The 44,657-nt window shown below is 73.7% G+C and carries 33 protein-coding genes; 27 read left to right on the top strand and 6 right to left on the bottom strand.

The window, feature by feature from the left end; genetic code table 11:
* From IEZ12_RS33645 to IEZ12_RS33620, 6 genes are all read left to right on the top strand, one after another.
* Nucleotides 1-11,043 (top strand): alpha/beta fold hydrolase (locus tag IEZ12_RS33645; RefSeq protein WP_189277664.1); only part of this gene is annotated, 11,043 nt, incomplete at its 5' end.
* A gap of 14 nt (nt 11,044-11,057) precedes the next feature.
* On the top strand, nt 11,058-12,044 hold the full coding sequence (locus tag IEZ12_RS33640) for an LnmK family bifunctional acyltransferase/decarboxylase (protein ID WP_189277662.1): 987 nt from the start codon (nt 11,058-11,060) through the stop codon (nt 12,042-12,044).
* Nucleotides 12,041-12,304, top strand: coding sequence for an acyl carrier protein (locus IEZ12_RS33635; protein WP_100586606.1), 264 nt, complete (start codon nt 12,041-12,043; stop codon nt 12,302-12,304). Before IEZ12_RS33640 ends, IEZ12_RS33635 begins: the two co-directional genes overlap by 4 nt.
* The gene (locus tag IEZ12_RS33630) at nt 12,301-13,557 is read left to right on the top strand and encodes a hydroxymethylglutaryl-CoA synthase family protein (protein WP_100586607.1); all 1,257 of its coding nucleotides are present in this window, start codon (nt 12,301-12,303) and stop codon (nt 13,555-13,557) included. Before IEZ12_RS33635 ends, IEZ12_RS33630 begins: the two co-directional genes overlap by 4 nt.
* A gap of 47 nt (nt 13,558-13,604) precedes the next feature.
* On the top strand, nt 13,605-14,360 hold the full coding sequence (locus IEZ12_RS33625) for a thioesterase II family protein (RefSeq protein WP_189277659.1): 756 nt from the start codon (nt 13,605-13,607) through the stop codon (nt 14,358-14,360).
* Nucleotides 14,361-14,363: 3 nt separating this feature from the next.
* Nucleotides 14,364-15,164: a 4'-phosphopantetheinyl transferase family protein gene (locus tag IEZ12_RS33620; RefSeq protein ID WP_189277657.1), complete on the top strand. Its 801-nt coding sequence runs from the start codon at nt 14,364-14,366 to the stop codon at nt 15,162-15,164.
* A 72-nt stretch (nt 15,165-15,236) separates the two neighbouring features.
* Here the strand turns inward: IEZ12_RS33620 and IEZ12_RS33615 are convergent, their stop codons facing one another.
* Nucleotides 15,237-15,647, bottom strand: coding sequence for a DUF3224 domain-containing protein (locus IEZ12_RS33615; RefSeq protein WP_189277654.1), 411 nt, complete (start codon nt 15,645-15,647; stop codon nt 15,237-15,239).
* Nucleotides 15,648-15,792: 145 nt separating this feature from the next.
* On the opposite strand from IEZ12_RS33615, the gene IEZ12_RS33610 reads away from it, so the two are divergent.
* From IEZ12_RS33610 to IEZ12_RS33585, 6 genes are all read left to right on the top strand, one after another.
* Nucleotides 15,793-16,983, top strand: coding sequence for a cytochrome P450 (locus tag IEZ12_RS33610; protein WP_100586735.1), 1,191 nt, complete (start codon nt 15,793-15,795; stop codon nt 16,981-16,983).
* 132 nt (nt 16,984-17,115) lie between these two features.
* Entirely contained in the window at nt 17,116-17,508 is a 393-nt protein-coding gene (locus IEZ12_RS33605; RefSeq protein WP_100586610.1) for a DUF3224 domain-containing protein, read from the top strand.
* A gap of 240 nt (nt 17,509-17,748) precedes the next feature.
* Nucleotides 17,749-19,176 (top strand): MFS transporter, encoded by a 1,428-nt coding sequence (locus IEZ12_RS33600; RefSeq protein ID WP_189277652.1) that lies wholly within the window; start codon nt 17,749-17,751, stop codon nt 19,174-19,176.
* A 27-nt stretch (nt 19,177-19,203) separates the two neighbouring features.
* Complete coding sequence (locus IEZ12_RS33595) at nt 19,204-19,932, top strand: PIG-L deacetylase family protein (RefSeq protein ID WP_189277650.1); 729 nt, start codon at nt 19,204-19,206, stop codon at nt 19,930-19,932.
* A gap of 147 nt (nt 19,933-20,079) precedes the next feature.
* Nucleotides 20,080-21,618, top strand: a complete 1,539-nt coding sequence (locus IEZ12_RS33590; RefSeq protein WP_189277648.1) for a class I adenylate-forming enzyme family protein — start codon at nt 20,080-20,082, stop codon at nt 21,616-21,618.
* Nucleotides 21,615-21,977, top strand: coding sequence for a nuclear transport factor 2 family protein (locus IEZ12_RS33585; protein WP_189277646.1), 363 nt, complete (start codon nt 21,615-21,617; stop codon nt 21,975-21,977). The genes IEZ12_RS33590 and IEZ12_RS33585 overlap by 4 nt, the downstream gene beginning before the upstream one ends.
* Before the next feature lie 190 nt (nt 21,978-22,167).
* Here IEZ12_RS33585 and IEZ12_RS40270 read toward each other — a convergent pair whose 3' ends face one another.
* A complete protein-coding gene (locus IEZ12_RS40270) occupies nt 22,168-23,205 on the bottom strand; it encodes a hypothetical protein (protein ID WP_268250294.1) in 1,038 nt (345 codons plus the stop codon).
* Between the two features lie 986 nt (nt 23,206-24,191).
* Here IEZ12_RS40270 and IEZ12_RS33575 point away from each other — a divergent pair.
* The 12 genes from IEZ12_RS33575 to IEZ12_RS33520 all read left to right on the top strand — a co-directional run bounded on the left by IEZ12_RS33575 (nt 24,192) and on the right by IEZ12_RS33520 (nt 34,161).
* Complete coding sequence (locus IEZ12_RS33575) at nt 24,192-25,208, top strand: zinc-dependent alcohol dehydrogenase (protein WP_189277642.1); 1,017 nt, start codon at nt 24,192-24,194, stop codon at nt 25,206-25,208.
* Nucleotides 25,205-26,122, top strand: coding sequence for an ROK family protein (locus IEZ12_RS33570; RefSeq protein WP_189277640.1), 918 nt, complete (start codon nt 25,205-25,207; stop codon nt 26,120-26,122). The genes IEZ12_RS33575 and IEZ12_RS33570 overlap by 4 nt, the downstream gene beginning before the upstream one ends.
* A 104-nt stretch (nt 26,123-26,226) precedes the next feature.
* Nucleotides 26,227-27,237, top strand: a complete 1,011-nt coding sequence (locus IEZ12_RS33565; RefSeq protein ID WP_189277638.1) for a phosphotransferase family protein — start codon at nt 26,227-26,229, stop codon at nt 27,235-27,237.
* Between the two features lie 146 nt (nt 27,238-27,383).
* Nucleotides 27,384-27,908, top strand: a complete 525-nt coding sequence (locus tag IEZ12_RS33560) for a dioxygenase family protein (RefSeq protein ID WP_189277635.1) — start codon at nt 27,384-27,386, stop codon at nt 27,906-27,908.
* A gap of 82 nt (nt 27,909-27,990) precedes the next feature.
* On the top strand, nt 27,991-29,259 hold the full coding sequence (locus IEZ12_RS33555; RefSeq protein WP_229848518.1) for an aspartate aminotransferase family protein: 1,269 nt from the start codon (nt 27,991-27,993) through the stop codon (nt 29,257-29,259).
* Nucleotides 29,259-30,197: an inositol monophosphatase family protein gene (locus IEZ12_RS33550; RefSeq protein ID WP_229848516.1), complete on the top strand. Its 939-nt coding sequence runs from the start codon at nt 29,259-29,261 to the stop codon at nt 30,195-30,197. The genes IEZ12_RS33555 and IEZ12_RS33550 overlap by 1 nt, the downstream gene beginning before the upstream one ends.
* Nucleotides 30,194-31,057: a diiron oxygenase gene (locus tag IEZ12_RS33545; RefSeq protein ID WP_189277633.1), complete on the top strand. Its 864-nt coding sequence runs from the start codon at nt 30,194-30,196 to the stop codon at nt 31,055-31,057. Before IEZ12_RS33550 ends, IEZ12_RS33545 begins: the two co-directional genes overlap by 4 nt.
* A gap of 63 nt (nt 31,058-31,120) precedes the next feature.
* Nucleotides 31,121-31,975: a class-II aminoacyl-tRNA synthetase family protein gene (locus tag IEZ12_RS33540; protein ID WP_189277631.1), complete on the top strand. Its 855-nt coding sequence runs from the start codon at nt 31,121-31,123 to the stop codon at nt 31,973-31,975.
* On the top strand, nt 31,972-33,012 hold the full coding sequence (locus tag IEZ12_RS33535; RefSeq protein ID WP_189277629.1) for an NAD(P)H-dependent flavin oxidoreductase: 1,041 nt from the start codon (nt 31,972-31,974) through the stop codon (nt 33,010-33,012). Before IEZ12_RS33540 ends, IEZ12_RS33535 begins: the two co-directional genes overlap by 4 nt.
* The gene (locus IEZ12_RS33530; RefSeq protein WP_043907635.1) at nt 33,005-33,250 is read left to right on the top strand and encodes an acyl carrier protein; all 246 of its coding nucleotides are present in this window, start codon (nt 33,005-33,007) and stop codon (nt 33,248-33,250) included. Before IEZ12_RS33535 ends, IEZ12_RS33530 begins: the two co-directional genes overlap by 8 nt.
* Nucleotides 33,251-33,754, top strand: coding sequence for an MOSC domain-containing protein (locus IEZ12_RS33525; protein WP_189277627.1), 504 nt, complete (start codon nt 33,251-33,253; stop codon nt 33,752-33,754).
* Between the two features lie 143 nt (nt 33,755-33,897).
* Nucleotides 33,898-34,161: a hypothetical protein gene (locus IEZ12_RS33520; RefSeq protein WP_189277625.1), complete on the top strand. Its 264-nt coding sequence runs from the start codon at nt 33,898-33,900 to the stop codon at nt 34,159-34,161.
* Nucleotides 34,162-34,164: 3 nt separating this feature from the next.
* Here IEZ12_RS33520 and IEZ12_RS33515 read toward each other — a convergent pair whose 3' ends face one another.
* Nucleotides 34,165-34,437 (bottom strand): hypothetical protein, encoded by a 273-nt coding sequence (locus IEZ12_RS33515; RefSeq protein WP_189277623.1) that lies wholly within the window; start codon nt 34,435-34,437, stop codon nt 34,165-34,167.
* A gap of 191 nt (nt 34,438-34,628) precedes the next feature.
* Here IEZ12_RS33515 and IEZ12_RS33510 point away from each other — a divergent pair, with 191 nt between their 5' ends.
* Nucleotides 34,629-35,594 (top strand): SDR family oxidoreductase, encoded by a 966-nt coding sequence (locus tag IEZ12_RS33510; RefSeq protein ID WP_189277622.1) that lies wholly within the window; start codon nt 34,629-34,631, stop codon nt 35,592-35,594.
* On the opposite strand, the gene IEZ12_RS33505 is transcribed toward IEZ12_RS33510, so the two are convergent.
* The 3 genes from IEZ12_RS33505 to IEZ12_RS33495 all read right to left on the bottom strand — a co-directional run bounded on the left by IEZ12_RS33505 (nt 35,585) and on the right by IEZ12_RS33495 (nt 40,100).
* Complete coding sequence (locus tag IEZ12_RS33505; protein WP_189277620.1) at nt 35,585-36,613, bottom strand: helix-turn-helix transcriptional regulator; 1,029 nt, start codon at nt 36,611-36,613, stop codon at nt 35,585-35,587. The two genes, IEZ12_RS33510 and IEZ12_RS33505, sit on opposite strands and share 10 nt — an antisense overlap.
* A 377-nt stretch (nt 36,614-36,990) precedes the next feature.
* On the bottom strand, nt 36,991-38,550 hold the full coding sequence (locus IEZ12_RS33500) for a long-chain-fatty-acid--CoA ligase (RefSeq protein WP_189277618.1): 1,560 nt from the start codon (nt 38,548-38,550) through the stop codon (nt 36,991-36,993).
* 5 nt (nt 38,551-38,555) lie between these two features.
* The gene (locus IEZ12_RS33495) at nt 38,556-40,100 is read right to left on the bottom strand and encodes a class I adenylate-forming enzyme family protein (RefSeq protein ID WP_189277615.1); all 1,545 of its coding nucleotides are present in this window, start codon (nt 40,098-40,100) and stop codon (nt 38,556-38,558) included.
* A 211-nt stretch (nt 40,101-40,311) separates the two neighbouring features.
* On the opposite strand from IEZ12_RS33495, the gene hemA reads away from it, so the two are divergent.
* Nucleotides 40,312-41,556 (top strand): 5-aminolevulinate synthase, encoded by a 1,245-nt coding sequence (gene hemA / locus IEZ12_RS33490; RefSeq protein ID WP_189277613.1) that lies wholly within the window; start codon nt 40,312-40,314, stop codon nt 41,554-41,556.
* Between the two features lie 251 nt (nt 41,557-41,807).
* The coding region (locus IEZ12_RS40450) for a beta-ketoacyl synthase N-terminal-like domain-containing protein (RefSeq protein ID WP_308431110.1) at nt 41,808-44,657 on the top strand (2,850 nt) is incomplete at its 3' end.

The raw sequence follows: 44,657 nt of genomic DNA, 5'->3' as shown, positions 1-44,657 counted from the left end.
TCGGCGACGTTCGAGAACTTCGGGGTCGACTCGTTGGTGAGTCTGAACATCATCGACCGGTTCGAGCAGGACCTGGGTGATCTGCCCGCGACGTTGCTGTTCGAGCACATGACGATCGATCAGCTCGCCGCGCACCTCCTGGCGGAGTACGGCGATCGCATCCCGGTGGGAGCTGCCCCGGAGCCCGAGCCTGCGTTCGAGCAAGAGCCGGAGCCGGAGCCGGCGTTCGAGCCGGAGCCGGAGCCGGAGCCGATCCAGGTCTCCGAGCCCGTCGCCCCCGAACCCGCCGCCGTGGAGCCGCCCGCCGTGCCGGTCGCGTCGGCCCGCTCCGGCGACATCGCGATCATCGGGGTCGCCGGCCGGTTCCCGGCCTCGCCCGACCTGGACACCTTCTGGGCCAACCTGTCGCAGGGCCGCAGTTGCATCACCGAGATCCCGGAGAAGCGCTGGGACTGGCGACCCCACTTCGACGAGCGCAAGGGCGTCAAGCACCGGACGTACAACCGCTGGGGCGGCTTCCTCGACGACGTCGACGCCTTCGACGCGCCGCTCTTCGGCATCCTGCCGCGGGAGGCCAACGACATCGACCCCCAGGAGCGGCTGTTCCTGGAGACCTGCTGGGAGCTGCTGGAGACCACCGGCCACCTCGGCGAGCGGACCAGGCAGCCGAGCACCGGTGTCTTCGCGGGCGTGATGTACGGCGAGTACGGACTCCTCGCCGCCGCCGCGGACTGGCCGGAGGGCCGCTACGCGACCGGGCACTCCGCGTTCTGGTCACTGGCCAACCGGGTGTCGTACACCTTCGACCTCCAGGGGCCGAGCTTCGCTGTGGACAGCGCCTGCTCGTCCGCGCTCACCGCGGTCCACCTGGCGTGCGAGAGCCTGCGCCGGGGCGAGTGCCGGCAGGCGATCGCCGGCGGGGTCAACCTGATCCTCCACCCCGCGCACTTCGCCGCGCTCGCCGCCCGGAACATGCTGGCGACCGGCGACGGCTGCCGGGTCTTCGACGCCGACGCGGACGGCTTCGTGCCGGGCGAAGGCGTCGGGGCGGTGCTGCTGAAGCCGGTCGAGCAGGCCGAGGCCGACGGCGACACCATCTGGGCCGTCGTCAAGGGCAGCCTGAGCAACGCCGGGGGCAAGGTCAGCGGCTACACCGTGCCCAACCCCAACGCCCAGGCGCAGCTCATCGAGGAGACGCTGCGCCGGTCCGGCGTCCACCCGCGGACGGTGTCCTACGTCGAGGCGCACGGGACGGGGACGGCGCTGGGCGACCCGATCGAGGTGGCGGGCCTCACCCGCGCGTTCCGCTCGCTCGGCGTGACGGACCCGGACTTCTGCGCCGTCGGATCGGTCAAGTCCAACATCGGCCACCTGGAGGGCGCGGCCGGCATCGCGGCACTCGCCAAGGTGCTGCTCCAGTTCAAGCACCGCACCCTCGCGCCGACGATCAATCTGGACACGGTCAACCCCAAGATCCGCTTCGAGGGTTCGCCGTTCCGGCCGCAGCGCACCGCGACGCCCTGGGAGCGGCCGGTCGCCGACCTCGGCACGGGCGAGCGGACCTGGCCGCTCCGCGCGGGAATCAGCTCGTTCGGAGCAGGAGGAGCGAACGTCCACATGATCCTGGAGGAGTACGTCCCGTCCGACGCGGACGGCGCCGACGGTGCGACTGCGGTTGGTGCGGCGGAGCAGCAGGTGTTCCTGCTGTCGGCGCTGAGCCGGGACGCGCTGCGCACCCACGCCGAGCAGGTCGCGGACTTCCTGGAGAGTCCGGCCGGCCTGGCCGCCCCGCTGCGCGACCTGGCCTCGACCAGCCGGACGGGCCGCCGCGAGCTGCCCGAACGGCTCGCCGTGACGGGCTCCGACCACGCCGCGATCGCCGCAGGGCTGCGGCGGTTCGCGACCGGCGACCTCACCGACGGCGGGTTCGTCAGCGGGACGGCGGTCAAGGGCGCGACGTCCGACGGCCCCTCGGAGGACCCCGCGCGGGACTGGGTGCACGGCGTGCCCGTCGACTGGCACGCGTTCGGGGTCGCCGACGGGGCGCGCAAGGCGGCGTTCCCCACCTACCCGTTCGAGCGCCGGCGGCACTGGATCACCGAGGCGGCCCGGCCGGCGGGCCCACCGGAACCGCAGACGGAGGCCGGGCCCGGCGGCGAGGCCGAGCCCACCGGGGCCGTCGACGCGGCGGAACCCACCGGGCCCGTCGACGAGGCGGCACCTACCGGACCCGCGCCGCGGCCCGAGCACACACAGCAGGCGGAGCACCCACGACAGGAGGCAGCGGTGGACAGTGACCAGTCGACCGTGGTCGAGCGGCCGGTCACCCACCCGGCGATCGACATCGCGCGGCACCACCGGATCGACGGAGCCCGCTGCGTCCCCGGTGTCGGCCTGCTGGAGGTGGCGCGCGGGGCGATGCCCGGCGCGGACGACTTCCCGGTGCGGATGACCGGAATCCGGTGGCTCTCCCCGGTCGACCTCGACGCGGGCGTGGACCGGGTCCGGGTGGCGCTCACCCCGCAGCAGGAGGCCGGGGCGACCGCGTTCCAGATCTCCGTGCCCGCGGCGGACGGCTTCCGCACGGCCGCCCGGGGCGTGCTGGCGAACGACCAGCAGCCCACGGCCGACCCGGCCCTGGACCTGGCGGCCGTGCGCCGCCGGTGCGGGGAGCGGCGGTCCGCCAAGGACTTCTACGAGGCGTTCTCCCGCGGCGGCCTGAGCTACGGCCGCCCGCTGCGGGTGGTGGCCGAACTGTGGATCGGCGACGGCGAGGCCCTGGCCCGGCTCGCCAGTGCCCAGCAGACCCGCCAGAGCACGCTGCGGTTCGTGCTGCCGCCCACGCTGCTCGACGGCGCGCTGCAGGTCGTCTCGGTGCTCTGCGAGGAGGAGTCCGGCTACCTGCCGGTCGGCATCGCGGAGCTGCGCGCCCACGGCGCCCTGCCCATGGACTGCTGGGCCCGGGTGCGCGAGGTGACGCCGGAGGGCCGCCGCAACGGCCACCGGCGCTTCGACATCCGACTGACGGACGGCGACGGCCGGGTCCTCGCGGCCCTCGACGGCCTGGAGATCGCCCCCCGGTCGGCGGACCGGCCCGCCGACGAGGCCCCGACGGCCGCCGCCGTGACCGGCGGGTCGGCGGCGCCCGCCGTCCGCGCGACCGCCCCGACCCGAACCAGGTACCTGCGCCCGGTCTGGGAGCCGGCCCCGCTCGCCGCCGACCCGGCGGTGCCGCGCACCGTCCTGGTGCACGCCGAGGACGGCGCCGCCCGGCAGGCGCTCGTCGAGCGACTCGCCGCACTGGGCGCCACCGCCGTGACGGTCGCCGAGGGCGAGGGCTTCGCCCGCACCGAGGACGGCGGATACCTGCTGCGCACCGCCGACCCGAGCTCGCACGAGCAGCTCGTCGCGGACCTCGCTGCGCGCGGCCCGGTGCCCGACGCGATCGTGCACCTGGCCGCCCCCCGGCCGCTGCCGGGCCCGGACGCCGCCGACACCGCCCTGCCCGCGGTGCTCTGGTCGAGCGTCGCGGTGCTGCGGCGGCCCGAACAGCCGCGCCTGACGGTGCTGTACGCCCACACCGGCACGCCCGAGGACGTCGACCCGCTCGACTGCGCCGTCGGCGGGACGCTGCGCACCCTCGCCCTGGAGCACAGCCGGTTCCGCGGGGTGCGGCTCGCCCTGCCCGGCGGCCGGCCCGGCCCCGAGCACGCCGACCGGATCGTCGAGGAACTGCTGAACGCCCGGGCGGGTGCCCAGGACGTCGACCACCGCGACGGCGTGCGGCGCGTCAAGGAGCTGCGGCCGTTCGAGCCGCAGGCCACCGGGACCGGCGGGTTCGCCCTGCGTGACGGCGGCACCTACCTGATCACCGGCGGGGCGGGAGCCATCGGCCTCCACTTCGCACGCTTCTTCGCCGGCCTCGACCGGGCCGCCACCGTCGTCCTCGCGGGTCGATCGGCCGTCGACGACCGGCTCGTCGAGGAACTGTCCGGGGCCAGGACCCGAGTGGTGTACCGGCGAGCCGACCTGCGCGACCCCGAGGCGACCTCGGCGCTGGTGGCGGGCCTCACGGCCGAGTTCGGCCCGCTGCACGGCGTCATCCACTCCGCGGGCGTCAGCCGCGACGCCCGCGCGGTGCGCAAGACTCCGGAGGAGGTGGCGGCCGTGCTGGGGCCGAAGGTCGCCGGCACCGTCCACCTCGACCGGGCGACGGCCGATCAGCCGCTGGACTTCTTCGTGCTGTTCTCCTCGATGTCCGCCGAGGCGGGCAACCCCGGGCAGGCCGACTACGCCTACGCCAACGCCTTCCTCGACGCCTTCGCCGCCCGGCGGGCCCGCCTCGTCACGGCGGGGGACCGGTCCGGCACCACGCTGGCCGTCTGCTGGCCGCTCTGGGAGGACGGCGGGATGACGGTCGACGACGCCACCCGCGAACTGTTCGCCCGCAAGTGGGACATGGTGCCGCTGAGCACGGAGGCCGCACTCGCCGCCTTCGTCCGCGCACTCGCCGCCGGCGAGCCGTGCTGCGCGGTGGTCGAGGGCCTGTCGACCGGACAGCCCGAGGCCGCCACCGCCGCGCCCGCCCCGGTGGCCGCCGCCGCGGCGCCGGAGCCGGTCGCGGGCGACCCGGAGGTCCGGGAGTCGACCGAGCGTCGGGTGCGGCTGATGGCGGCCGAGTTCCTGCTGGTGGACGAGTCGGACGTGGACCCCCGCGCGGAGCTGCTGGAACTGGGCTTCGACTCGATCACGCTCACCGAGCTGGTGAACAAGGTCAACGAGCAGTTCGGCCTCGACCTGCTGCCCACGGTGCTGTTCGAGTGCCCGGACATCGCCTCGTTCACCGACTACCTGGTCGAGCACCACCGCGCCGAACTGTCCGTCGGGCAGGCGTCCCCGGAGCCCGCTCCGCAGCCGCAGCCCGAGCCCGAGCCCGAGCCGGTCGTGGTTCCGGTGGCCGCAACGGCGGTCGAGCCGGAGCCGGAGCCGGAGCCCGCGGTCACGGCCGCCGACCGTCCCGTCGCCGTCATCGGCATGGCCGGGGTGTTTCCCAAGTCGGCGGACGTGGACGCCTTCTGGGCGCACCTGGTGGCCGGCGACGACCTGGTCCGGCCGGTGCCGGACGACCAGGACCGGGCGGCGCTGCTCGCCGACCCGGTGGCCCGGGGCATGCACGGCGGCTTCCTGGACGCGGTGAGCGCGTTCGACGCGCGCCTGTTCGGCATCTCGCCGAACGAGGCGGCGCTGATGGACCCGCAGCAGCGCCTGTTCCTCCAGGCCGTCTGGCGGTCGATCGAGGACGCCGGGTACCGGCCGAGCGGCCTGGCCGGCTCCCGGACCGGCATTTTCGCCGGGGTCGCCACGCACGACTACGACGACCTGCTCAAGGAGCGCGGCGTGGCGTCCGAGGCGCACGCCGCCACCGGGATCGCGCACTCCGTGCTGCCCAACCGGGTGTCCCACCTGCTGGACCTGCACGGGCCGAGCGAGGCCGTCGACACGGCCTGCTCCAGCTCGCTGGTGGCGCTGCACCGGGCCGTGCGGTCCCTGCGCGAGGGCGAGTGCGAACTGGCCGTCGCCGGCGGCGTCAACGCGATCCTGTCCCCGGGGCTGCTGCGGTCGTTCGCCGGGTCGGGGATGTTGAGCGAGGACGGCCGGTGCAAGACCTTCGACGCGGCGGCCGACGGGTACGTGCGGGGCGAGGGCGTGGGCGCGGTCGTGCTCAAGCCCCTCGACCGCGCCGTCGCCGACGGGGACCAGATCCACGCGGTGATCCGGGGGAGCGCGGTGAACCACGGCGGGCGCTCCACCTCGCTGACGGCGCCCAATCCCGAGGCGCAGGCCCGCGTGGTCGCGGAGGCCGTCCGGTCGTCCGGCGTGGCCCCGGACACCATCGGCTACATCGAGACGCACGGCACCGGCACCCGGCTCGGGGATCCGGTCGAGATCGAGGGACTGAAGAAGGCGTTCACCCAACTTCACGCGGAGCGGGGCGAGTTGCTGCCGGGCGACGGGCGGATCGCGCTCGGCGCCGTGAAGTCCGCGATCGGCCACACGGAGACCGCGGCCGGAGTCGCCGGCCTGCTGAAGGTCCTGCTGTGCATGCGGCACCGGATGCTCCCGGCGAACCTGCACTTCACCGAGCCGAACCCGTACCTGCGGCTGGCCGACACCCCGTTCCGGATCAACGACCGACTGCGGCCGTGGGAGCCGGCCCGGACCGCCGACGGCCGGCCGGTGTGGCGCGCGGGCGTCAGCTCGTTCGGGTTCGGCGGCTCCAACGCCCATGTCGTGCTGGAGGCGTACGAACCCGGCGGGCACCCGGCCGACGACCGCCGGGCCGACGGCCGACAGGCGGTGGTCGTCCCGCTGTCGGCGGGCAGCCCGGAGGACCTGGCCGACTACGCGGGCCGGCTCTCCCGCCACCTGCTGGCCCACCCGGAGGCGGACCTCGCGCGGGTGGCCCACACCCTGCAGACCGGTCGCGCCGAACGCCCGCACCGGTGCGCCGTGTCCGTGCACGACCGGGACGAACTCGCCCGCGTGCTCGCCGACTTCGCCGCGGGCGGGCAGCCGGCCGGGGTGGTCACCGGAACCGCACGGCGCGGCGTCCTCGCAGCGCGGGGCGACGAGGGGACGACCCGGCTCATGGAGCTGTGGTGCGAGGGCGCCGCCGTGTCGTGGCCGTCCGACGGCCCCGTCCCCGGCCGACTGTCCCTTCCGTCCGCGCCGTTCGCCCGCATCCGGCACTGGGTCGACTCCCTCGGCCGCGCCACCGTCGAACCGCGGCGGACCGCGCACCACCAGCCTGGCGACACCGGCCGGGCGACCCGCGGCGAAGAGCCGCCCCGGAACACCCACAAGGAGACCCCCGTGCTGTCGATCCCCGCCGAGCGCCCGACCGGCCCGACCGGCCCCGAGCCGGCCGGGCGGGGGCCGAAGGTGAAGCTCACCCTGCCGACCGCGCGGACCGCGAAGAGCGCCCCGGCGGTGTCCGCGCCCAGGCCGCACGCGCCTGCCCCCGTCGCTGCCGTGGCCGCCGCCGAGTCGCCGGCCCCGGCCGTCGCCCCGGGGGCCGACGCCATCGCCACGCTGCTGCGCGACCAGTTGGCGACGATCCTCGGCACCGCGGCCGCCGACATCGGCGACGACGTCCCGTTCGCCGAGCTGGGGCTCGACTCCATCTACCGGATGGACCTCGCGCGGCTGCTCAACACCACCTACTCGCTCGACCTGAAGGCCGCCGAGCTGTACGACTTCGACACCGTCGCCAAGCTGTCCGGCTTCGTGGCCCCGCTCTGCGGCCCCACCCCGACCCCGGCCGTCGCACCCGTCGCACCCGTCGCTCCGCCCGCAGCCGCAGCTCCGGCCGCGCCCGCCGTTCCGACCGTGGGCCCGGAGGCGGCGGCCCCGGCCGCGGGCGACCTGGAGGAGCTGCTGCTCGGCGCGCTGGCCGAGGCGCTGGGCCGACCGGTGGACCGGCAGCTCACCTTCACCGACAACGGCTTCACGTCCTTCGACATGCTCAAGTCCGTGGCGGCGCTGGAGAAGCAGTTCGGGGCGCTGCGCAAGACGCTGCTCTTCGACCACCCGACGGTCGCCGAGCTGGCCGCCGCGCTCGGCGGCTCGCACGGTTCGGACGCGGCCCGGCTGCTGCGCGACGGTGCGGGTCGGACGGCCGATCCGTCGCCGGCGGCCGCGGACGGTGCGGCGCGGGGCGCGTACCGGGGCGGTGCGCTGGTGGTCGAGAAGACCGGGCTGGCCGACCGGCCGGAGATCGCCGCGGTCGTCGCGGACCTGGAGCGCCGGTACGGCCGCGAGGGCGGCCTGCCCGGTCGGGACATCGCCCCGCTGATCTTCCTCGGCGCCGCCCGCACCGCGTACTTCAACTTCTCCCGGCGCGGCGACGCGATGCTGACCTGGAGCTACGTCGGGCCGACCGAGCAGATGCCCGCGCTGGCGGCGGAGTACGTGGAGTACGGCCGCGCGCACGGCATCGACCCGAACATCGTCTCGCTGATCCGACTGGAGGAGGAGGCCGGCGTCCGGTTCACCGCGACGCCGTTCGGGGCGCTGCAACGGCTCGACGACATCACGGACTTCTCGCTGGCCGGCGGCCGGATGGCGCGGCTGCGCTACATCATCGGCAAGTTCGAGAAGGCCGGGGCCTGCCGCACGGTGGAGTACCGGGTGGGTTCCGACCCTGCCACCGACCGGGCGATCACCGAGATGATCGACCAGTGGGGCCAGGGCAAGGAGATGGTCAACCCCTACGTCTTCACGGTCCGCGACGAGATCGGGCGGGGCCTGCTGCAGCCGCGCCACCGGATGTTCCTCACCTACGTCGACGACCGCATGGTCAACGCGGTGATCGTGACGAAGATCCCCTCGGAGCCCGGCTACCTGCTCGACCTGGAGTTCTACCCGCAGGACGCCCCGCTGGGCGGGCTGGACTACGCCGTGGTCGCGATCATCGAGCGGACGGCGGCGGAGGGCAGCACCGTCTTCAGCTTCGGCGGCAGCTTCGGCGCCAAGATCTGCGAGTCGCCGAACGCCGCTCCCGAGGTGGAGGCCGCCCTGGCGGAACTGCGGTCCCGGGGCATCTTCACCGGCGACGGCAACTTCCGCTTCAAGAACAAGTTCCGCACCACCAACCTCCCGCTCTACCTGTGCCAGCCGGCGGACTCCGCCCGCACCGACGTCTCCCGGCTGATCCTGATGATCGCGGACCCGACCGTCGACGCGCCCCGACCGGACGCGCCCCGGCCGGACGAGGCCCGGCCAGAGGGGGCCCCCGTCCCGCCCGCGCCCACGCCGGCCGCGTCCGTGCCCGCCCCCGTCGTCGCCGCACCCGCGCCGGTCGTCCCGGAGCGTCGGGCCCCCGCCGATGAGGCCCCCGCCGACGAGGCCGTCGCGCGGCGCGAGCGGTTGCTCGCCGCGCACGGCTGGAACCCGCTGCACATCCCGGCGGACGAGGTGGAGTACGACCTGATCACCGACTCCTGGGCCGAGCAGTCCCCGGCGCTGACCGCCGCACGCACCGGACAACTGCGGTCCCGCGCCGCCCTCCTGGTGCCCGGTCAGATCCTGGGGGGCATCGACCTGCTGCCGTTCTCCTGTGTGCTGCCGACGCCCTCCGGGCGGGACGCCGAGGCGGCCCTGTGCCGGTCGTGGCCCACCCGCGGGCCGGTGGTGCTGCACAACTCGGTCTTCCCGACCTGGTACTTCAGCCTGCTGGACAACGGCTTCGAGCCGGTCGCGGTGCGCACCGCGCCGAGCGGGGCGTTCCGGGGCGACCTCGACCTCGCGCACCTGGCGGCCCGGTTCGCCGAGCACGCCGGCCGGATCGCGTTCTGCTGCGTCGAGGTCTCCACCAACGCGCAGGGCGGGGCCGCGATCTCGCTCGCCAACCTCACCGCCGTCCGGGAACTGGCCGACCGTCACGGCGTACGGCTGGTCCTCGACGCCACCCGTGCGCTGGACAACGCCGTGGTGATCGCCGAGGCCGAGCCGGAGCACCTGGGCCGGGACCCGTTCGACGTGGCGCAGGAGATCCTCGCGCTCGCCGACGCCGCGACCGTGAGCCTGAGCAAGGACTTCGGGACGGACACCGGAGGGATCGTCGCCACCGACGACCCGGAGGTCGCCCACCACCTGCGGGAGCGGGTCAACCTGCGCGGCCCGGGCGTCGGCCGGTCCGGCCGGGCGCTGGCCGCCGCGGCGCTGGGCGACCGCGAGTGGGCCGTCCGGTCGGTGCGCGAGCGGGTCCACCGGGTGGCCGCGCTGCACCGGCGGCTCACCGACGCGGGCGTGCCCGTCGTGCCGGGCACCGCCACCCACTGCGTCCTCCTCGACACGGCGCGGATGCCGCAGCTGCGGGGCGTCGAGCACCCCGTCCCGGCCGCGCTGGCCTGGATCTACCAGCACACCGGCATCCGGGCCGCCGCGCACCTGAGCGCCGACCCGCAGGACGCGGGCCTGATCCGGCTCGCCGTCCCGGTCGGTCTCGACGACGCGGCCGCCGACGACATCGCGGACCGCCTGACCGGGCTGTTCGCCCGGCCGGGCGCCGTCCGCGACCTGCTGCTCGCGGCGCCGGACGCCGAGGCCCCGGGCAATGCGGCGCTGGCCCACTACCACCCTGCGGAGCACGTGCCCGGGGACATCCGGGAGGCCCTGGTCGAGGGCCACGAGGCGCGCAACGAGACCCTGGCGGTGCTGCGGGGATTCGCCCCGGACATCGAGCACAGCCTGCTGCGCCTGCCCGGCGGGGAGGTCGAGGTGTGGAGCGCCGGCGAGGGCCCCGTCCTGCTGATGATGCTGCCGTTCAACATCGGGGCGGGCCTGTTCGGCCCGCAGTTCGCCGAACTGACCGACCGTCACCGGGTGATCGTCGTGCACCACCCCGGGGTCGGCGCGACCACGCTGGCGGACGACCTGAGCTACGCGGGCCTCGCCGACCTGGCCCGGCGGGTGCTCGACGAACTGGGCGTCCGGGAGCGGGTCCACGTCGCCGGAGCCTCGTTCGGCGGGCTGGTCGCCCAGACCTTCGCCCTGCGGCACCCCGGCACGACCGCCTCGCTGACGCTGATCGGCAGTTCGTACAAGCTGGGCAACCGCTCGGAGGAGGTCAACCGGCTCGCCGTCGTCGTCCAGGAGGACTTCGACAACGTCGAGCGGCGCAGCGGCTCGGCCCGGTTCGCGGCCGAGCGCGCCCGGCACGAGGAGGTGCTGCTGCGCTGCGAGAGCATGGATCCGCTCACCGGGCTGCGGTACCTGGACGTGTTCGCCGCCGAGCCCGATCTGCTGGGCCGCCTCGGGGACCTCGCGGTGCCGACGCAGATCCTCCAGGGCCGTCACGACACCGTCATCCCGCTGAAGACGGCGCACCTGCTGCACGGCCTGATCCCCGACTCGCGCTACCACGAGCTCGCCGACGCGGGTCACTTCCCGAGCCTGACCAGCGCGAAGGAGGTCAACGAACTCCTGGCGACCTTCGTCGCGCAGCACACCCCCGCCGCCGCGACCGGCCCGTCCCGATGAGGAGCACTGCACCGATGACGACACCGATCACCCGCCCCCGGCGGCCGGCCGAGGCGCTGCCGGAGGTCCGCCGGACCGTCACCGTGCGGCCGGGGATGTGCGGGCCGAGCTCCCTGTTCCCGGGCCTGCTCGGCGACTTCACCTGGGAGACGGTCAGCGAGCTGGGCGGCACGGACGTGTTCACCGCCAGCGACGGCGCCGGCAACCCCACCTATCTGGCGTTCTACTACTTCCGGGTGCGCGGCAGCCGTTCCTTCCACCCGCGCCTGCTCGGCTTCGGGGACCGGCTCGACGTGGTTTCCGGCTGCTACGACCAGGGCAGTGAATCCGTGCTCACCCTGCACCGGGTGAGCCGGAGCGGCGGCCAGGACGCCGAACGCCCGCTGGACCCGGCGGAGTTCCACCTCGCCCCGCGCGAGGACTGCCTGTACGTGGAGAACTTCAACCGCTGGGTGGCCCGCGGCACACCGGGCAGCAACCAGGGCCTGGTGAAGTCCTCCCCGCCGGGTTTCCGGCACGAGGCACTGCCGCCGCTGCCCGAGCAGTTCTCCCCGCGGGCGGTCTACCAGGGCGCCCGCCGCGACCTGACGTTCCACGATCCGGCCGATCCGGCCTACCGGGCGGTTCCCGGGACGGTGACCGTGGAGCACCCGGTCGACGTCGTCCGCGACGTCAACGGGGTGGGACTGCTGTATTTCGCGTCCTACTTCGCGATGGTCGACGAGGCGCTGCTGGCGCTGTGGCGCCGGCGGGGCGGGACGGACGCCGGATTCCTCGGCCGCGCGGCCGTGGACCAGCAGATCTGCTACCTGGGCAACGCGGACGTGGACACCGTGCTGACCCTGACCGCGTCGTCGCGGCGCCGGAGCGGCGACCCGGGCGACGAGCTCACCGACGTGGTGATCCGCGACCGGGACACCGGCCGGGTCATCGCCGTCAGCACCACCCGCACCCTGACCACCGGCACCACCACCGGACCCTCTCGGAAGGAATCGCAGTGACACTCGCCCCACATCCGCAGCGGGCCGCGACAGAACGGCTCGTCCGGGAGGTCGTGCGCAGCATCCTCCCCGGCGTCAGTGAGGAACTCATCGGCGGCAAGCGCCACTTGAAGGACCTGGGGGCCGACTCGGTGGACCGGGTGGAGATCATCGGGCTGCTGATCGAGCGGACCGGCATCAGCACGCCGATGTCCGAGTTCAGCGACGTCCCCGACATCGAGGCCATGGTCGACCTGCTCTGTCGCGAGCAGCAGCGGTGACCGGGCCCGAGCGGAGCCGGCGGACCGGCTACGGGATCGAGGCCCTGAACGTGTGGTGCGGGCTCGCCGCCATCACGGTGCCCGAGCTGTTCCGGGGGCGGGGCCTCGACCCCTCCCGGATCGAGAACCTGATGATGACCCGGCGTTCGATCGGGCTGCCCTTCGAGGACCCGGTCACCAACGCGGTGAACGCCGCCCGGCCCGTCGTCGACGCCCTCAGCCCGCAGGAGCGCGCCCGGATCGAGATCCTGGTGACCTCCACCGAGTCCGGGGTGGACTACAGCAAGTCCGTCTCCTCCTACGTGCACAAGTACCTCGGCCTGAGCCGCAACTGCCGGATGATCGAGGTCAAGCAGGCCTGCTTCGGCGCGACGGCCGCCGTGCAGACCGCCGTCGGCTACCTGGCCTCCGGCGTCTCCCCGGGCGCCAAGGCCCTGGTCATCGCGACGGACGTGGCCGTCGTCGACGAGGCGGCCGAGTACTCGGAGCCGGCCGCCGGGCACGGGGCCGCCGCCGTCCTGCTGAGCGACGACCCCCGGGTCATGGCCATGGACCTCGGCGCCTTCGGCAACTACAGCTACGAGACGCTCGACTCGGCCCGGCCCTCGCCGCGGTTCGACATCGCCGACGTCGACCGCTCGCTGTTCGCCTACCTCGACTGCCTGAGCAACAGCTTCGCGGACTACGCCAGCCGGGTCGAAGGGGCCGACGTCTCCACCACCTTCGACCACCTGGTGATGCACACCCCGTTCGCCGGGCTGGTGAAGGCCGCCCACCGCAAGCTGATGCGGGAGTCCGGCCGCCCGGCCGCGGACCTCCAGGAGGACTTCGCCCGCCGGGTCACCCCCTCGCTGCGCTACCCCTCGACGGTCGGCAACCTCTGCTCCGGCTCCGTCTACCTGGCGCTCGCCAGCCTGCTGGACTCCGGCGCGGTCACCGAGGCCGGCCGGGTCGGGATCTTCTCCTACGGGTCGGGCTGCTCGTCCGAGTTCTTCAGCGGGACGGTGGACGAGCAGTCGGCCGCGACGGTCTCCGCCATGGGCATCGCCGCCCACCTGGAGAACCGCGCCGACCTGGCGTTCTCCGAGTACACGGAGCTGCTGGAGGAGAACCTGAAGTGCCTGGTGCCGGTGCAGAACCGGACGATCGACAGCGGGCGCTGGGAGGCCGTCGCCCGCCGCGCGGGCGGCCGCAAGGAGATGCTCGCCTTCACCGGGGTGAAGGACTACCACCGGCAGTACGAGTGGCGCTGAACGCGGCCGGCGCCGAACGACAGGACGAGAACGGAGAGAGGGAGACGATGTCCGGCCCCTGGATCAGCCCTGCGCAGCGGAGTGGGCCGGACCCACGGCTGCGACTGTTCTGCTTCGCCCACGCCGGTGGAGGCAGCGCCTTCTTCCGGCCGTGGCGCGAGCAGGTGGCGCAGGACGTGGAAGTGGTGTCGGTGGTCCTCCCGGGCCGGGAGTCCCGCATCCGCGAGACCGCCCACACCCGGATGGAACCCCTGATCGCGGACCTGGTCGAGGGCCTGCGCCCCCACCTGGACGGGCCGTACGCGTTCTTCGGGCACAGCCTGGGCTCCGTGATCGCCTACGAGGCGGCCCGGGCCCTGCGCCTTCGGGGGGAGCCGGGACCGGAGGCCCTGGTGGTCTCCGGCCGCCGGGCCCCGCACGCGCCCGACCGGCGCCCGCCGGTGTCGCAGCTGGGCGACGACGACTTCCTCGCGGAGATGGTCAGGCTGGGCGGCACGCCGCCGGAGATCGTCCGGCAGCGGGAGATGGTCAGGTTCTTCCTGCCGTTCCTGCGGGCCGACTTCGAGCTGAACGAGACGTACCTGCCGAAGGCCGGCGGCCCGGCGCTGACCTGCCCCGTCTACGCCTTCACCGGCGACCGCGATCCGCTCGCGACGCCCCAGGAGGTCGGCGAGTGGCGGGAGGTGACGAGCGGTCACTTCCGGCTGCGGGTCTTCCCGGGGGACCACTTCTACCTGAAGGACTCCGAGGAGTTCCTCGCCGCCCTGCGGGGCTGCCTGGCCCCGGCCCACGCCGGACGCTGACCGGTGGACGCCTCGCGGCCCGGGCCGGAGCGGCTCCCCGTCACGGTCTGGCTCTGCCCGGACGAGGCGCTGCCGCCGCCGCTCGCCGACGCGCTCGCGCTCCACTGGTCCGACCGCGGCGAGCGGGCGGCGGAGGAGCGGCTGCTGTTCGCCGAGGACCGCCGCCGGCACCGGGTCGCCCGCGCCCTGGTCCGGCGGGGCCTGGCCCTGGAGACCGGGATCCCCGAGGCGGAACTGGCGCTCGCCCGCTCCCCGCTGGGCCGCCCGCACCTGCTCCCGCCGCGGGGCGGCCTGCCTCGCGGCGGGCCGCACCTGGACTTCAACCTCTCGCACACGGACGGGTTCTGCGTGCTCGCGGTGACCCGCCGCGGCCGGGTGGGCGTCGACGTGGAGCGGCTCACCCGGGCCACCGGGCGCTCCCGGGACACCGAGGTGCTCGCGGCGGCGTTCGCCCCGGAGGAGCGGCACTGGCTGCGGACGCTGGAGGAGGGCCCGCCGCGCGCGAGGATGGCGCTGCGGCTGTGGACGCTGAAGGAGGCGTACCTCAAGGCGCGGGGGATCGGCCTCGCCCAACCGCTGGACTCGTTCGCCTTCACCCTGGACGACGCGGGCCGGGTGGTCGGCTTCCGCCCGCCCGAGGACGACCTGGCCGACCGCTGGCGGTTCCTGGGCTTCGAGGCGGGGCCGGACGCCCTGGTGGCGGTGGCGGTGCAGCCGGACGGCCCGGCGGGGGAGCAGGCGGTCCTGCTGCACCACGGCTTCCCCTGGCGCCGGGGCCCCGCGCGCAGGCTCCGCTGCGACTGAACGGCCGCTGCGGAACGGGCCCCGGACCCCCGACTTCCGGGGGTCCGGGGCCCGTCCGGGGCCTGTCCGGGTTCAGCCGGCCTGGTCGGCCGGGAACCGCACCATCAGGTCGAGCGTGCCGTGGCCGAGCGTCCCCTCCCCGCCGACGCCCGCCAGCTCGCCGGTGCCGGAGCCGGGGACGATGCCCGCCCAGGTCACCGGCTCGCTCCCGGGAACCTGGGTCGCCCGGTGTTCCAGCACGAACGTCCCGGTGCGGCCGGCCATGGTTCCCACCACGCGCTCCTGCGCCGCGTAGGCGGCCCCGCCGGGGCCCTGGGTGGTCACCATGTGGCCGTCGGCGGTGCCCTTCACGTCGCCCTCGGTGTAGGTCTTGGCCAGCTCGGCCCGGCCGGTGACCGGACCGCCGTCGACGGGTTCGTCGTCGACCGCGTCCCAGCGGTCGACGGTGAAAACAGCCTGAATGCGAACCTCTGCCTGTGTCATGGGGGCAGTATCCAGACGGATTTCCGGCCCCGATGCTCCGGATTGAGCATGAACCCGCCACCCGGGCCCATACCCTGACACCTCGTCACGCCGGTCGGCGCGGGCAAGGCTGCTTCCCGGACAAAGGGTGAAAGTGGGCATCGACATGAGCACCGAACAGCAGGAACCGGTTTCCTACCCCTTCGCCGGCGGTGTGGGCATCGAGCTCTCCGCCGCGTACGACAAGCTGCTCGACGACGGGGAGCCGATCCGCGTCCAGCTGCCGTTCGGCGAGCCCGCCTGGCTGGTCACGCGCTACTCCGACGCGCGGATCGTGCTGACCGACCGCCGGTTCTCCCGGGCGATGGCGCTCCAGCGCGACGAGCCCCGGATGACGCCGCGGCCGGTGCCGGAGAGCATCCTCACCATGGACGCGCCGGACCACACGCGGGTGCGGACGCTGGTGGGCAAGGCGTTCACGCCGCGCCGCGTCGAGTCGATCCGGGCCTGGATCGGCGAGGTGGCCGCGAAGCTCGTCGCGGAGATGAAGGCGGCCGGCCCGCGCGCCGAGCTGGTGAACTCCTACGCGCTGCCCATCCCGATCACGGTGATCTGCCAGCTGCTCGGCGTGCCGGAGGCCGACCGCGCGCAGCTGCGGACCTGGTGCGACGCGGCGCTGTCGACCAACGAGATGACCGACGAAGAGTGCATGAAGAGCTTCATGGACCTGCACCAGTACTTCACGGACCTCGTCCGGGAGCGCCGGCAGGCCCCGCAGGACGACCTGATGGGCGCCCTGATCGAGGCCCGCGACGCCCACGACCGCCTCAGCGAGCCCGAGCTCATCCAGCTCTGCATAGCGACCCTGATCGGCGGGTTCGAGACCACGGCGAGCGAGATCTCGAACTTCGTCTACCTGCTGCAGAGTCAGCGCGAGCTGTGGACGCGGCTGTGCGAGGACCCCGAGCTGGTCCCGTCGGCGGTGGAGGAGCTGCTGCGCTTCGTGCCGTTCGCCGCGAACGGGATCTCCCCGCGCTACGCCACCGAGGACATCCAGGTGGGCGACCTGCTGGTGCGCGCGGGCGAGCCGGTGATCGTCGACACCAGCGCCGTCAACCGCGACCGGCTCGCGTTCGAGAACCCGGGCGAGCTGGTCCTCGACCGCGAGGACAACCGCCACATGGTGTTCGGCCAGGGCGCCCACCACTGCCTCGGCGCGTACCTGGCCCGGGTGGAGCTGCAGGAGGCGATGAAGGCCCTGCTGGCGGGGATGCCGGAGCTGCGGATCGGCGGCGAGGTGCAGTGGAAGTCGGACATGATCATCCGCGCCCCGCGGTCGCTGCCCGTCGAGTGGTGACCCAGCGTCCTTGATTCGTTGCTCAATAGTGAGCATGCCAGAGCCGGGCGGACGCTATCCTGACACGGCGTCATATTCGGCCGTTGGCACGGTTTTGCGGCCGATCGTCTGGATCGAGAGGAACACCGCACCATGGCCACCCGAGCAACTGGGACGTACACGACCAAGTCGTGGAACGAGAACCCGTACCACAAGGAGGAGGGCTCGGCCACGCTGACCCGCGCGTCGGTCGAGAACGTCTTCACCGGGGACTTCGACGGCCAGGGCATCCTCGAGTACCTCATGGTCTACGGCGCCGACGGATCCGCGACCTACGTCGGCCTGCAGCGCTTCGAGGGCGCCATCGGAGACCGCAAGGGGACTTTCGTCGCCCGGATCGAGGGCACCTTCACCAGCGCCGCCGCCGAGACCTGGACGATCGTCGAGGGCTCCGCGACGGACGGGCTGGCCGGCCTCTCCGGCACCGGCTCGGTGAAGTCGGTGGACGCCACCACGGCCGAGTACACGGTCGACTACACCCTCTAGTCCTCTTCGGTGCCGACGCGGCACCGAGGGCTTTGCGGTACCCCGACGTGCCCAGGCGCGTCCGAAGGGGGCGCGGGGCCATGGCACGAAGCGCCGTGGTCCCGCGCCCCCTTCCGTTGGAAGTCTCCGATCAGTTGCCCTGGGATGCGCTGAAGTGAGCATCCCGTCCCGCCCGCCCTCCCTAGCCTTGGCTCGTCCGGGTTCGCCGGAGCGGCGGTGCGCACAACGATCAGGAGATCCATGTCCATCGGGTCTGCCGACAAGCAGTCGGCCTCCGAGGAAAACCCCGCGTCGGGCTCCGACTCGCTCGTGGCGAAGCTGATCCTCGTCACCCTGCTGACGGCCGAGCTGCTCATCCAGGTCGACCAGACCATCGCCAACGTCGCGCTGCCGTACATCCAGCGCGACCTCGGCTTCACCGACTCCGGCCTGCCATGGGTGGTCAACGCCTACGGCCTGCTCTACGGCGGTCTGCTGCTGCTCGGCGGCCGGATCGGCGACGTGTTCGGCCGGCGCCGGATCCTCGTCGTCGGCGTCACGCTGTTCTCGCTGGCGTCCGTCGTCTGCGGGTTGAGCCCCGACCCGACGGTGATGGTGATCGCGCGGGCCGTGCAGGGCGCGGGCGGCGCACTGACCGCTCCCGTCGTCCTCGCACTGATCATCACCTCCTTCGCGGAGGGCCCCTCGCGGCAGCGGGCACTCGCCCTGTGGGGCAGCGCCAGCGCCGCCGGCGCACTGTTCGGCCTGCTCATCGGCGGTCTGCTGACCTCCGGCCCGGGCTGGGAGATCAGCTTCTTCATCGCCGTCCCGATCGGTCTCCTGGTCGTCGTGCTCGGCGGCCGGACCATCAAGGAGAGCCGCGCCGAGGAGCGGCCCAGCCTCGACGTGGCCGGCGCGGTGACGGTCACCGCGGCGATGCTGCTGACCGTCTTCGCGTTCCTCGACACCGAGGACTCCTGGACCTCGCCGATGCGCGGCGGCTTCCTCGTCATCGCCGCCGCCCTGCTGGTCGTCTTCGGCGTCGTCGAGCGCAAGCAGGTCCACCCCGTCGTCCCGCTGCGCATCTTCAAGCTGCGCAACACCAACGCCGCGCTGCTCATCATGATGCTGTTCGGCGTGACGCAGATGAGCTACTTCTTCTTCGTCACCCTGTACCTGCAGAAGATCCTCGGGTTCAACGCCCTGCAGACCGGCCTCGCCTACCTGCCGCTGATCGGCACGCTGCTGGTCTTCGCCCAGATCTGCATGAAGACGATCGGCAAGGTCGGGATGAAGCAGATGCTCACGCTCGGCCTGCTCAGCCTCGGCCTCGGCATGGGGTGGCTCGGCCTCGCCGCCGACTCGGGCACCTTCGTCAGCACGGTGCTGGGCCCGACGATCCTGTCCGGCATCGGCCTGGGCCTGACCATGATGCCGGCGACCACGGCGGCCACCACCGGGATCCCGCCCGCCGACGCGGGCGCCGTGTCCGGGCTGTTCCAGACCTCGATCCTGGTCGGCGGCTCCGTCGGGCTCGCCGTGCTGACCACGGTGACGCAGGCGGCCGGCGGCCTGGAGGCCACGCACGGCTACACCGTCGCGTTCCTCTCCTGCGCCGGCGTCATGGCCGTCGCACTGCTGATCGCCACCCTGATCATCCGCATTCCCCGGCAGGCCGACACGGCCTGACCGCCCGCGACTCACCTGGAAGGGCTCATGGCCGACTCATTGCAGGAATTCCCCGACGACTGGACCCGTGCGCTCGCGATCGTCGCCCACCCGGACGACATCGAGTTCGGAGCCGGACCCGCGGTGGCCCAATGGACCGCCCAGGGACGCGAGGTGTCCTACCTGCTCGTCACCCGCGGCGAGGCCGGCATAGCCGACCTCGCGCCGGCCGAGTGCGGGCCGCTGCGCGAGGCGGAACAACGCAAGGCGGCCGTGGAACTCGGCGTCCACGAGGTCGAGTTCCTCGACGGCCACCGCGACGGGACGATCGTCTACGGCCCGGACCTGCGCCGTGATCTCGCCCGTGGCATCCGTCGCCACCGACCCGACCTGGTGATCACCTTCAACCACCACGACACCTGGGCGTCGGGTGCGTGGAACAGCCCCGACCACGGTGCGGTCGGCCGGGCGGCTCTGGACGCGATCGCCGACGCGGGCAACCGCTGGATCCACCCGGAGCTGTCCGACGAGGGGCTGGAGCCCTGGCGGCCGAAGCGCGTGGCGATCGCGGGATCCCCGCGGCCCACCCACGCGGTGGCCGTCGACGACGAGGCCCGCGAGCGCGCCGTCCGTTCGCTCGCGGCCCACCACCGGTACCTGGAGGCACTGAGCGAGGACCCGCCGGCCGAGCGCGCGCGGTTCATCCTCAACCACCTCCTCGCCTCCGCGGCTCCCTGCTTCGGGGGTCGCAGCTGCGTCGCCTTCCAGATCGTCTGAGGGCGACCGGCACGAGGTGCCCGCCGCCGTCCCGGACCCGTGCACGCCACGTCGTGGCCGCGCCGGTCCGGGCCGCGCGGACGGTCACGCGTGCCCCGAGCGGAAACCGTCTCCGGCTGCTGCGACACCCACCGTGAGGAACCCCCGATGGCCAATGAACGGACGTTCTCCTACCTGACCACCCAACTGCGCTCGCACGCCGCGCTCCACCCCCGGCGCACCGCGCTCATCATCGACGGCCGCCCGGACCTGCTCTACGGGGACTGGGACCGGCAGTCCGAGGCCCTGGCCCGCGGCCTGCTCGCCGCCGGCACCCCGCGGGGCACCCGCATCGGCATCTTCTTCGGCGACCTGGACTGGTCCGACTACGCGGTCGCCTACCTCGGCGTCCTCAAGGCCGGCGGCACCGTCGTCCACCTGCCCGCCGACATCCCGGTCGCCGAACTGGAACGGCGCGCCCGCCAGTGCGGGATGGCCGGCATCGTGCACGGCCGGATCCCCCCGCCCACGACCGGGGCCGTCGACTGGATCCGCCCGCTCGACGAGCTGACCGTGGCCGGCGACGAGCCCGTGGACCTGGCCCACCGGCCGGACGACGACGCCGAGATCGTGTACTCCTCGGGCACCACCGGCCTGGCCCGCGCGGTCGTCGTGTCGCACCAGAACCTGGCGACGGCCGGCGGACCCCCGTCCGTGATGGCCCACGACGAGCCCGCGCCCATGGTGGCCTCCGTCGGCCTCGGCATCACCGCCAGCGCGACCACCGTCTCCATGGTGCTCAACGCGACGCCGACGACGCTCGCCCTCGCCCCGCCCGGCGACGCCGAACGCATGGCGGCGCTGATCGAACGCCACGCGGCGAGCACCATCATGATGACCCCGCACCTCGCCGTGCTGATGGTCCGCGACGGCGTGCACCGCCGCCACGACCTGACCTCGGTGACCACCGTCGCCACCGCCTCCGCGTTCCTGCACCCGGCGCTGGCCGCCGCCCTGCTGGACATGATGCCGCGGGCCAAGGTCGTCGGCGCCTACTCGGCGAGCCAGGCCAAACCCGCCGTCACCATCGGGACCTTCGACCCGAAGCGCCCGATGTCGGTCGGCCGGCCCGCCCCCGGCACCCACGTACTGATCACCGACGCGCGCGGCGCCGAACTGCCCACCGGCGAGGTGGGCCGGATCTGGCTGCGCTCCGAGGGCGCACCGCCCCGGGTCCGGGTCGACGAAGGCCCCGAGAGCGAGGGCGTCCCGGCCGGCGGCTGGTGCGACACCGGCGACCTCGGGCACGTCGACGAGGACGGCGAGCTGTACCTGTTCGACCGCGAGTCCGACGCCATCGAGACCCCTGACGGACTGGTGTCGACCCTGCAGGTCGAGTCGGCCGTCTTCGAGCACGAGGCGGTCGCCGACGTGGCCGTCGTCGGCACCCCGACCGGAGTGGCCGCCGCGGTGGTGCCCATGGCCGATGCCACCGACGACCCGGCCCGCCTGCTCGCCGCCCTCGCCGCCCACGCGGTCGGCCGGCTCGCCGCCCACGAGATCCCCGGGACGGTGCTGCTGGCCGACGCGCTGCCGCGCAACGCGCTCGGAAAGGTCGTCAAACGCGAGATCCAGACCTGGTTCGCGGCCACCGCCGCACCGTCCGCTGCGGACGTCACCGACAACACCGGAGGAGCACTGTCATGAGCACCGAGCCCGAAATCACCCTGCACCCCGTCTTCGCCGAGATGGTCCGGTGCACCGCCGAGCGGGACCTCGACGGCCTGGTCGAGCTCTACCACCCCGAAGCCCAGTGGATCCGCTTCACCGGCACCGTCACCGGCCGCACCGAGATCCGCGCGCTGCTCGCCAAGTACTGGGAACTCGACCTCAAGTACGTCGACATGAACGAGTACATCCAGACCGACGACACCACCATGATGCGCGGAACCATGATCGTCCGCGGCGAGACGGTCGTGACCTTCGGCGTCTACGTGCTGCGCGACGGCAAGATCTGGCGCCAGTGCGGCGCCGACGAGGGCGGCGCCCGCGACTGGTGGGCCTGACCCGCACCCACCCGGGTCCGGAGCGGCTCGCCGCTCCGGACCCGTTCGCACATCGGGCGCCGATCCCCGGTGTCGGACCGTCTGGGCCCGGCCAGGTGAGCACGGATCAGTTCCGGTAGTCGATCTTCTTCTCCCGGATCGGCGTCTCCAGCTCCGGGTCCGACCGCGGGTGCAGGTGTCCAGGCCGGGCTCAGTGTCTGCGGCGGGCCCGGCCGAGGCGGAGCAGGGCGGCGCCGGTGGCGGCGGTCAGGGCGGCGATCGCGGCCAGGGCGCCGGTGGTGGGGGCGCCGGTGGCGGGGAGGGTGGGGGCGGTCGGGTGGCCGGTCGGTTCGGGGGTGGTGGGGACTTCGCCGGTGGGAGTGGGCTGGGGAGTGGTGGGGCTCGGCGTCGGGCTGGGGCTGGGGCCGCAGGGTGTCCACTGGAGCTGGACCTCGCCGTCGCCGCTGCGGATGCCGGTGGTGAACTGGGCCCCGGCGGGGCCGAGGCTGGAGCCGCCGCCTCCGCCGCCGCCGTCGAGTGTGCCGGCGGTGGAGGAGCCGCCCGCGCCGCCGCCGTGGGCGCCGCCTCCGCCGCCTCCGCCGGTGCCCATGTGGGGGTCGCCGACGTTGAGCGCGCCGTCTCCGCCGATCATGCCGTTCGCGGGGCCGCCGGCCACGCCCGGTTGGTCCCCGGGGAACGCCGGGGTGCCGCCGGCCCCGCCGCTGCCGCCGTCGCCGCCCGATGCGCCGCCGTGGCCGGCCCCCGGGGTGGGGGGTGTCTCGCCGGGCTCGCCGCTCTGACCGCCGTCGCCGCCGCGGCCGGTGCCGCTGTTGCTGAAGCTGCCGGCTCCGCCGCCTCCGCCGCCCGCGACGATGACCGTGCCGCCGTCGAGGGCGACGGTCGTCGCCCCGCCGCCGCCGGCCGCAGTGGCGCCGTTGCCGGGCGCCGGGGTGTCGTTGTACGCGCCGCCCTGCCCGCCGCCGCCGTATCCGCCGTGCGGCGGGCTGCCGTCGGTGAGGCTGCCGCCGCTTCCGGCGCCGGCGACGTTCACGGTCAGTACCTGCCCGCTGTGGACGTCCAGCGTTGCGAGGACCTCGCCGCCCAGGCCGCCGGGCGACCCGTAGACCGCGTCGCCGCCGGCGCCGCCGAAGGCGGTCACCTCCACCTGACACACGTCCTCGGGCACCGTGACGGACTGGGGAGTGCCGGTGAAGGTGAGGAACAGCGTTCCGTCGGGGGCTCGCACCACCGACGGGAGGGCCCGAGCAGTACAGGCTGCGGGGGCGGCGAGGACCAGGCCGGAACTCAGGGCAACGGCGCACGCTGCACGCACGGTGGGGTGTAGTTGTCTCATGCGCGCACGATATGTTCACACTCGGTGTGCGATGAACTACCTTTAGTCACAATCTGACGTGTCGGCCCCTTCGAAGCCTGCCGATCGGGTTGCCGGGCAGCGCGAGCGCCCCCAGCGACGGCGGCCGGGACCAACCGCGAGGCGCACAGTGCGGCGGACGGACGTGGTGGACGGCACGGGCTTCCCGCGACCGCCGTCCCGCCGTCCGGCCGGCCCCCGCGTGCCCCGGCCCGCATCCCGGGAGGCGTCATATGACGGCGGCAACATTCCCTTCGGAATGAGGTGGATTCACGCAGCCACCGTCATTGTCGCCCTTCCCCTTCAGTGGACTCGCGGACACCGCAATGCACAATTCCACCGCCGACAGCAGCAGTCGCTGGGGAAATGATTCCCGGATTCCGCCCGGACGGCGCCGCAGCGGATTTCTCGCCACCCCGCTGCCCCGCCGAAATCCCAGTGGCACCACCCGTGGCCGCCGCTCCCGCCCGGCGTCGGCCGCGGGGCGGGGCAGGCCCCGGACCAGCGGGTGGGCGCGGCCGGCGCAGGGTGGTCCTGGAACGGGGGGCTGTGCTGCGCCGTCCCTTTCGAGCGGGTCGATCGGGCCGATTGCCGCCCGGCGCGCGATCCGGGAATCACGCCGGGCGTACGCCCCTGTGAGGGGCAGGGGGTTTCGACGATGACCGAAATACGGACGGTTCGGGGGAGGACGGTGCAGGCTACAGTGAACGCCTTGCAAGCCAGATCGGTGACAGGCACCTGGTAGCGGCAGGCCCATCGGCCCCCAAGGAGACGCCGTGCGAGCTCTGGTATATCTCGGTTCCGGCTTCCATTCCGGTCCCGGTTCACATCCCGTCGAGTTGCGGGACCATCCGCGTCCGGAAGTGTCCGGACGCGACGACGTCGTGGTGCGGGTCGTGGGGACGGGGATCTGCGGCACGGACCGCAAGATCCTGCTGGGCCGCTTCCCGGCCCGGCCCGGCGTGGTCCTCGGGCACGAGTCGGTCGGCGTGGTGGAGGCGGTCGGAGCGGACGTGGCGTCCGTCCGCCCCGGCGACCGGGTCGTGGTCAATCCGACGCTGTACTGCGGCAGTTGCCCGCCCTGCCGGCGGGGCGCGACCAACCACTGCCGGAACAAGCGGGGCACCGAGGTCGGTGTCGACCGCGACGGCACGTACGCCGACCACGTGGTGCTGCCGGAACGGTTCACCGAGCGGCTGCCGGGCGCCCTCGCGTTCCGGCGGGCCGTGCTGGTGGAGCCGCTGGCCTGCGTCCTGAACAACGTGCTCGCCGCGGACGTGGGCTACGGCGACACCGTGGCCGTGCTGGGCGCGGGGCCGATCGGCCTCCTCACCGCGCTGGTCGCCGCACGCCGCGCCCGCCGGGTGGTGATCGCGGAGTCGGACCCGTACCGGCTGGCCGTCGCCGGATCGCTGGTCGACCGGACCGTCGACGCCGGCGGGCCGAACCCGCTCGAAGCGGTGGTCAAGGCCGGGGACGGACGCCGACCCGACGTCGTGTTCGACACCACCGGGGTCGCCGTCGAGCCCGCACTGCAACTGGTGGCCGACGGCGGCCGGGTCGTCGCCATGGGCTTCGACGACGGCTACCGGCCCCGGATCAGCCCGCTGTACCTGACCAACCACGGCGTCAGCCTGATCGGGGCCGGCGACTACCGGGCGGACACCTTCCCGATCGCGGTCGACCTGATCGGCGACCTGCCGCTGGAGCCGCTGGTCACCCACGAGTTCCCGCTCGACCGCTACCAGGACGCGTTCGCGCTGCTCTCCGCGGGCGCCGATGGCGCGGGCCACGGCGCCGGGTACGGCGCGATGAAGGTCGTCATCCGGTCCGACGCCGCCCCGGTGGGCCCGGACGGCTGGCCGGAGGCCGCCGCATGAGCGCGCGTCGGGCACTGTACGGCTCGGTCGAGTCGGGCGGCACCAAAGTCGTCTGCCTGGTGGGGACTTCGCCCTCCGCGCTGGTGGCCCAGGCCCGGTTCCCCACCGGGGCGCCCGGCGAGACCCTGGCCCGCGTTGTCGACTTCTTCGGCCGGGCGACGCAGCGGCACGGACCGCTGGCCGCCGTCGGCGTCGCCTCGTTCGGCCCGCTGGAGCTGCGCCCGAACCTCCCGACGTACGGATTCACCACCGACACGCCCAAACCTGGTTGGGTCGACGTCGACGTACTCGGCTCGCTGGCAAGGGAGTTGAAGGTGCCGATCGGCATCGACACGGACGTCAACGGCGCCGCCCTCGGCGAGGGACGGTGGGGCGCCGCGCGGGGGCTCGACACCTACGTGTACCTCACCGTCGGGACCGGCATCGGCGGCGGTGCGATCATCGGCGGACGGCCCGTCAGGGGACTGGTCCACACCGAGATGGGGCACGTGGCGGTGAGCCGGCGGCCGGGCGACGACTTCCCGGGCAACTGCCCCTTCCACGGCGACTGCCTGGAGGGCATGGCCGGCGGCACCGCCGTCGCGGACCGGTGGGGGCGGCCCGCGGAGCAGCTGACCGGGGACGAGCTGCACCGGGCGGTCGAGCTCGAAGCCGGCTACCTGGCCGAGGGGCTGCGCAGCATCGTCTACTGCACCGCCCCCGAGCGGATCGTGATCGGCGGCGGCATGTCGGTGCTCCCCGGGCTGCTTCCCGCGGTGCGGGCGGAACTGCTCAAGCAGCTCGGCGGGTACCCGGGGCTGCCCGAACAGGCCGCCGACGACTTCGTCGTGCCGGCGGAGCTCGGTGCGATGGCCGGTCCGGCCGGCGGCCTCGTCCTGGCGTTCCGGGCCGAGGCGCAGCACGACACCCGCTGACCGCCCGGCGGGAGGCGGTCCGGGTTCGGCCGGGACCCGGGCGCAGCAGGGCCCCGGTGTGGCGTGCCCGGAAGCACGCGGACGGCAGGAAGGACGACGGTGTGGTGACGACCGACCCCATCGAGCTCGACGTCGGCACGCGCGCCTGGCTGCACGGCGAGGCCCTGCACGGGGAGCGCGTCCGATGCGCCGGGCGGCTTCTCGGCGGGTGCAACAACGAGCTGATCCTGCTGGTGACGGAGGCGGGCGGGCGCTACGTGCTGCGCCGCTTCCGGCCCGGCGGGGAGAGCGGGGTCCGGCGCAACACGTGCGAGGTCGAGGCCGCGCTGCTGCGGCGCCTGTCCGGGCGGCTTCCCCTGCCGGAGCTGGTGGCCGCCGATCCGGACGGCGCGGCCACGGGGTGTCCGTCCCTGGTCTATCGCTACATCCGGGGCGTTCCGCTGACCGAGGCGCTGGCGGACGCCTCCGGACCGGCCGCCGCGGACCTGGGCCGGGCGGTCGGTACGGCCCTGGCCCGGGTCTCCGCCTGGGAACTGCCCCGGCCCGGCCGCTTCGAGGAGGCGTCGCTGGTTCCGCAGCTGCCGGACGGTCGGAGCGACCTGCGGGCCTTTGTGGACCACTGCCTGGCGGTCGCGGAGCGACGCCCCCCGTCGGAGGGCCGGCTCAGCGCGTCGGACGCCCGGACGCTCAGCCGGCTGGCCGAACGGGCCGCGCCGCTCTGCGCCCGCGCCGCCGCCGATCACCGGCTCGTCCACAACGACTTCAATCCCAAGAACCTGCTGGTCGGACCGGGCCGCGACGGGCGCTGGGAGGTCGCCGCCGTCCTCGACTGGGAACTCGCCTTCAGCGGCCCGCCGCTGATGGACGTCGGCAACATGCTGCGCTTCGAGGACGAGTACCCGCCGGACTACTCCCGGGCGTTCCTGGACGGCTTCCGGGACGGCGGCGGGCTGCTGCCCGACGACTGGCGGCGCACCAGCCGGGCCCTGGACCTGTTCGCCCTGGCCGACATCCTGACCGACCCGCCGGACCGCCGGGTGTTCGACCGGGTCCGCGCCGTCATGCTGCGCCGCGCGGCCGCGGAGAACGTCTTCGGCCGCTTTGTTCCGCGCTGATTCCCGGCCTGTCCGCATTATTGACACGGCCGTCCCGCGAGAGACAGTCTGAGCGGACAGGAATTCGGTGTGCCGAATTTCGGCAGACTTTTCCGTCGGCTCCTTCGGCGGTCGCTGTGAAACGACCCGATGGAAGGCAGGAAACGGTGGGAGAAAATCCCGAGAACGATGTCCTGATCATCACTCCCGACGTCAAGTGCAACGGCATCCCGCCGACCCCGGCGCAGACCGAGGGCCCGTACTACAAGCCGGCCACACCGTTCAAGACGAGCTTCCGGTCCGACGTCCCGACCGGGACCCCCATGGTGCTGTCGGGCCGGGTCGTGGACCCGGACGGCAAGCCGATCGGGGGCGCCCTGCTGGACTTCTGGCAGGTCGGCGACAAGGGCGTGTACGACGAGGAGGGGTTCACCCTCCGAGGGCACCAGTTCGCCGACGAGGAGGGGAACTGGCGGCTGGAGACCGTTCTGCCGGCCGAGTACCCGGGCCGGACGCGGCACCTGCACGTGAAGGTGCAGCCGCCCGGCGGCGGCGTCCTGACCACCATGCTGTACTTCCCCGGCGAGCGCCGGAACCGGCTGGACAAGTATTTCCGCCCCGAATGCCTGATGGACGTGCAGGAAACCCCGGAGGGGTGGCTGGCGAGTTTCACGTTCATTCTGCCCTCCTGATCGGTTCCGGGGCGCTGTCGGTCGTCGAAAAAGGGTCGGCGCATTCTTTTCGGGAAGTGCCGGCCCGGCCTCGGGAGGAATTGTGGAAGACGCACGGAAGATCGAGGACCTGATCTACTACCAGGTCAGCGAGTACAAGATGCGGCATGGCGAGGGCATCCACCTCTACGACGCCGACGGCAGGGCGTACATCGACTGCGCCTCGGGGACGTTCAACCTCAGCCTCGGCTACGGGCACCCCGAGATCGTCAAGGCCATGCGCGAACAGGCCGACCTGCTGGTCCACGCCACCTCGACGTTCCGGACCGAGCCGGTGGACCGCCTGGTGCGCCGGCTGGTCGCGGTGTCGCCGCCGAACCTGACCCGGGTCCACCTGAAGGTCTCGGGCGGCGCGACCGCCAACGAGGGCGCCGTGAAGATGGCCCAGGTGCGCACCGGACGGCGGGAGGTGATCACGCTCTTCCGCAGTCACCACGGCCAGACCATGATGACCACCGCCATGTCCGGCGAGGCCTTCCGCCGGGCGCCGTTCCCGACGCTGGTCGCCGGCATCACGCACGTCCCGGACCCGTACTGCCTGCGCTGCTTCTACAAGCAGAGCCCCGACAGCTGCGGCCTGCTGTGCGCGGAGCGGATCAACGACTTCATCGACCACGCCTCGTCGGGCAGTGTGGCCTGCATCGTCGTGGAGCCGGTGTCCGGCTCGGGCGGCAACATCGTGCCGCCGGACGGCTACCTCGCGGCGCTCCGCCGGATCTGCGACGAACGCGGCATCGTCCTGGTCTTCGACGAGGTGCAGACCGGCATCGGCCGCACCGGCCACATGTTCGCCGCCGACCACTTCGGCGTGCGGCCGGACATCATCACCACCGCCAAGGGCCTGGGCGGCTCCGGCGCGCAGGTCGCCGCGATCCTCACCAGCGAGGAGCTCGCGGGCCTGGACGGCGAGTACCACTCGTTCACCTACGGCGGCAACGTGCTGGCCGCCGCCGCCGCGGACAAGACCCTGGAGATCGTCTCCCGCCCGGAGTTCCTGGCCCACGTCCGGACCGTCGGCGCCCACCTGATGGAGCGGCTGCGCGACCTGGCGACGCGGTACCCCCGGATCGGCGACGTCCGCGGACTCGGGCTGATGATCGGCCTGGAGCTGGTCGACCGGGACGGCCGGCCGGACACCCCGCTGACCCTGCACCTCGCCCACCGCGGCATGGACCACGGCCTGATCCTGCGCACCTCCCGCTACGGGCGCGGGAACGTCCTGAAGATCCGGCCGCCGCTGATCATCACCACCGAGGAGGCGGACCTCCTCTGCGACCGGCTGGAGACCCTCTTCGCCGCGGAGGCGACCTGATGACCGACATGCCGGACTACCTGCTCGGTCTCGCCCGGCTGGTCCGCGACGAGATCACCGCCGGCCGGGCCCGGTCCGAGAACCGCGGCGTCCGCGGCCACTCGCCGGGCGGCGACGCCCAGTTCGGCATCGACGACGTCGCCGAACGGGCCGTCTGGAAGTACGTCGTCGAGCACGACCTGCCGGTCGCCGTGTTCTCCGAGGACCGCGGTCTGCGCACCCACGGCCGCGACCCCGAGCACCTCCTGGTGGTCGACCCCATCGACGGCACCCGGCCCGCCGTGGCCGGCCTGGAGTCCGCCACCGTGTCCGTCGCGGTCGCCCGGCTCGGCGACCGCCCCCGGATCGCGGACGTCGAGCACGCCCTGCTGCTGGAGTGGAAGACCGGCGCCCACCTGTACGCCGAGCGCGGCGTCCCCGGAGTGGTGGCACACGGCTACGACCACCCCGTGCCCGCGCCGACCCGGACCACCGACCTCTCCCGGATGTTCTGGTCGCTGGAGTTCAACGGCCACCCCGCCCGGCTGATGACCGAGGCCTACGGGCACCTCATCGACCTCTCGGCCAACACCGGCGGCGTGTTCGTCTTCAACAGCGCCACCTGGTCCATCTCGCGCCTGATCACCGGTCAGCTCGACGCGTACGTCGACATCGGCAACCGGCTGCTGCGCGACGACCCCGCGCTGCTCGGCGAGTTCCAACGGGTCGGCAACGGGCGGGTGCTGCACCTGTTCCCGTACGACATCGCCGCCGCGGTGCTGCTGGCCGAGCAGGCCGGCCTCGTCATCACCGACGCGTACGGGCAGCCGCTCGGCGACACCGCGCTCACCGAACTGGACGTCGCCAACCAGCGGTCCTGCGTGGCGGCGTCCACACCCGAGCTGCACCGAAAGCTGCTGGACGGCATCGCCTGGCGGACCCCCGGGCAGCGGGCATGACGGACGACACCGAATTCCGGCAGCTCCTGGAGCGGCTCTCGGCCCGGGCCAGCAGCGACTACTACAACCCGTACACCACCTTCGACTGGCCGGCCGAACTCCCCGAGGACGAGCCCTGGTTCTCGCCCGAGCTGCTGTCCGTCCACGGCACGGAGTACGCCGAACGGCTCACCCCGGACCAACTGCGGGCACTGGGCCGCGGGGAGAGCATCAACTTCTACAGCCTCAACGTCCACGGCATCAGGGAACTGCTCATCGAGGTGATGCGGCGGATCCACACCCCCGGCTTCGAGATCCCGTCCGAGTTCTTCCACCACTTCATCGGTGAGGAGAACGAGCACATGTGGTTCTTCGCGACGTTCTGCCTCAAGTACGGCGGCCGGATCTTCCCGGAGAAGCGGCTGAAGCTGTCCGTCCCCGCCGACGACCCGGTGCGGGAGAACTTCCTGGTCTTCGCCCGCATCCTGCTGTTCGAGCAGATCGTCGACCACTACAACGTGCGGCTGGCCGCGGACGAACGGCTGCACCCGACCATCCGGCAGCTGAACCGGATCCACCACCAGGACGAGAGCCGGCACATCGCCTTCGGGGCCCGGCTGGTCCAACTGCTCTGGCAGCGGCTGCTGGAGACCGGACCGGACGAGGACGACCGCCGGGCCATCGGCCGGTACCTGGCGGGCTACCTGTCCGCGAGCATCGGCTCCCTCTACAACCCGGCCGTCTACCGGGACGCCGGGATCCCGGACGGACTCGCCTTCCGCAAGCGCCTGCTGGACCATCCGGCGCGCCGGGCCGAGCACCGGCGCGTGCTCCGCAAGTCCACGGACTTCCTCCGGCGGATCGGCGTCCCGGAGGCATGAACCGGCTCCGCGCCGGTCCCTCGCTCCACCCGCACACCTTCGACCGCCGTCCGGAGGAGGACGATGTCCCACACCGACCGTGCCGCCTGGTCCGTCCAGGACGGCCTTGCCACGCTCGGCGGGCCCGCCACCGGCCTGCTGCGCGCGCTCGACGACGTCCTCATGGGCTGGGCGACCGCCCGCGGCGCCGAGCCGATGACGCTGCCGCCCCTGCTGCCCGCCGCCGAACTCCGGAAACTGGACTACTTCCAGAACTTCCCGCACCTCGGCAGCACGGTCAGCCGGATCCGGCCCGACCGGCTCGACCAGGACAGCGCCAAGGCCGACGCCGACCTGGTCCCCGCCCACGACCTCTCCGACGCCACCCACCTGCTGCCGTCGGCCGCCTGCTACGGGGCGTTCCTCCACCTCGCCGACCGCTCGCTCGGCCGGGACCCGGCCCTGGTGACCACCGTCGCCCACTGCTACCGCAACGAGGACCACCACGACGGCCTGCGCCGGCTCTGGGGGTTCACCATGCGCGAGATCGTCTGCCTCGGCAGCCAGGACGCCGTCCGCGCGCACCTGGACCACTACCGGACGGCGGTGGCAGCCTTCGCCGACCGCCTCGGCGTCGAACTGCACCGCGCCCCGGCCAGTGACCCCTTCTTCCGGCGCGACAGCCCGCGCGCCGTGCTCCAGGTCCTCGCGCCGGTCAAGGAGGAGTTCCTCGCCCCGGACGGCACCGCGGTGGCCTCGCTCAACAACCACCGCAACTTCTTCGGGGAGCGCTGCCTGATCCGGTACGACGGCAGGCCCGCCTTCACCGGATGCGTCGCCTTCGGCCTGGAACGCTGGCTGCACGTCCTGGACCTCTGCTTCGACGGGGACCTCGGCGCCGCCCGGGACGCGGTGGTCGAGGCCGGAGCGCCTCGGTGACCGGGCCGGCGCCGCGCCCGACCCGGCTGGAGCGGCGCCTCGGGGTGACCGTGCCGCTGCTCCAGGCCGGCATGGGCGGCGTCGCCGGGCCCGAGCTGTGCGCCGCCGTCTCCCGGGCGGGCGCCGGCGGCGTCCTCGGCCTGTACAAGGAACCCCCCGAACGGATCCGCCGACTGATCGCCGACACCGCCGCGCGGACGGACCGGCCGTTCGGGATCAACCTGGTGCCCGAGGTGCTGTCCCCGGACCGCTGCCGGGCCCAACTCGACGCGGCTGTCGGCGTCCTGCCGGAGCGGGCGTTCGTGACGTTCTACGGGCTGCCCGCACCGGACCTGTCGGCGGCGGCCGTCCGGGCCGGGCTGCCGGTGGTGGTCCAGGTCGGCACCGCGCACGCCGCCGGCCGGGCCCTCGAACAGGGGGCCGACGTCGTCGTGCTCCAGGGCGTCGAGGCAGGCGGGCACCTCCTCGGCACCCTGCCCGCCCTGCCACTGCTGCGGGCCGTCCGCCGGGACCACCCCGACGCCGTCCTCGCCGTCGCGGGCGGCATCGCCACCGGCGCCGACCTCGCCCGGGCCGTCGCCGAGGGCGCCGACGGGGCGGTGGCCGGCAGCGTCTTCGCCGCGGCCCGGGAATCCGAGGCGCACCCGGTGTTCAAACGCCGGATCGTCGCGTCCGGGGCCGCGGACACCGTGGTGACGACGGTCTTCGACATCGGCTGGCCGAACCGGCCCCACCGGGTCCTGCGCAACGCGCTGACCGGGCCCGGCCCCCGGCTGTCCGCCCGGTTCATCGCCACCGCCGCCGCCCCGGACGGCCGGCGGCTGCCCGTCCCGCGGTACAGCGCCGCCGTGCCGTCCGTCCGCACCGAGGGCCGGATCGAGGACATGGCGATGTACTGCGGCGACACCTGCGAACGGATCACCGCCGTCGAACCCGCCGCGGTGCTGGTGGAACGCATCCGCACCGAGTACCGCCGCGCGCGGCGCCGCACCCGCCCCGAGCCGGACCGTCACGAAGGAGAGTGCCACGGTGAATGACTCCCTCAAGCCGGTGGTCGACTGGTTGCGCGCCCGCAACCCGGCGCTCGGCGAGATCCCCGCCGACCTCGACCTGATCGAGAACCGGATCGTCGACTCGCTCGCCTTCATGGAGTTCATCCTGTTCCTGGAGGACCTCGTCGGCCGCGAACTGAGCGTCACCGAACTGAGCGCCGACCAGTTCCGCACGCTGCACGCCATCGAGGAGAACTTCCTCGCGGGCGAGGGGAGTCGCTGAATGTGGCAGGGCACGGCGGTCTCGCTCCACCTCGCGCCGGCCCACGGCGCGCCCCTCGTCGAGGTGCGGGAGGCCGTCGCCGTCACCGGCCGCGGCCTGGCGGGCGACCGCTACTTCCAGGACCGCCCGGGCGACGCACCACATGGCCGGGCCCCCGGCCGGGCCTCCCGCGGCTGCGAGATCTCCCTCCTCGACATCGACGCCCTCACGGCACTGGAACGCGATCACCGAATCCGCCTCACCCACTCCGAGGCGCGCCGGAACGTCGTCTGCCGCGGCGTTCCGCTGACCGAACTCGTGGGCCTGGAGTTCACCGTCGGAGACCGGGTGCGCCTGCTCGGCATCGCACTCAGCGAGCCCTGCGCCCGGCTCGAACAGCTCACCAGCCCCGGAGTCCTGCGCGGCCTCGTCCACCGCGGCGGCCTGCGCGCCCGGATCCTCGAAGGCGGCCTCCTCCGCACCGGCGACCCGATCCGCCCGGCCAGTCCGGGCACCGTTAGCTGACGCCTCGTCAGGGGGGGTCGGCAGGTCGGTGGGCCGTGCGCAGGCGACCGTGCCGCAGACCCGATGTGACCCGGTGTCATCCCTCTTGACCGGACGGGTCTCCCCGGTGGCCGCCTGTCGCGAACAGGGCAACGCTCGACACCATGGCGATCATCGTGCTGTTCGAGGTCCGGCCCGGCGGGGAGGCCGGCTCGGGCGTCGCGGAGCCCGCCGTGGTGGCGGTGCACGCCGCGGGATCCGACCCGGACGTGCCCGAGGACCCGCTGCCGATGACGTTGTGCGGCCGGGACACCGTGCCGATGCAGCACACCCACTACCGACGCACCGCCCCCGGACAGCCCTGGTACCCGCCCGAGTTCGCCGCGCAGCGGTGCCCGGAGTGCGAGTGGGCGCTGCGCGAGCTGTGACGGTCAAGGCGTGTCGCCCGCCCAGTCCCACCGGAGCGGGTCGGCGGGGCGGGGCGCGTAGTGCGTGCGGCCCCCGCCGCCGTAGTGGCCGAGCTCGGTGACCAGCGCGGCCCCGCATTCGAGTTCGTCGCCCGTCCAGCCGGTGACGTCCAGCAGCAGGCCGTCGAGCGGACCGCCGACCAGCTCCCGGTACTCGCGGCCCGGGCGCGGCCCCGGATCGTCGTGCTCGGCGCCGTACACCCGGCCGCGCAGCAACTGCTCGTCATGCTCGTCCATGCCGCCCACCCTGGCACCGCCGACCGACAGCCCAGGCGTTCACCGGCACGGAGCCCGCAGGCAGGGCCGGTGACCTGCCGGCTGTCCTCGCCGCCGGCCCGGGCCCACCCGGTGGTGTCGATGTCGCGGGCAAGTTGTGCAGGAATTAAAGGTGACGTCATCTGTCACCTTTGGCGGCGATCGTTGAAGGCATGGAGAACACGAACGATGTCCCGTCCCGCGACAGCCTCCCCGTCCGCCCGCTGGCGGGTCGGATCGTCCTGGTGGCGGGGGCGACCCGGGGTGCGGGACGGGCGCTGGCGGTGGAGTTGGGCCGGGCGGGGGCGACGGTCTACGTGACCGGACGGACGACCCGCGAGCGGGTGAGCGAGGTGGGCCGGGCGAGCGAGACGATCGAGGAGACGGGGGAGTTGGTGACGGCGGCCGGCGGGGTGGGGATCGCGGTACCCACCGACCATCTGGACGAGGGACAGGTGCGGGCGCTGTTCGGGCGGATCGAGGAGGAGCAGGGGAAGCTCGACGTCCTGGTCAACGACCTGTGGGGCGGCGAGCGCCTGACGGCCGAGTCGATCTTCGGGAAGAAGAGCTGGGAGACGCCGCTCGCCGACGGGCTGCGGATGTTGGAGCTGGGCGTGCGCTCGCACGTGATCACAGCGGCGCTCGGCCTGCCGCTGCTGGTGCGGTCGGCCGCGCCGCTGCTGGTGGAGGTCACCGACGGCACGGCGGTGACCAACCGCCGGTACCGGGAGAACCTCTACTACGACCTGGCGAAGAACGCGCCGATCCGGATGGCCTTCGGGCTGGGTGAGGAGCTGGCGGAGTACGGCGGTGCGGCGGTGTGCGTGACGCCGGGCTTCCTGCGCTCCGAGCAGATGCTGACGCACTTCGGCGTGGCGGAGGAGAACTGGCGGGACGTCATCACGGTCGAGCCGGCCTTCGCGATCGCGGAATCGCCGCAGTACCTCGCACGCGGGGTGGCCGCGCTGGCCGCGGACCCGCGCCGGGCCGAGCGGTGGAACCGGAAGTCGACGTCCAGCGCCGAACTCGCCCGGGTCTACGGCGTCACGGACGTGGACGGCAGCAGGCCGGACGCCTGGGCGTACTTCGAGGCGATGGGCGAGCGGGGCGATTCGGTCTCGGCGGAGGACTACCGCTGATACTCGGCGGCATCCCCGGCGCCTGCGTCTTCGTCGCAGTAGAGCGCGGCGAAGGCCCGGGCGTGCCGGGCGAGGCGGGTGCGGAGCGCGGGCGGGGCCAGTACCTCGGCCTCCGCGCCGAGCGAGGCCAGTTCGGCGAACGCGATCTCCTCGGACTCCACGGCCAGTTCGAGGGTGACGCGGCCGGCGGGGTCCGGGGGCGCGGCGGCGGCCAGCGCCCGTCCGGCCGCCGCCCGGTCGGTGACCTCGGGCAGTCGGCGCACGCCCGCCGGGGTGAGCCGCACCGTGACGGTGGCACGCAGCAGCGAGAGGGCGAACCGGGCGCTGTGCTCCTGCCAGTACGCCGCCAGGTCGAAGGACGCCTCGCGGGTGAACGCGCCGTCAACGGGTGTGTGCAGTGCGGTGATCCGGTCGGCGCGCCAGGTGCGGAAGGCGGCGGTCGCGGCATCGGGGATCCGGCCCACCAGGTACCAGACGCCCGCCTTCAGGACCAACCCGTACGGTTCCACCCGGCGGGCCGCCCCGGGCTCGCGGCCGGGGCGGGCGTAGGCGAACTCGACCGCGCGGTCGGCCCAGAGGGCGCGGGCCAGCTCCGGCAGCAGCTCGGGGGTGGACGGCTCGCGGAACCAGGCCGGCGCGTCCAGGTGGAAACGCCGGGCCGAGGACTCGGCGGCGGCCCGCAGCGAGGGCAGCAGGGTGGCGGACAGTTTCAGCCGGGCGGTGCCGGCCGCGTCGGAGAGCCCGAGGTCGCGCAACGCGGAGGGCAGGCCGGACAGGTAGAGGGTCTCGGCCTCGGTGGGGTGCAGCGTGGTCAGGCGGGTGCGGTGGCCGGGAGCGAGCCGGTAGCCGCCGGTCCGGCCGCGTTCCGACCGGACCGGGACCCCGGCCTCCTGGAGCGCCTGGACGTCGCGGATGACGGTCCGCTCGGACACCTCCAGCTCCCGGGCCAGCTCGGCGGCGGTCAGACCGGGGGTGGACTGCAGCAGGAGGGCCATGCGGATCAGGCGGGCGGCACGCATGCACACCAGCATCCCCGATCCGCGGACTCGGCAGTCGCGCGGGGCAGGACCGCACGGCGGTGCCCGCCGCTGTTCGCCGGGCAGCAGCGGGGTCGGCCAGGTGCCCGCCGAGGTCGAGGTCGAGGTCGGGGCGGCGTAGCGCGAGCCCGGGCTCTCCGACGCGACCTGGCGTGCGGCCGTCCGGCTCGATGCCACCGTCACCTGCGGAAACCCGTCCCAGTGGGTCGACCAGGACCCCGGCTTCCGGGACGAGCTCCGCACGGCGACTGTTTCTGCACACGGGAAGTGGCGCGGCCACCAGTACCGTCCGACCACCTGCCCGAACGCGCCTTTTCGGCGGGGTCCCGTCCCGAACGGTCGACAAATCGCCCCGGCGGTCAGCGATCAGGCCGGTCCGCGGCGCTCAGCAGGGCGACCAGCTCCCGTTTGAGTACCTTGCCGCTGGCGCCCAGGGGGAAGGCGTCCACGAACTCCACCTGGCGCGGGTACTTGTACGGCGCCATCCGCTCCCTGCACCAGGCGACGATCTCGGTGCCGAGGGCCGGACCCGGCGCGGTGCCGGGGCGAGCCCGCACCACCGCGCAGACCTCCTCGCCGTGGACGGGGTGGGGGAGCCCGATGACGGCCACCTGGGCGATCGCCGGGTGGTGGGCCAGAACGTCCTCCACCTCGCGCGGGTAGACGTTGTAGCCGCCGCGCAGCACCACGTCCTTCTTGCGGTCGACGATGGAGAGGTAGCCCTCGTCGTCCATGACGCCGAGGTCGCCCGAGCGGAACCAGCCGTCCACGACGGCCTCGGCGGTCGCCTCCGGCCGGTTCAGGTAGCCGGCCATCACGTTGTGCCCCCGGAAGACGACCTCCCCCGTCTCGCCGGCGGGCAGCAGCTCGATCCGGTCCGCCACCTCGGCCCGGGCGATCTCGACCTCGACGCCCCAGATCGGCCGGCCCACCGTGCCGGGCTTGAGCGGCCACGCCTTCTGGTTGTAGGTCACCACCGGGGACGCCTCGGTCAGCCCGTACCCTTCGAGGACCGGGCAGCCGAACGCCTCCTGGAACGCGTCCAGGACCGCCACCGGCAGCGCGGCGCCGCCGGAGAACGCGCGGTCGAGCGCGGGCCGGCGCGGGTCGGCGCGGGCCGCCTCCAGGAGCGCCGTGTACATCGTCGGGACCCCCATGAACAGGGTGCAGCCCTCCCGCACCATGAGCTCCAGCGCGCCCGGTCCGTCGAACCGCGGCATCAGCACCAGGGTCGCCCCCGCCCGGAAGCAGGTGTTCATGCCGCAGATCTGGCCGAAGGTGTGGAACAGGGGCAGGCAGCCGAGCAGGACGTCGTCCGCGGTGAAGTCGAACGGCGACAGCATGGTCGTGTCGACGTTCATCACCACGTTGAGGTGCGTGAGCTGGGCGCCCTTGGGCCGGCCGGTGGTGCCGGAGGTGTAGAGGACCAGCGCGATGTCCCCGGGGTCGCGCGGCACCTGGCGGTCGATCGGGGTGCTCCGCGCCGCGAGCACGTCCAGCCGCCGGGCGGCGGCGCCCCCCTCCGCTTCCTCCATGACGGTGAGCAGGGGTGTGCCGGCCGTCTCCGCCGCCTTGCCGCCCTCGGCCAGCAGCGGGGCGGCGCAGATCAGCGCCGCCGCCCCGGAGTCCCGCAGGACGTACGCGATCTCCTCCGCCCGGAGCAGGGCGTGCACCGGGACCGCGACCGCGCCGAGCGCGAGCACGCCGAAGTAGGCCAGCGGGAAGTGCGGGGTGTTGGGCAGCAGCAGCGCCACCTTGTCGTCGGGGCCGATGCCCCGCGCGCGCAGCACCGCCGCGTACCTCCGCGCCCCGTCCCACAGCTCGCGGTAGGTGATCCTTCGGGTGCCGGACACGATCGCCGGGTGCTCCGGCCGGCGCAGCGCGGACTCGGCGAGGATGGCCGCCACGGAGAGGGTCACGGGGCTCACCCGCCCGCTTCCGCGGCCAGCCGCGCCTTGTCCGGTTTTCCGACACCGGTGAGGGGCAGCGCGGAGCGGACGCGGATCCGCGCGGGGACGTGCTTGGGCGAGACGGTGGTCCGGACGTGTTCCGCCAGCTCGTCGGGGTCGGCCGTGCCCGCGTCGCGCAGCACCACGGCGGCGTGGAGGTACTCGATCCGGTCCCGGTCCCGGACGCAGAAGGCAGCGGCCTGCAGCACGTCCGGATGGGCCAGCAGGGCGTTCTCCACCGTCACCGGATGGATCTTGATGCCGTTGGTCTTGATCACCTCGCCGATCCGGCCGCGCAGGTGGAGGTAGCCGTCGCCGTCGACGAAGCCGAGGTCGCCGGTGTGCACCCAGCCGTCCCGTACCGTCCGGGCGGTGAGTTCGGGCTCGGCCACGTACGCGCTCATCGTGAACGGCGACCGGACGACGACCTCGCCGGTGTCGCCGGGCGGCAGGTCGCGGTGGTCGTCCGGATCGGTGATCCGGACCCAGTCGGGCATCGGGCGGCCGACCGTGGCCCGCAACCGGGCGTCGAGGTGCTCGGCGGGCGAGAGCATGCTGACGAAGCCCGCCTCGCTGGTCGCGTACACCTGGAGCAGCACGTCGCCGAAGACCTTGACCGCCTCGGCCAGTCGCTCGGGGGACGCGGGGGAGCCCAGGTAGGTGACCATTCGGAGGCTGGACAGGTCGGTCGCGCCCACCTCCGGGTGGTCCATCAGCAGGTACAGCTGGGGAGGGGAGAGCAGCATCCGGGTGACTCCGTGCCGCGCGACGGAACGCAGCACGTCGCCCGGGTCGAAGCCGTCCCGCAGGACCACCGAGCCGCCGGACGCGAGCGAGTCGTCGGCCGTGGCGCCGCTGGAGTGGCTGAGCGGGAGGCAGGCCAGGTAGACGGACCGCCAGCGCATCTGGAGCCCGGCGGAGATGAAGCCGTTGCGGGCCCGGAAGTCGAAGGCGATGCCCTTCGGTTCGCCGGTCGTCCCGCTCGTGTAGGTCACCACCGCGGGCCGGTCGGGTGCGATCCCGATGCCGGACAGGTCCAGCGCGTCCGGGTCCCCGGCCGTCAGGTCCAGGACGTCGGGGCCGAAGTCGCCGAGGGCGACGAGGGTGAGCGGGGCGCCCAGCCGCTCGCGCAGTTCACGGGCGGTCGCGAGGTTCTCCGCGTCGACGGCCAGGTGCGTCGCACCGGTGTCCCGGAGGATCTTGAGCTTGGCGCCGGCGGCCAGGTGGTCCGCCGGGTCGACCGCGTTGGTGGTGTGCAGGTGGACCACCGTGGCCCCGACCAGGTTCGCGGCGTACCGCAGGACCAGCGTCGGGGCGGTGTTGGTGACGGTCAGGATGGCGACCACGGCGTCGGCGCCGCTCCCGCCGGCCTGCTGGTGCAGGGCCTGCGCGGCCGACCGGACCAGGGCGGTCAGCTCCGCCGCGGTGAGCGTCCGGTCGCGCCAGGACAGGACCACTTTCTCCGGTTCCGCGGAGATTACCTCAAGGATTTGGCTGACGTACGTTTCGTCCGACGGCATGGGAAACTCCAGTGGTGCCGGTCCGAGGAATTTCCGCACACCCTACAACACGCAATGCAGGTCCGCCATGGGGCGTGAACAGGGAAAGCGGATGCGCGGCCGGTTCTCAATTGTCGCAGTCCGCGCCATCGAAGTGATATTTCGCTCTGAGACAATTTCCTCCGCCGGTCCGGGCCCCGCATCGGTGCAGCCTTCGGAGAAAAGGGTCGTCATGAACCAATACCTGGAGCTCTTCTCGCTGCGCATGGCGGAAGGCGGATCGCCGAAGGCGAAACGGGAGTTCCTGGAGATCGGCCGGCTCGCCGGGAAATTTCCGGCGGCCCGGAGCCGGCGGGACGGGGTCACCTCCGAGATCAGCGTGTGGTGCAGCAACGACTACCTGGGAATGGGCCAGCACCCGCTGGTCCTGGCGGCGACCCGCGAAGCCCTCGACGAGTACGGCGCGGGCTCGGGCGGCTCCAGGAACATCGGGGGGACCAACCACTACCACGTGCTGCTGGAGAACGAACTCGCGGATCTGCACGGCAAGGAGGACGCCCTTCTCTTCACCTCCGGGTACACCGCCAATGACGGAGCCCTCACGGTCCTCGCCGGCCGACTGGGGGACTGCGTCGTCTTCTCCGACGAGATGAACCACGCCTCGATCATCGACGGACTCCGCCACAGCGGCGCCGAGAAGCACATTTTCCGGCACAACGACACGGCGCACCTGGAAGAGCTGCTGTCCGCCGCCGATCCCGACCGGCCGAAGATGATCGTCATGGAGTCGGTCTACTCGATGGCGGGTGACGTCGCCCCGCTCGCCGAGATCGCCCGGATCGCCCGGAAGTACGGCGCGATGACCTTCCTCGACGAGGTCCACGCGGTCGGGATGTACGGGCCGGAGGGCGCCGGCATCGCCGCGAGCCTGGGCATCGCGGACCAGTTCACCGTCATCATGGGAACGCTCGCCAAGGGATTCGGCACCACCGGCGGGTACATCGCCGGCCCCGCCGAACTGGTCGACGCGGTGCGCGGCCTGTCCCGCTCCTTCATCTTCACCACCGCCCTGCCGCCGGCGGTCGTGGCGGGAGCGCTCGCCGCGGTCCGGCACCTGCGCGGTTCGGACGAGGAGCGCGACCGGCTCCACGCGAACGCGCGGCTGACGCACCGGCTGCTCACGGAGCACGGCATCCCCTTCGTCTCCGACGGCTCCCACATCGTCTCGATCTTCGTCGGGGACGACGCGCTCGCCCGGCGGATCTCCGCCCTGCTGCTGGAACGCCACGGCATCTACGTGCAGGCGATCAACGCGCCGAGCGTGCGCGCGGGACAGGAGATCCTCCGGAGCGCGCCCGGCGCCGTCCACCAGCCCGCGCAGGTCGAGGCGTTCGTCGCGGCACTGGACGGGATCTGGCAGGAGCTGGGGGTGCCGCGCACCCAGGACGCGCAGCAGCCCGGCCGAACGGACGGCTGACCCGCTCCACGGGGTGCGCGCGCGGCTCTCGCGCCGCTCCGCGCCCCACCCGCTCCCCCCGCCCGCGTCGTGTCGCGGCCTGCGCTATCGGGCCGCTATGCGGCGTCGGAAAGATCGACGTCGCAGGTCCGGTGGCGGTTCGCACCGGGCCTGACGAAGGCGTCCCGGTCGGCGGGCACCCGCGAGCGCGGGCGCCCGCCACGGTTCGGCGACCGGTGGTCCCGCTCGCCGTGAAGGAGTCCGAAGACACGATGGCGCACCCCGACGGTACGGAAGCACCGCTGCTGTGGACACTGGCCGGCAGCGGCAGGGAGTCGCTGGCGGCCGGCGCACGCGGCCTGCACGGGTACCTGGCCGGTCGTGACGACTGGAGCCCCCAGGACATCGCGCTGACCCTCGCCCGCACCGCCTCCGAGGGGAGCCGGCGGGCGGCACTGGTGGCCGACGACCGGGACGGGTTCCTGCGGCGGCTGGACGCGCTCGCCGACGGCCGGAGCATGCCCGGCCTGGTGGAGGGCACCGCCGGCGCGGCCCGCCGGGTCGCCTTCGTGTTCCCCGGACAGGGCGCGCAGTGGCCCCGGATGGCGGTGGACCTGCTGGACACCTCCGCGGTGTTCCGCGACCGGATGGACGCCTGCGCGCAGGCCCTGGAACCGTTCGTCGACTGGTCGCCGATCGACGTGCTCCGCGACCCGGACGCGCCGGGCGCGCCCGCCGGGGACCGGGCCGACGTGGTGCAGCCCCTGCTGTTCGCCGTGACGGTGTCGCTCGCCGAGCTGTGGCGCTCCCACGGCGTGGAACCGGCCGCCGTGCTCGGGCACAGCGTCGGCGAGGTCACCGCCGCCGCGGTCAGCGGCGCGCTGTCCCTGGACGACTCCGCGCGGGTGGTCGCCCTGTGGAGCCAGGCCCAGGCGACCCTGGCCGGGCAGGGCGACATGGTCTCCGTCATGGCCCCGGCCGACGAGGTCGAGCCGCGGCTGCGCCGCTGGGACGGCCGCCTCGTCGTCGCGGCGCACAACGGCCCGCGGTCCGTGATCGTCTCCGGCGACCGCGGCGCCGCGGCCGAACTCCTCGCCGAGCTGGCCGCGGACGCGGTGCACGCCCGGCGGATCGCGGTGGGCCTGGCCGCCCACTCGCCCCACATCGACGCGATCGTCCCCCGGATGCGCGCCGACCTCGCACCGATCCGGCCCCGCACCCCGCAGCTGCCCTACTACTCCGGACTGACCGGCGGACGACTGGACGCCCCGGTCCTGGACGCCGACTACTGGTGCCGCAACCTGCGCAACCCTGTCCGGTTCCACCAGGCGGCCGACGCCCTGCTGCGGGACGGGTACGGCGTCCTGCTGGAGGTCAGCCCGCACACCGTGCTGACCTCCGCCCTCACGGACTGCGCGGAGGAACGCGGCGCGCAGGCCGCCGTCCTCGGGACGCTGCGCCGGGACCAGGGCGGCCCGGGCCGGTTCCTGGCCTCGCTCGGCGACCTGTACGTGTGCGGCGCCGCCCCGGAACGGGAGACGCCGTCCGCCGGGGAGCACGCCCGGATGCCGGAACTGCCGGCGGCCGTCCTGGCGGCGCTCGCGGAGCCCGGCCCGGCGGACGCGGACGGGCCGGACGGCGCGGGCGCCGCGGGCGACGGCCGGGAGGCCGGCGGCGCGCTCCGCGCGGAGCTGGCCGCACTGGACGCCCCGGAGCGGCTCGCCGCGCTGGCACGGCTGGTGGACGAGGAGATCGCCGCGGTGACCGGGCGGTCCGAACCGGTCCCCGCCGACCTGGCCTTCCTCGACCTGGGATTCGACTCCGTCACCGCCGTGGAGCTGCGCAACCGGCTGAGCGCGGCGACGGCGCTGCGCATCCCGGCGACGGCCGTCTTCGACTGCCCGACCCCGGCGACCCTCGCCGCGTACCTCTCCGCCCGGATCGGCGGCGACCGGCCCGACGGGAGCACGGGCGCGGACCGGCCGGTGCGGCGGGCCGCGGACGACGATCCCGTGGTGATCGTCGGCATGGGCTGCCGCTACCCCGGCGGGGTCGGCAGCCCCGACGAACTCTGGGAGCTGGTGTCGGCGGGCGTCGACGCCGTCTCCGCGCTGCCCGACGACCGCGGCTGGGACACCGCCGGACGGTACGACCCCGCACCCGGCACGCCGGGCCGGTACTACCAGCGGGAGGCGGGCTCGCTCGCCGGCGCGGCCGAGTTCGACGCCGAGTTCTTCGGCATCTCGCCGCGCGAGGCGCTGGCCATGGACCCGCAGCAGCGGCTGCTGCTGGAGACCACCTGGGAGGCCTTGGAACGGGCCGGCATCGACCCGTCCACCCTGCGGCGGACCCCGACGGGCGTCTACGTGGGCGCGATGACCATGGACTACGGCCCCTCCCTGGAACAGGGCGCCGACGAGGGCGGCCACCTGCTGACCGGCAACACCGGGAGCGTCGCGTCGGGCCGCCTGGCCTACACCCTCGGTCTGGAGGGGGCGGCGGTGACCGTGGACACGGCCTGCTCGTCCTCGCTGGTGGCCCTGCACCTCGCGGTCCGGGCGCTGCGGTCCGGCGAGTGCTCGCTGGCCCTGGCCGGCGGCGCGACCGTGATGTCCACGGTCGGCATGCTCGTGGAGTTCAGCCGGCAGGGCGGTCTGGCCCCGGACGGCCGCTGCAAGGCGTTCGCGGCGGCCGCCGACGGCTTCGGCCTGGCCGAGGGCGTAGGCATGCTGCTGCTGGAGCGGCTGTCGGACGCGCGGCGCAACGGGCACCCGGTGCTGGCGGTGGTCCGCGGTTCGGCAGTGAACCAGGACGGTGCGAGCAACGGTCTGACGGCGCCGAACGGTCCGTCGCAGCAGCGGGTGATCCGGGCGGCGTTGGCGGACGCGGGTCTGACGGTGTCGGACGTGGATGTCGTGGAGGCGCACGGCACGGGGACGCGGTTGGGCGACCCGATCGAGGCGCAGGCGCTGCTGGCCACGTACGGGCAGGACCGGCCTGCGGACCGTCCGGTGTGGATCGGCTCGCTGAAGTCGAACATCGGCCACGCGCAGGCCGCGGCGGGCGTGGCGGGCGTCATCAAGTCGGTGCTGGCCCTGCGGCACGGCGTGATGCCCAGGACG

The organism is Kitasatospora griseola, from assembly GCF_014648555.1.
GTDB lineage: Bacteria > Actinomycetota > Actinomycetes > Streptomycetales > Streptomycetaceae > Kitasatospora > Kitasatospora griseola.
This window is presented reverse-complemented; position numbering and strand designations above follow the sequence as displayed.

Excerpts from the sequence above, each read along its gene's own strand:
- IEZ12_RS33640 (WP_189277662.1), top strand. The coding sequence starts at position 11,058 with ATGACGACACCGATCACCCGCCCCCGGCGGCCGGCCGAGGCGCTGCCG.
- IEZ12_RS33625 (WP_189277659.1), top strand. The coding sequence starts at position 13,605 with ATGTCCGGCCCCTGGATCAGCCCTGCGCAGCGGAGTGGGCCGGACCCA.
- IEZ12_RS33615 (WP_189277654.1), bottom strand. The coding sequence starts at position 15,647 with ATGACACAGGCAGAGGTTCGCATTCAGGCTGTTTTCACCGTCGACCGC.
- IEZ12_RS33610 (WP_100586735.1), top strand. The coding sequence starts at position 15,793 with ATGAGCACCGAACAGCAGGAACCGGTTTCCTACCCCTTCGCCGGCGGT.
- IEZ12_RS33605 (WP_100586610.1), top strand. The coding sequence starts at position 17,116 with ATGGCCACCCGAGCAACTGGGACGTACACGACCAAGTCGTGGAACGAG.
- IEZ12_RS33600 (WP_189277652.1), top strand. The coding sequence starts at position 17,749 with ATGTCCATCGGGTCTGCCGACAAGCAGTCGGCCTCCGAGGAAAACCCC.
- IEZ12_RS33595 (WP_189277650.1), top strand. The coding sequence starts at position 19,204 with ATGGCCGACTCATTGCAGGAATTCCCCGACGACTGGACCCGTGCGCTC.
- IEZ12_RS33590 (WP_189277648.1), top strand. The coding sequence starts at position 20,080 with ATGGCCAATGAACGGACGTTCTCCTACCTGACCACCCAACTGCGCTCG.
- IEZ12_RS33585 (WP_189277646.1), top strand. The coding sequence starts at position 21,615 with ATGAGCACCGAGCCCGAAATCACCCTGCACCCCGTCTTCGCCGAGATG.
- IEZ12_RS33570 (WP_189277640.1), top strand. The coding sequence starts at position 25,205 with ATGAGCGCGCGTCGGGCACTGTACGGCTCGGTCGAGTCGGGCGGCACC.
- IEZ12_RS33550 (WP_229848516.1), top strand. The coding sequence starts at position 29,259 with ATGACCGACATGCCGGACTACCTGCTCGGTCTCGCCCGGCTGGTCCGC.
- IEZ12_RS33545 (WP_189277633.1), top strand. The coding sequence starts at position 30,194 with ATGACGGACGACACCGAATTCCGGCAGCTCCTGGAGCGGCTCTCGGCC.
- IEZ12_RS33540 (WP_189277631.1), top strand. The coding sequence starts at position 31,121 with ATGTCCCACACCGACCGTGCCGCCTGGTCCGTCCAGGACGGCCTTGCC.
- IEZ12_RS33525 (WP_189277627.1), top strand. The coding sequence starts at position 33,251 with ATGTGGCAGGGCACGGCGGTCTCGCTCCACCTCGCGCCGGCCCACGGC.
- IEZ12_RS33520 (WP_189277625.1), top strand. The coding sequence starts at position 33,898 with ATGGCGATCATCGTGCTGTTCGAGGTCCGGCCCGGCGGGGAGGCCGGC.
- IEZ12_RS33515 (WP_189277623.1), bottom strand. The coding sequence starts at position 34,437 with ATGGACGAGCATGACGAGCAGTTGCTGCGCGGCCGGGTGTACGGCGCC.
- IEZ12_RS33510 (WP_189277622.1), top strand. The coding sequence starts at position 34,629 with ATGGAGAACACGAACGATGTCCCGTCCCGCGACAGCCTCCCCGTCCGC.
- IEZ12_RS33505 (WP_189277620.1), bottom strand. The coding sequence starts at position 36,613 with ATGCGTGCCGCCCGCCTGATCCGCATGGCCCTCCTGCTGCAGTCCACC.
- IEZ12_RS33495 (WP_189277615.1), bottom strand. The coding sequence starts at position 40,100 with ATGCCGTCGGACGAAACGTACGTCAGCCAAATCCTTGAGGTAATCTCC.
- hemA (WP_189277613.1), top strand. The coding sequence starts at position 40,312 with ATGAACCAATACCTGGAGCTCTTCTCGCTGCGCATGGCGGAAGGCGGA.